Source organism: Pseudomonas nabeulensis (assembly GCF_004682045.1).
GTDB lineage: Bacteria > Pseudomonadota > Gammaproteobacteria > Pseudomonadales > Pseudomonadaceae > Aquipseudomonas > Aquipseudomonas nabeulensis.
Map to the genome: position 1 here is coordinate 56,094 of NZ_QUZT01000007.1, position 57,671 is coordinate 113,764.

Consider the following 57,671-nt stretch of genomic DNA (forward strand, 5'->3'; position numbering starts at 1 on the left):
CTGGAACAGCCGCCCCAGCAGCGGGCCGACGGTGCCGGCCTCGCGGGCCACGGCGTAGGCGGACTTCATCTGGCCGAGAATCTGCGGTTCGCCCAACACCAGCGAATCCAGACCGGCCGCCACACGCATCATGTGACGAACTGCCGCATCCTCTTCATGCACATAAGCGCTCGCGCGCAGGTCGTCGAGGCTTAAATGGTGGTAATCGGCCAGCCAGCGCAGCACCACATCCGCTGAAAGATGTTCCTGCTCTATATAAAGCTCGCTGCGATTGCAGGTCGAAAGGATCGCAGCTTCGCGACTGTCGGTGAGCCGGCAGAGCTGCTGCAAGGCCTCAACCAACTGCTCGGGCGTAAACGCCACGCGCTCGCGCACGTCTACGGAGGCAGTCTTGTGGTTAATACCGAGTGCGAGGAAGGCCATTCAATATCGCTGATGATGTCGGGAAGCCGACAATTGTCCTACTTCGAAAGATTCAGAACAACCACCGTAAGCTATTGTCCTAATGTCTTGTGTCTATAAAAGGCATCCATGTAGGAGCGAGCTTGCTCGCGAAAAACGCCCCGGCAACGCGTTTAGCCTGACTGCACGCGTTATCGTTGACGCCCTTCGCGAGCCAGCTCGCTCCTACAGAAAGCATTTAAAGCAATACGGGTGCCCCGGTTATGTTTGGCCGAAGGCTTGTGTCATGATGATCCGACCGCAGGTTAGTCGTCCTTTTCCTATATGAATAGATCTTCCGCGTTGCTCCTTGCTTTTGTCTTCCTCAGCGGCTGCCAGGCTTTGGCCCCCGTGTCGCCGGACGGTACGCCGCCGGTAGAAGACAACACCCCCGCCCCTGAAAAGCCCAAGGTTTATTCCTCGTTTGGTGAAGAAACGGTGTTCAGCCTGCTGAGCGCGGAGCTGGCCGGCCAGCGCAATCGTTTCGATATTGCCCTGGATAACTACGTGACCCAGGCCATCAACACACAGGATCCGGGGATTTCGGAGCGCGCATTCCGCATCGCCGAATACCTGGGGGCTGACCAAGCGGCGCTGGACACCTCGTTGATCTGGGCGAAAAACGCCCCGGACGATCTGGAAGCGCAACGGGCAGCCGCCATTCAATTGGCCCGCGCCGGGCGCTATGACGACTCCATGCTTTATATGGAGAAAGTCCTGCAAGGCAAGGGCGACACCCATTTCGACTTCCTTGCGCTGTCGGCCGCCGACACCGACCAGGACACGCGCAATGGCTTGATGAAGAGTTTCGACCGCCTGCTGCAAAAGCATCCAAACAACAGCCAGCTGATTTTCGGCAAGGCGCTGCTGCTGCAACAAGACGATGAAGCTGACGCCGCACTCAAGCTGCTGGAACAAAACCCGCCGGAAGAAGGCGAGATCGCGCCGATCCTGCTGCGCGCGCGGCTGTTGCAGAACCTTAATCGCGGCAAGGAAGCGATTCCACTGCTGGAAAAAAGCATCAAGAAGTACCCGGACGACAAGCGCCTGCGCCTGACCTACGCGCGCACCCTGGTCGAGCAGGACCGCATGGAGGACGCCAAAGTGCAGTTCGCCAACCTGGTCCAGCAATACCCGGACGACGACGAACTGCGTTACTCCCTGGCGCTGGTGTGCCTGGAAGCCAAGGCCTGGGACGAGGCCAAGGGTTACCTGGAAGAGTTGATCGAGCGCGACAGCCATGTGGATTCGGCGCACCTGAACCTCGGCCGTATTGCCGAGGAGCGCAACGACCCGCAAGCGGCTTTGCTTGAATACGCCCAGGTCGGTCCCGGCAACGATTACCTGCCCGCCCAGTTGCGTCAGGCCGACATCCTGATGAGCAATGGCCGCACCGACGAGGCGGAAAAACGCCTGGCGGCGGCTCGCGATGCCGAACCGGATTACGCGATCCAGCTCTACCTGATCCAGGCCGAGACGTTGTCGGCCAACAACCAGGGCGAGCGCGCCTGGAAACTGCTGCAACAAGCCTTGCTGCAATTCCCCGATGATTTGAACCTGCTGTACACCCGCGCCATGCAGGCAGAAAAGCGCAATGACCTGACACAGATGGAAAAAGACCTGCGCCTGATCATCAAGCGCGACCCGGACAACGCCATGGCGCTGAATGCCTTGGGTTACACCCTGTCGGACCGCACTACGCGTTATGCCGAAGCCAAGGTGTTGATCGAACAGGCCCACGCGCTCAACCCGGAAGACCCGGCCGTCCTCGACAGCCTGGGCTGGGTGAATTACCGCCTGGGCAACCTGGACGAAGCCGAACGCCTGCTGCGCCAAGCCCTGGAACGCTTCCCCGACCAGGAAGTCGCCGCCCACCTGGGTGAAGTGCTGTGGGCCAATGGCAAACAGCGCGAAGCGCGTCAAATCTGGGAAAAGTTCCTCAAGGAACAACCCGAAAGCCCCATCCTGCGCGGCACCATCAAGCGCCTGACCGGATCCGAGACCCTTTAAGCTTATGTTCTTGCGCCACGTTGTCGTATTCAGTTTGATCGCTCTGCTCGCCGGTTGCGCGGGCATTGGCAGCCGTGAATCCGTTGAAGGCCAGGGCAACCCGGCGCAATGGAAACAGCACAAGGACCAGCTCAGCAGTATCGATGGCTGGCAGATCGACGGCAAAGTCGGGGTGCGGGCGCCGAAAGACTCCGGCAGCGGCACCTTGTTCTGGCTGCAACGCCAGGACTACTACGACATTCGCCTGTCGGGCCCGCTGGGGCGTGGCGCGGCACGCCTGACTGGCCGCCCGGGCCAGGTCAGCCTTGAAGTGGCCAACCAGGGGCGCTACGAGGCGACCTCGCCCGAAGCGCTGCTGGAAGAACAGATTGGCTGGAAGTTGCCAGTGTCCCATCTCGTCTGGTGGGTGCGCGGTTTGCCAGCTCCAGATAGTAAGAGCCGCCTGAGCCTCAACGGCGACAGCCGCCTGGCCACCCTCGAACAGGATGGCTGGCAGGTCGAGTATTTGAGCTACGTCGAGCAAAGCGGCTATTGGCTGCCCGAACGCATCAAACTGCATGGCACCGACCTTGACGTCACCCTGGTGATCAAGGACTGGCAACCACGCAAGCTGGGGCAATAACGTGACTGTAGAACGCTTGACGCTACCCTCCCCCGCGAAACTCAATTTGATGCTGCACATTCTCGGTCGCCGTGAAGACGGTTATCACGAACTGCAGACGCTGTTTCAGTTTCTCGATTACGGCGATGAGATGACCTTCGCCATTCGCGACGATGGCGTGATCAAGCTGCACACCGAATTCGAAGGCGTGCCCCACGACAGTAATCTGATCGTGAAGGCAGCGAGAAAACTACAGGCGCAATCCGGCAGTTCGCTCGGCATCGACATCTGGATCGATAAAATTCTGCCCATGGGCGGCGGCATCGGTGGTGGTAGCTCGAATGCCGCGACCACATTGCTGGGCCTGAATCACTTGTGGCAACTGGGTTGGGACCCTGATCGCCTCGCGGCGCTGGGCCTTTCCCTGGGGGCGGACGTGCCGGTTTTCGTGCATGGGCACGCCGCATTTGCTGAGGGTGTGGGGGAGAAACTCACCCCGGAATACCCCGAAGAGCCGTGGTATGTCGTGCTTGTGCCGCAAGTATCTGTAAGTACAGCAGAAATTTTTTCAGATCCGTTGTTGACACGTAACTCTTCTCCCATTAAAGTGCGCCCCGTTCCCAAGGGAAACAGTCGAAATGACTGCTTACCGGTTGTAGCAAGGCGTTATCCAGAGGTACGTAACGCTTTGAATTTGTTAGGTAAATTTACCGAAGCAAAATTAACCGGAACTGGAAGTTGTGTGTTTGGGGGCTTCCCAAGCAAAGCTGAAGCTGATAAAGTCTCGGCCCTTCTTACAGAGACCCTTACAGGGTTTGTAGCAAAGGGAAGCAACGTTTCGATGTTGCATCGCAAGCTGCAAAGTCTGCTCTAAAAGGAACCGAGTGTTAGGCACTCGTTGCAACAGATACAGGGGCGTCGCCAAGCGGTAAGGCAGCAGGTTTTGATCCTGCCATGCGTTGGTTCGAATCCAGCCGCCCCTGCCATTTTCTAATACTCATCCAGGTTACCCTCAGCCTCTAGGTACTGCGCGTGTCCAAGATGATGGTCTTTACGGGGAATGCTAACCCCGATCTGGCTCGACGTGTCGTACGTCAGCTGCATATCCCTCTCGGTGACATCTCTGTCGGTAAATTCTCCGACGGCGAAATTACTGCCGAGATCAATGAAAACGTCCGCGGTAAAGACGTCTTCATTATTCAGCCGACTTGCGCTCCGACCAACGATAACCTGATGGAACTCGTCGTGATGGCTGATGCCTTCCGCCGCTCCTCAGCGACTCGAATCACAGCTGTAATCCCTTACTTTGGTTATGCCCGTCAGGATCGCCGCCCGCGTTCCGCACGTGTAGCTATCAGCGCGAAAGTCGTTGCTGACATGCTGACCGTGGTAGGCATCGACCGTGTTCTCACGGTTGACCTGCACGCTGACCAAATCCAGGGGTTCTTCGATATCCCGGTAGATAACATCTACGGCTCCCCTGTATTGGTGGATGACATCGAAGACCAGCGCTTTGAAAACCTGATGATCGTGTCCCCGGACATTGGTGGCGTCGTGCGTGCACGGGCTGTTGCCAAATCCTTGGGCGTGGACCTCGGGATCATCGACAAACGCCGTGAAAAAGCCAATCACTCTGAAGTGATGCATATCATCGGTGATGTCGAAGGGCGTACCTGTATTCTGGTTGATGACATGGTCGACACCGCCGGCACCCTGTGCCACGCGGCGAAAGCCTTGAAAGAGCACGGTGCAGCAAAAGTCTTCGCCTACTGCACACACCCTGTGCTGTCGGGCCGAGCGATCGAGAACATCGAGAACTCTGTGCTGGACGAACTGGTGGTGACCAACACCATCCCGTTGTCCGCTGCCGCTCAAGCCTGTGCGCGTATCCGCCAACTGGATATCGCACCGGTAGTTGCCGAAGCGGTCCGCCGCATCAGCAATGAAGAATCGATCAGCGCGATGTTCCGTTAAGGGTCAAACCTTCGGACTATCCCACTGACGAAAAGCGCCCCGCCCCGACATGTTGTTGGGGCGGGGCTTTTTTGCCCATGTCGAGTTTGGCGCTGGTCGCAAACGCCGCTCGATGATGGCTATTTTGGAGATACAAAATGACTGATTTTATCCTGAACGCCCAAGCGCGTACTGACCTGGGGAAAGGTGCGAGCCGCCGCCTGCGTCACGCCGCCAACATCCCTGCCGTTGTATACGGTGGTGACAAAGCCGCTGAATCCCTGACCATCGTGGCCAAGGAAATCGCCAAACTGTTCGAAAACGAAGCTGCCTACAGCCACGTGATCGAACTGAACGTTGACGGCAAGAAGCAAAACGTCATCGTTAAAGCGATGCAGCGTCACCCGTCCAAGCAATTCATCATGCACGCTGACTTCATTCGCGTTGTAGCTGGCCAGAAACTGACCGCTACCGTGCCTGTGCACTTCGTTGGTGAAGAAGCTCCGATCAAGAAAGGCGGCGAAATTTCGCACGTTCTGAACGAAGTCGAAGTAACTTGCCTGCCGAAAGACCTGCCTGAGTTCATCGAAGTCGACCTGTCGGCTCTGGAAATCGGCGCAATCGTTCACCTGTCCGACCTCAAGGCCCCTAAAGGCGTTGAGTTCGTTGCACTGGCTCACAACGATGACAAAGCTGTTGCAAACGTACACGCTCCACGCGTTGCTCCAGAAGCTGAAGAAGGCGCTGCAGAGTAATTCACTCTGTATGGCCGGAGCTTGAGGAAACATCGCGGACCGGAACGTAGCGAGAAAGCGGGCGATAACGCGGCGTTTACTCTTGAGTAAATGATGTACTGTCGTCCACTTTCGCCGCACTCAGGTGTCGCGATGTTATCCACAACTCCAAAGGAAGGGCCCCTGTCGTGACTGCCATTAAACTGATCGTTGGCCTGGGAAATCCAGGCGCCGAATACGAACAGACCCGGCATAACGCGGGGGCCCTTTTTGTTGAGCGCATCGCCCACGCGCAAGGTGTGAACCTAGTGGCCGATCGCAAGTATTTTGGCCTGACCGGGCGCTTCTCGCACCAGGGTCAGGATGTTCGTCTACTGATTCCCACCACCTACATGAACCGCAGCGGCCAGGCTGTCGCGGCGCTTGCGGGGTTCTTCCGGATCAAGCCCGAAGAAATCCTGGTGGCCCATGACGAACTGGACCTGCCACCCGGCGTTGCCAAGCTCAAGCTCGGCGGCGGGCACGGCGGGCACAATGGCCTGCGCGACATCATCGCGCAGTTGGGTAATCAGAATAATTTCTACCGTCTGCGGCTCGGCATTGGCCACCCAGGCGTTGCCAGTATGGTTTCAAATTTCGTCCTGGGTCGTGCGCCACGCGCCGAACAGGAAAAACTCGATGCCAGCATCGACTTTGCCCTCGGCGTGCTGCCGGATATCTTCGCCGGTGAATGGAACCGCGCGATGAAAAACCTGCACAGCCAGAAGGCCTGACTCTTACCGAGGGGAAACACCATGGGATTCAATTGCGGCATCGTCGGCCTGCCCAACGTCGGCAAATCCACCCTGTTCAACGCCCTGACCAAGTCCGGTATTGCGGCGGAGAACTTCCCCTTCTGCACCATCGAACCCAACAGCGGTATCGTGCCGATGCCGGACCCACGCCTGGACGCCCTGGCGGCCATCGTCAATCCAAAGCGCATCCTGCCGACCACCATGGAGTTCGTCGACATCGCAGGCCTGGTAGCTGGCGCGTCGAAAGGTGAAGGCCTGGGCAACAAGTTCCTGGCCAACATCCGTGAGACCGATGCTATCGCCCACGTGGTCCGCTGCTTTGAAGACGAGAACGTGATTCACGTCTCCAACAGCGTCGACCCTAAACGCGACATCGAGATCATCGACCTGGAACTGATCTTCGCCGACCTCGACAGCTGCGAGAAACAACTGCAGAAAGTCGCGCGCAACGCCAAGGGCGGCGACAAGGATGCAGTGGTCCAGAAAGGCCTGCTGGAGCAATTGATCGCACACTTCACCGAAGGCAAGCCGGCACGCAGCCTGATGAAGAACATGGGCGCTGACGAGAAAGCAGTGATCAAGGGCTTCCACCTGCTGACCACCAAGCCTGTGATGTACATCGCCAACGTGGCCGAAGACGGTTTCGAGAACAACCCGCTGCTCGACGTGGTCAAGGCCATTGCCGACGAAGAAGGCGCCATCGTGGTTCCGGTGTGCAACAAAATCGAAGCGGAAATCGCCGAGCTGGATGACGGCGAAGAAAAAGACATGTTCCTCGAGGCCCTGGGCCTGGAAGAACCAGGCCTGAACCGCGTGATTCGCGCCGGTTACGACATGCTCAACCTGCAGACCTACTTCACCGCCGGTGTCGAAGAAGTTCGTGCATGGACCGTCAAGGTCGGCGCCACCGCGCCACAGGCTGCCGGTGTTATCCACACCGACTTCGAAAAAGGCTTCATCCGCGCCGAAGTGATCGCCTACAACGACTTCATCCAATACAAGGGTGAAGCCGGTGCCAAGGAAGCCGGTAAATGGCGCCTGGAAGGCAAGGACTACATCGTTAAAGATGGTGATGTCATGCACTTCCGCTTCAACGTGTAAGTCTCACTGACGATTCAATAAGCCGATGCACTGCATCGGCTTTTTTATGGGCGCCATTTGCGCCTCGCTCGGCAAACACTCAACTAAACATAATAAACACTCAACCGATTCACTCTACAATCAAGAATTAACCTACATACTACAAGTGCAACCACAACACACTTAGCCTTGCGCTTGACGAAATACGCCCAGCCAGACTTATCAGCGATCATCCCTACCTGCAAACACGGTGACAACGGTGTTAGTTTCCGGTTTACTTGCGCTAACTTCACCACCCTCATGAAGTTGTAACCGTGTTGGAGCAATAGCAGTATGTCGGCCCTTGATCAAAATAGACCTATTATCGACAACCCCTTCATCGACTGCCCAGCCATCGAAACCACCGTCAATAACACTGCCGCATTGAATATTGACGTTCTGTTACTCGGTGAAACCGGAACGGGCAAGGACACCCTGGCACAACGTATACATTATCTGTCCGGGCGCAAAGGAAACTTTGTGGCGGTCAACTGTGCCGCCATCCCGGAAACCCTCGCAGAAAGCCAACTCTTCGGTGTGAACAGCGGCGCCTATACCGGCGCGATGCAGTCGCGGGCTGGCTTTGTAGAAGCTGCCAACCTGGGTACCTTGTACCTCGACGAAATCGACAGTATGTCCCTGCCACTGCAAGCCAAACTGTTGCGAGTGCTGGAGTGCCGAGGGGTTGAGCGCCTGGGCTCGACGCGGTTTATCCGGGTGGATATGCGCGTCATTGCCTCCGCCCAGCAATCCTTGCATGACATGGTGGAGCGAGGGGCGTTCCGGCGGGATCTGTATTTTCGTCTCAACGTCGTCAGCATCCACCTTCCGCCTCTGCGCGAGCGCCGTGAACGCATCATTCCCTTGTTCCTCGACATGATCAGGCAAGAGTCCGACGCCTTTAAATGCCTGGTGCTGACGCCTGCCGGTACGTTGTTGCAGCAACTGATCTGCCACCGCTGGCAGGGTAATGTCCGCGAGCTGCGCTCAGCCGCCAAACGTTTTGTATTGGGCTTGAGCCCGCTGCCCTTGAGCCACGTGCCACACACGGAAACAAGCTTAAAGACGCGCCTGCAACAAATCGAAAAAGCATTGATTGAAGAGTCACTGCTACGCCATGAGCACAGTGTTGATAGCGCTGCCGCGGAACTGGGGGTCGCCAGGCGCACCCTCTACTACCGAATGAAACAACTGGAAATATCGCTGGAATGACGTAATAGGGAACGCGTGCCTGGAAAGACCTTACTGAGTGTTTTATGCCTTGCTGCTTTCACGCCATCCAAGCTCAACCTACGACGGGCAAGGTCATGGCTTTAAGCCAAAGTTTCTTCATCCCAATCAATCAAACGCAATAACAGGGCAATAAGACCAGGCTCGATAGATATGCCCCCATAAACGTATCGATCATCAAGAAACATCTTCATATAAATGTTTTTTATCGATCTGGAACGCTACTCACACCAATCACCACGCAGAACATGAACAAACTAAAGTTTGCTCGATCGCTGCTGGTGTTGAACAAGCGCCATCAGCACCTCAATTAAACTGCACACAAAGGTGACCCTATGTCCTCTATACCTTCTGGCGGCGCTGGCCTGAGCGCCGGTGCCCAGGCACAACTGGACCAAATCAACGCCAACAAAGAAAGGAAAGTTGTCGAAGAGGCAGCAAAGACTGCTGAGCAAGAACTCACGACAGCAAAAGCGGGACGCGTGAAGTCTTTACGGTTCGCTTAAGCAAAACCGGCCTCCTCGTCTGATCGGGTCGAGGAGGTCGTGGCGCCATCGCCCACTGCAGCCGACATCGTCAAAGGAGTTTCATTTGTACATTACCCACACGGGGCTCCCGGGAAACGGGCCTCACTCTACTCAGGCCGAAACGCCGGATGCACTCAACGGAGCATCGGATATCAACTTCTTCAATGCGCAACTGAGCGCCAGCCGACAGCCCCTCAGCGAAGGTGCTACCTCCACGGCCGCGAATCTGTTTTCCCTGAGTGCAACTGAATCGACTGCGGCAGCCAAGCGCGTGCAAAGAGGAATACGGGACACCCTGTCGAACAAGCAGACCAAAGAAGCGCATGCGCTACCAGAGGCCCTTGCAGCGGCGAACCTTGGCGTAGTCGCCCAGGTCAAGGTTGTCGGCTTGCTGGTCAAAGGCGTCGATAAAATCGCCACCATGGGATAGCCGTATGTACCGCTATCTCTGCATCGCCTTATTTCTCTTATCGCCGTTGATGCTGACCGGCTGCGGCGAAAGCGTGGAACTGCATCGCCAACTCTCGGAGCAGGAAGCCAACGAAGTGATTGCCGAGCTGGCAGACAAGCAGATCCGCGCCCAGAAAATTCCGGCCAAAGACGGCGTGGTTGTTCGCGTGCGGGCCAATGACATCAGCCGAGCGGTGCGTACACTGGAAGCCGTCGGCCTGCCCAAAGTGGCCCGCTCTACCTTGGGCGATATCTTCCGCAAGGAAGGGGTGATCTCCACACCACTGGAAGAACGCGCACGTTACATCTACGCGCTGTCCCAGGAACTGGAGGCCACCTTGTCGAATATCGATGGGGTGATCGTTGCACGCGTGCATGTGGTGCTGCCTGAGCGGGTGGCACCCGGCGAGCCTGTGCAGCCGGCATCTGCATCGGTGTTCATCAAGCATGACCCGCGGCTGGACCCTGACAACATTCAACCCCGTGTGCGCAGAATGGTCGCCAGCAGCATCCCCGGCATGGCTTCGGCCCTGGAAAACACACAAAAACTGACCGTCGTTTTCGTCCCGGCCACTGCCTACCAGGAGCAACAACAGCTTAGCTTTTTCGGCCCCTTCCTGGTGCCGGAGCAAGACCTGGGGTTCTGGCGCGCCAGTTCCATGCTGCCTCTGGTCGCTCTGGTACTAGGCGCTACCGGCTGGCTATTCTGGCGCCGCCGGGGCACGGACACTCACCCGGCAGGCACTGCGACCGCACTCAACCATGAGTAAGGATCTTGCGTGGGTAAGATGGTGGGCTTGCCCGTGGCAAAACGCCCACCATGACTGGCACACGCACAAGGGTTTCGCAGAAACCGCAGCGCTTTCACGCAGCCATCATCACCAGGTGAGCCACCTCTTCGGGATCGAGCCACAGCTCCCTCCCCATCCTTGCGTACCGGTGTTGCAGTTGGTACTGGCCCGCGCCTGGCAACGAGACCTCGTTCTTCAATTGGTCAAAGAGATCGGCAACCCCAGCCCTGATAGCCCGTTAAATGAGGAACATCGCCTCTGGTGTCAACGCCTGACCAAGGCATTGTCACCCGACCCGATCCCAGTGAGCGTTGAAGACCCACTGCATTGCCTGCGCGCTTGGGTTCCCCCCGCCGTCTGGCAGCGATTGCGCTTGAGTTTTGCGTACCACCGGGTACTTGAACTGGAAAAGCACCCCCGGTTGTCCTCTTCCCATGGCCGCTCGGACACGGTGTGGCAAGCCGCGCTCTGGCGCGCGACGTCAACCACCTTCAATGAATCCTTACCGCCGTATTCGTGAGACTCCCACCATGTTTTGCACCCAGAAAATAGAGCTGTGTGCGGTGACCACTGACGTTCCAGTAGACCTGATTCCCAGGGAAATGCTCGCCGACTACACCCACGCCCAGCAGTTGCTCGAACAGGCCCAAGCCCACGCACAGGCGCTCATACGCCAAGCCGAATCCCAGTGCGAGCGCATGCTGGAAAAGGTCGGTCATCAATTCTGGCAACAGGCCAATACCCAATTGCAGCGCTGGGAGTCTGAGCGCCAGGCGATGCATGACCAGTTGGAACAGGTCGCCACGGCAGTGATCAACACAGCCCTGCGCAATTTCCTTGATGAGACGCCTCCTGCCCAACGTCTGACGGTACTGCTCAACAAACTGCTGGACGCCCAGATGCCCCCAATCGAGGCGACCTTGCGCTGCCATCCACTGGACCGCGAGCCCATCGAGCAATGCCTCGCACGTCTGCGCGATGTGCCCTGGAAACTCAAGGTCGATCACGACTGCACCGCCCAATCGTTGATGCTCGAAACAGAAGACGGTGGTTTTCATATCAATTGGGCCAGTGCGCTGGAGCACCTGATACTCCCTGATGGTCGATGAGCGCGCGTTTACGATGGAACCTGTTACACATACGCAGCCACACACGAGGTAGCAACCTACTGGAGAAACCCCGTGATTGGTGATGACCGTCTACTACCAAGGCTTTACCGGCAAATGGCCTCTGCCGAAAAACATTTCGATGAGATCAGTACCGCTGCCCGCGATGCTGAGGACAGCGAAGAGAGAGCAATGCTCTTTCAACAGATGATCGAAACAAAATCCAGCCTCGTTTCCGATATGGCGCTGAGCTCGTCCTATCAAACCTACCTGCAAGAAACCTTGAAATTCGCGCTCACTAACAGTGCCTAGCGACTGCCCCCGCTCACGTGATTTACCAGGCTTCCAGGCCCTCTGCCCGTAAGCGACTGCACTGAAACAGAGAACCTGCCATGTATAACAAGACCCACAAGCACAAAGGCTTGCGCTCATGCACGCCTGCTGCTGTTGTAAAACGCGCTCACTGGCCTTGCCTGATCGCCCTGCCCCTGCTGCTGTTACCGCTGCAACACAGCTTGGCGGCTATCCCCGCCGAATGGAAAAACACCGCCTACGCCTACGAGGCAGAGCACAAACCCCTGAGGGACGTGCTCGAGGATTTCGCCCAGACATTCGGTACGCAATTGCAGGTCGAGGGCCTGCTCGAGGGCAACGTCAACGGAAAAATCCGCGCAAACACGCCGCAGTCGCTGCTCGACCGACTGGGTATGGAACATCGATTTCAGTGGTACCTGTACAACAACACGCTCTACATCAGCGCCCTGGACCAGCAGGAATCTGCACGCCTGGAAGTGTCGAGTGAAACCGTGGCCGACCTCAAGCAGGCGCTCACTGATATCGGGTTGCTCGACAGCCGCTTCGGTTGGGGCGAATTACCTGAGGATGGTGTAGTCCTGGTCTCCGGCCCCAAGCGTTACATCGAACAGATCAAGCAGTTCAGCAGTAAGCGTCGCTCCGCCGACGAAAAACAGAGTGTGCTGACTTACCCCCTGAAATTTGCCAACGCAGCCGACCGCCAAATCGATTACCGCGGTGAAAAGATGGTTATCCCCGGAGTGGCCAGCATGCTGCGCGGGCTGCTTGAGCCTCGCTCTGCAACCGCACAGGCCACCCAGGCCCCGTCTTCCGGCGCAGCAGTGGTTTCGCCCCTGGCCCAACCCCGGCTTGGCAACCCGCTGCTGGGCCAGATGCTTGCCTCGCCGCCCCAGGCTCTCGCCAACAACAGCATGTCCCTGACACCGCGCGCACCGACGTCGACCAGTCGAATTCGGGTTGAAGCCGATGTGCGTAACAACGCGGTGATGATCTATGACCTGCCAGAACGCCACATCATGTATCGCGACCTCATTACCCAACTTGATGTGGCGCGCAAGCTGGTGGAAATCGACGCGATCATTCTTGATATCGAGCGCACTCAACTGCGCGAATTCGGGGTCAACTGGGGCTTTCAGAACGGTAACTTACGGGGCGGGGTGAATAACATTTCACCGGGCACGTCCTCGCAATTATCCATCGCCAACCGCGACGGTTTTTTTGCCGATGTACAGGCGCTGGAGCGACGTGGCCTGGCGACATTGGTATCGAACCCAACGGTACTGACCCTGGAAAACCAGCCCGCAGTGATTGACTTCAATCGCACGCAATACCTCACGGCCGGCACTGAGGTCGCGACTATTTTGCCGATCACCGTCGGCACCAGCTTCCAGGTGATACCCCGGGTGATCACATCACGGGGCAGCCATCAAATTCATCTGGCGATTGATATCGAAGACGGAAATTTCGATGAGTCCAATCCCAACCGCACCGGGCCCGATGTGCGCAAGGGCGCGGTCAGCACGCAAGCGGTGATGGCAGAAAAGCGTTCGCTGGTCGTAGGCGGGTTTCATGTCACGGAAAATGCGGACACCCTCAACAAGATCCCCCTTCTTGGCGATATTCCTTTGCTTGGGAAGGCGCTGTTTTCATCAACCGAGCGCAAAAACAATCGGCGCGAGCGCCTGTTTATCCTCACCCCTCGCGTTATCGGCGACCAGGCCGACCCTTCACGCTACGTCCCCCAGGCCGATCAGGCAGAACTGCAGGCAGCCCTCAAACCCCTGGCGCGACGCGTGGCCCCGCACGCCCCCGAGGTCAAGCGCAACGACCTGATCCACGCGCTGGCCACCCTGGTCAGCGGGCAAGTCCCTACGGCCTTCAAGACGGCACCGATGCCCGTGGGTCTCGATACCTTGTGTTCAACCCGCGACCTGCTCGCACTCAATACCGAGCGCAGCCAGTGGTACACCGGGCCGCAGTTCAATGTCGCCGTCGTGGTACTGCGCAACCAGTATGACCGCCATGTGCGCATCGATGAGAAAGAGTGCAGTAACTCCCAGACACTGGCGGTGACTGCCTGGCCACGCGCCTGGCTCAAGCCGGGTGAAGAAGCCGAAGTGCTTATCGCCATGCGCCCGGTGGTGAAAGACGAACACATCGGCGTCTCGCGCCCCTCCTTGATCGCACCAACCGGGAAAAAACCAGAATGACCCGCCTACTCTCGAGCCTCACCCTGATAAGCCTGCTGGTTGTGGCCGGCTGCACCCCCACCTGCCGGGGCGACTCCTGCTCGCGCCCATAATCGAGTGCCGACAAGATGGTGATTTGGTGGCCGGAACACATGCGTACGCAGCCCGGCCCCTCCGGTGAGCGTTCAGACCATCAGACAATTTCACTGGAGAGATAACCTTCAAGGTGGGTGGCCCAGCCACTCACCTGTTGCTGTCAGATCAGCGCTGATCCAATTCAGGCAGTTCCAGGGTTTCGCGCTTGGCATCCTCATCCAGTTCACGCAAGGTGCGATAGATGAACGCCACCGCCTGCAACGTCTCACGCGGAATATTCGCGCCGCGCTTTCGCTTATAGAGCGTGCGCGCCAACCACACGCATTGAATCACCGGAATGTCCGCCGCCTTGGCCCGGTCAATCAATTTCCGAGCCTCGGCGTCGGTGCCTTTTTCGACCAACAGCGGCAGCGGCGTTTCACCGGGACGGTAGTACAAGGCGACTGCAAAGTGAGTCGGGTTGACCACCAGCATGTCGGACTCTTCCAGCTTCGGCAGCTTGACCTTCGGCTCCTCGTTCGCCAACTCATAAGCCAACTGGCGACGCTGGCCCTTGACGTGAGGATCGCCCTCCATCTCCTTGTACTCCTTGACCACCTCCACCTGGGTCATGCGCATGCGCTTGGCAAAAAAGTATTTTTGCAGCGCCAGGTCGATCAGCGCCATCACCAGCAGCAAGCCCAGGCATACGTGCAGCAAGTGTCGAAACAACACAATCAAGGCTTGGACATAACTCGGCAGGTCACTGCTGGCCAGGCTGATCAGCGCGCCCAATGCCGGGCCGATCACTACGTACAGAATCAGCCCCAGCAGCACAGCCTTGGTCAATCCCATCAACAGGTTCATTACCGACTGGCCGGAAAACATCTGCTTGGCTTGATTGAGCGGGTTGAGCCGATTGAAATCGGGTTTTAACGTGTGCGGGGCGACCAGCATGCCGAACTGCAGCCAGCTGCTGATCAGTTTCACCGCAATTGCCACGCCAGCCATCAACAAGGCAAACGAGAAAAACACCCACAGGCCCTCCAGCAGCACCTCCTCCAACGCGCGCACGAAGGGTTGGTCCATGCGACGCATGGGCAGCACCATCAATTGTTGGAACCGTTGCATGCTGGGCTCGGCGGTGAACAGCGCAATCTCGCTCAAGGCGGTCAGCACCAGCAACTTGCCGACATCCTGGCTTTGTGCGACCTGGCCCTTCTTGCGCTGGTCACGCAGTTTCTTGGGGGTGGCCGCGTGTTTTTTCTCCCCGGAATCACTCACGCGCCAGCCCCCCGGAACATCAGGCCAAGGGCAGGCTTGAGATCACCCAGCAAGCTCATGCGGCCGACAATCAGGTCTTGCAGCAACGGCAAATACAGCAGCAAAAACGCCACGCCGGCCAGGCACTTGACCGGCATCGCCAACGACGACACTTGCAACTGTGGGCTGTACAGACTCAGCAGCGCCACGCCGAATTCCAGCAATAGCAACACGGCAATAAAGGGTGCCGCGTACAGCATCATATGGGTGAAGGTATCGCCCATCAGTCCCAGAAACACGGCGAAGCCATCGGCCGACGGCAGGGGCACCCAGATGGTGGCAGGCCAGATCAGGTAGCTGTCCCAGATGACTTGGGTGAGCACGCCCAAGCCCAGGGTCACCATCAACAGGAAAATCGCCAACTGCTTGAACATATGGCCGATGGGGGTGGCATCCGGTCCGAGGGACGGGTTGATCTGCCCCCCCGTCAGCGCGCCGCGCTGGTTGTCCAGTAGCGCCCCCACCGACTCGAACAACCAGAACGGCATGGACAACAACACGCCGAGCAGCACACCCAGGGCGGTTTCCTTCAACACCAGCCCGGCGATCATCACTGCCGAATATTCCTGGCCCTGTAGGGCGGCATGAATGGCCGGTGTCGGAATCAATGCCATGACCATCACGATGACGTGTCGGGGCATACCGCGAATATGCTGGAAACAAAACGCCGGCACCAGAATCGCACAGGGATAGATACGCGCCATGCCAATCACCAGGCTGGGCAGATACTCAAGATAAACCTGCATAGGTGTTGCCTCAGGAGAGTGCCGAGCGGGCGATCATGTCGAAGGTCAGGTTGATCAGCTGGATCAGCTCCACACCAATCCAGCGGCCTGTCATCACCAGCGTGACGCCCACCGCCACCAGCTTGATACCGAACGGCAGGGTCTGGTCCTGGATCTGCATCAAGGCCTGCACCAGCGAGGTCAACACACCGACAATCACCGCCACGATCAGCGGCGGCGCCGACAGCACTACCACCAGCAGCATGCCCTGTTTGAACAGGATGATCGGGTCCATAAGCGCCTCAGAGGTAGGACAGAAACAGGCTGTCGAGCAACCGCGACCACCCGGAGACCAACACAAACAGCAGCAACTTGAGGGGCAGTGAAATGGTCATGGGCGAGACCATTTGCATCCCCAGCGCCAGCAACAGGTTGGACACGATCAAATCGATGACGATAAACGGGATGTAGATCAGGAACCCGATCTCGAACCCTGACTGCAACTGCGACAACACGTAGGCCGGTATCAGCAGGACCAGGTCGTCGCGATGGGTGGACTCGGCCAGTTCCGCCGGCCACATGCGCACGCTGTTTTCCACCAGGTGCGTGAGGATGTCAGGGTCGGTATTGCGCTTCATGAACGTGCGCAGCGGCTGGATCGCGTGGGTGCTGGTGTCCTGGAAAGCCTGCACGCTGCTCATGTCCACCGGGGTTACCTTGACCGCCTGCGCGATTTCATAGCCGACCGGCGCCATGATGAACAGTGTGGCCGCCAGGGCAATGCCGTTGATCGCCATGCTCGGCGGCACCTGCTGCACACCCAGGGCATTGCGCGTAATCATCAGCACAATCACGATTTTCAGGAACGCCGTGCACACGATCAGCAACATCGGCATCAACGACACGGCGCCGAGAAACAACGCCAACAGGAAGGGATCGATCCCCTGGAAACTCATCGCGTAAAAATCACACGGGACAACTGCAAGCCCAGCCGCCCATCCACATCCACCAGCTTGCCCTGACCGATGGGGCGTTCACAGTAATACAGGCCCGCCATGCCCGGCGCGTATCCGGACACGCCCACCACCGCACCAGGCGCCAGCTGGCGCAACTCCCCCAGGGACAACTGCAGCGTGCCGCAGCGCACGCTCAAGTTCATCTGCAATTCGTCGAACGGCTCATGCCCGAGCACATCGACCGCTGCCGGACTCCCCTCAGGGGAAGACTCGCCCCAGTCGTAGCCCTGGCCCTGATTAGCTAACACTTCATCCACACCTAAATCCTCGATAGAAAAAAGAGTAAAGCGCAACGGCCCACTGTCATCGGCCAAGCGCCCGTGCAGGCGATAGAGCCCCAGGCATACATGGCCTTCGCCGCGGGGATTGAATAGCGCGGGGTTCAACATCAGCACGTCCCCCGGCCGCAGGTTGCTCACCTGCCCGACAGGTAATTGCGAGCGCCCAAGCAGCAGCGACACCGAGAGCGGAAACAACCCAGGAAGCGGCTGCGCCAGCGCTTGCCAGGGACCGGCAGCACATAAAGCAAGGAAGGCATCCGGTGCCATCTCCAGGCGGTCGACGACCCGTGACGCGCCCAATGTCACCGTGAGTCGACAGCAGAATGCGGCCGGCGGCACGCTCGGCTGCAAGCGCAGGAACCCCAGCAGCGACTGCACTTGCGGGCTGAGCTGATGCTGGAAGAACGCCCAGAACCACGCGTCCGGGTCATTACCTTGTGCGGCTAATGTCACAGGGCATTCACCGAGCAAGCTCAGAACGGGGCCCGGCTCACCGAACGCCAACACGCCACAGGCGGTTTCGAAGCCTACGGCGGGCTGCCCAATGGGCGCATCACCTGGCTCCAGGATTAACTCGCCGTGCTGTCCAGCAGCCTCGAACGACAGGCGCAAGCCACGCCCTAACCGACGCACGGCGGCTGCGGTAGCGCTGTCGACAGCCGGTAATGTCAGCGGTGAAATCATCATGAGTCGTTTGAGGCCGTCAACGACAGGTAAACGGGCTGCCGCAGATCGGCGCTCAGGCGATCCTGACAGCGTTGGCGTACGTGACCCAGCCACACCCGTGCATGCGCGTCCTCGGGATCCAGCTCCACGTGCCAGGCGCCTCGCTCATGCCGAACACTGACGTCGACCCGCCCCAGGCGCGGCAAGAAAAACGCAGCCTGCAGCGGCCATTGGGTGGTGGTATTCAGGCGCGACACCAGTTGCTCGGCAAAGGCCTCGACCTGCGCCTGGTCACTACGCGTCATGGGCGCCCTCAAGGAACTGCCGCGCTCCTCCCCGCCGCCCTCGTGGCCAAACAATTGCGAAAAGAACCGCCCCGGCTCCCATGGCAACACTGCACCGGGCGTCGACTCGCGCTCGTCACGGGCTGGGCGCGGGCGTTCGGGCTTGCTGGACGAAACCTGGGTCATGGCAGCTCCTGGGCCAGCAGGGTCGAAAGCTCCTGCAGCTTTTCGACTTGGCGCAGGCATTGGCTGACCTGCTTTTGTGCGTTTAGTACATCGATCAACTGGGCGTCTTTTTGCTCATGCAGGGTGAGTAAACGGTCCTCCTCACTGCGGGTATCGGCGCACAGCCGATGTTCCTTGGCAGTCCAGGATTGGAGCGTCTGTAACGTCATGACCTGCCCCTGGTGTTCGCTCAATAACTGCGCGCTTTGTTCGGCCTGCTGTTGGCGTCTCTGCACCAGTGCGCCCTGCGCATGCTCGATGTGCTTCACCAACGTTTGCTGCTGGCGCTTCGCCTCGCGCAACGTGCGCTCGGCGCGATCGGCACGGTGCCTGCGCAGACCCCGTAGGGTCTCCAGTTCAGAAAGGGACATAGGCCGTCAGCTCCGTCAGTTGCTCAAGGGTGGAGGTCATGGGTGAGGGCTCGCGCAAGTCCTGGCGCAGGAAACCGTCGACGGCCTGCCGGCTCTCCACCGCACGGTCGGTGAGCGCGTCGTTGCCGGCCTGGTATTCCCCCAGCTTAAGCATCAGTTCTATCTGCTGGTACGCCGACAACAGCCGCCGTAGCGCGGTGCCCGCCTGTATGTGCGCGGGCTCGGCCACATTGCCCAGGATTCGCGAGAGGCTGGCCAGCACGTCCACTGCCGGGTAGTGCCCGCGTTCGGCGAGCTTGCGCGACAGCACGATATGGCCATCCAACAATGAGCGAACTTCATCGGCCACCGGATCACTCATGGAGTCCTGCTCGATCAGTACGGTGTAGATCGCCGTGATCACGCCCTCTTGGGTCAAGCCGGCGCGCTCCACCAACCGTGGCAACAAGCTGTAGACCGACGGCGGCAAACCGCCCCGGCCCAACGGCTCCCCCGCTGCCAGGCCGATTTCACGTTGCGCCCGCGCAAAACGGGTCAGCGAATCGATCAACAGCAGCACCCGCTGGCCCTTGCGACGGAAGCCTTCGGCGAGTGCCGTGGCGGTAAACGCGGCACGTGCCCGCTCCATGCTGGACCGATCAGAGGTGGCACACACCAGCACCGCCTTGGCGCGCAACGTGTCGTCCAGTTCATGATCAAGAAACTCGCGCAGCTCCCGCCCGCGTTCGCCAATCAAGCCAAACACGATCACATCACAGGCAACGTTACGGGCGATCTCGGCCAACAGCGTGGTCTTGCCGCAACCGGCACCGGCAAACAGCCCGACGCGCTGGCCTTCGCCCAACGTCAGCAAGCCATCGATCGAACGCACGCCAGTGGCCAGGGCCTGGCTGATGCGCGGGCGCTCAGTGGGCAGCGGTGCTTCACACAGTACGGTGGTCGCGTCCGGCGTGTCGCCCTCGACAAACGCACCGGGGCCCTGCCCCGCAATCGGCCGCCCGAAACCATCAAGCACCTGGCCCAGCAAATCATCACCCACCCGCACGCGATGGGGCACACCCAAGCGCTGCACGCTCGCACCGACCTGCACCCCTTCGAGGTTACCCAATGCACTGAGCACCGCATCCTGGTGGTCGAAACCGATGATCTCGGCGAGCATGCTGTCACCGCCGGTTTTATCCACCTTGCACAGGTCGCCGATGCGCGCCTGGGGCAATCGGCATTGCAACAACATGCCGTTGACCCGCTGGATACGCCCCCGCACCGCCACTGGCGAAAAACTCGCCAGATGCCCGGCTTGGCGCAGTTGCCAGGCGTCGAGGCGGGCCTGTAGATCGTCGGTCACCAACGCACCTCGTAACGCTGCTGGCCGTCGAAAACCAGCCGACCGTTGTCGATGGAAACGAGGCGCAAACCGTCTACCTCGTCCCCCAGAAACAAGCGCTGCCCGCCTTCCAGGACGACGTGCCCATTCGGGCCGCCAACGATCTGGGTGATCTTGAACGGCGGTTGGTTGCTGGTCTCACGCACCCGACTCATAACCGGCACCGCACTGTCGAACTGCTCGGCAAAACGGGCGAGCATGCGCGACAGCAATGCCATTTGCTCCTGGGAAACATCGCCATTGAGTGAAATCTGCCCGTTGACCACCTGCAAGGTGACCCGCTGCGCCAAGTCGCGCTCGTTAAGCATCTTGAGTAACTGCTGGCGTACTTGCGGGGCCGTGGCCAGATCGGTTTTTGACGAAGAAGCCTGCATCAGTGACGCTTGGGGCTGACGCTCATCGGTGTTCATCATGCCCACCACCGTGATCAGCACAGCCACCACCAACAGCCCGCACATCAAACGTTTTTGGGTCGACGGCGCCATCGTACTCAGCGGCAAGGCCGGCGACGCGTCGTGGGGTTTCTGCGGGGCAGGTTCACTCGGCCATGGTTGGTCGGTGAGCGACACGCACAATCGAATGCCGCTGATGGAAAACGGTACATCCGCTGCCAGGTCGGCAATCTGTGCCACCCTCTGCCCGGAGTAGTCCTGTATCAACCCTTCCTCGGCCTGCACGCACCAGCGCTCACCCATCCGGCGCAACCCAATGTGGCGGGCGGCTATCGCCGTATCGTTGAGCACCAGATCCGCGTCCGGGCTTGCACCGACGCACCATTGCTCGCCAAACAACGGTAAGGCAGCGCCCTGCTGCGAACCATTGAGCACACGCAGCTCAAACATCAGCGTACTCATGCCACGGCCTCATGCAATTGACCGTCACCGTCCAAATCAAAACGCCCCAGCACCTTTACCTTGGAGGCACTGCTCAGTTCCGCAAACGACAGCACGGGCACATGGTTGAACTCTTCCAGCAACAGGGTTCGCAAGGGGCTGCGCAGATCCTGCGCGACCAGCAGCACGCTCTTGCTTTTGGCACGCAGGGGGAAGGCCTGCTTGAGCAGGCCGATAAGCACCGCGCTGCTATCGTTGTCGAGGGCGAAGAACACCCCGGTCTGGGTCTGGCGCAGGGCCTCGCGCAGGATGTTTTCGGTCTGGGGCGACAGCAACCAGGCGTGCAGGCCGTCATCTTCGCAGTGCTGGTGGAAGATATGCGCCTTGAGGGCAACCCGCGCATAGTCGGCCAGCGCTTCCGGCTCACGCTCGTGCTGGCCATACTCGACCAGCGACTCGACAATCAAGCGCACCGCACGCAGTGGTACGCCCTCACTGGCAAGCCGCTGCAACACCGCCGAAAAACGCGACAGCGGCATGATGCGTTGCAGCTCCTGCACCAGCTCGGGCTGACTGGTCTCCAGCCAGCTGAGGATCGATTTGCTCTCTTGCACGCCCAGAAACTGCGGACCACTGAGCATCATTGCCCGACTCATGCGTTCAAGGATCAAGGCCTGTGCGGTGAAGCGCTCCACCTGCTCGTCATCGAGCACAGGATGGTCCGGCGCCAACCATATCCACGCATCCTCTTCCCGTGATGCGTGGCCTCTTGTCCCCTCCTCCACCGTCGTTTTCAACGCGGCGTGTTCCACGGCTACCCACGGTCCGACTGTCGCCTTGAGTACCGGTATTTCATGCACGCAGAAACGCAGCTCGTCGTCCTCAAGCGTTGGCGAAAACTCGACTTCAAACGCCGGAAGCGTCAGGCCCAGGTTGGCCACCAGGCCATTGCGGGTCTGGCGAATGCGTTGCATCAATTCGGTGGCGATGCGACTGCCGTGCAACTGGACGGGGAACTGCAGCAGGTAAGGTCGAGAAGGGTCGAAAGCGCGCAGGTCTTCATCGCCGTTTTCCTGTGCTGCAACGGTATCGGTGTCGGCGCCCTCAGGCAGGCTTTGTCGTTTGCGTTCCTGCGCGAGGTAATACCCCAGGCCGCCGGTTGCCAGCGCAATCAGGATAAACACCAGCGTGGGCATCCCAGGCAGCGCGGCAAACGCCAACATGCCCACCGAAGCGATCATCCAGCTCTTGGGCTCGCTGGTCATTTGCCGGGCGATTTCAGTGCCCATATTGGTCACACCCCGTCGCCCATCCGGTGCGACGCGGGTGATGATCATGCCGGCGGTCAGGGAGATAAGCAGTGCCGGGATCTGTGCAATCAGGCCGTCGCCGATGGTCAATACCGAATACAACGCCATGGAATCGCCGGCGCTCATGCCGTGCTGGAACATGCCGGTGGAAAATCCGCCCAGCAGGTTGATCACCACGATTACCAGGCCAGCAATCGCATCGCCCTTGACGAATTTCATCGCCCCGTCCATGGCGCCGAACAGCTGGCTCTCGCGAGATAACTGTTCACGTTTGTCCCGTGCCTGTGCGCCATCGATCAGACCCGCGCGCAAATCGCTGTCGATGGACATCTGCTTGCCAGGCATCGCGTCCAGGCTAAAACGCGCAGCCACTTCGGCCACCCGTTCCGAGCCCTTGGTGATCACCAGGAAGTTGACGATGGTGAGGATCATGAAGATCACCAGGCCCACAGCCAGGTTGCCACCCACCACGAAATTACCGAACGCCTCGACGATATCACCGGCGTCCTGTTCCAGCAGGATCAGGCGCGTGGTGGCGATCGACAGTGCCAGGCGGAACATGGTGGTCAGCAGCAAGATCGACGGAAAGGATGAGAACGCCAACGGCCCGGGCAGGTACAGCGCCAGCACGATCAACAGACAGGAAATACAGATATTGAGCGCAATCAGAATATCCACCAGCCAGGTCGGCAGCGGCACGATAAAGATAAACACGATGGCCATGACCACCACCGCGCCGAGCACTTCGGCCCGTTGTGCCACCTTGAGCAGTAACCGATTGACGGTCGCCAGCGCCGTCACCCGTTGGCCCTCGAAGCATCACCCGTACGCGGGGAGAGTCTCTCCAGGCGAGTGAGTTCTTCCATCACCAACAGCACGTTGTGCAAACTGTCCTGGCGCCCCCGGTTGTCGCGCCACAACGCCAGCGGCAGGCCCTTGAGCAACGGATAAAGCCCGTTCAACGACACCAACTGACCGGTGGACGACTCCCCCGTCAGCTCCGAGGCCAGGCGCTGGACCTCGGCACATGCAATGCCACCGCCGGCATATCCCAGCAAGCGCTGCAGCAATACCACTGCGTCATGTTCGACCTTGAGGCGCTGGATCAACCCTTCGCAGTTGCTCAGCACACTGCCCAACTGCCCGCAGCTTTGCAGCCCCAGCAACAGTGTGCGCAGTTTTGCGCAGGGAATCGATGCGGCACGTGCCGCGATATCGTCAGCCAAGGCCCGGCGCATCACATTAAGACCCGCGGCAAATTGCTCGCCGCCATACACCCCCAGCAGTGACTGCATCATGGCCGCCAGGGATTGGCGTACCACCACACTGGCGTAGTAGAGCGCGCGCACCGCTTGGCGCTCTTGAGGGTCGTCAGTGGCGGCCTGCAACGCCATGGCAATGTTCAGGCCTGCACGGATTTCCCGCTCATAACGCACCTCGAGCCTGGCCAGGGCATCACGCGCCAATGCCACGTCGGCCCTGCGCACCTCGGCTTCTGCCTGAGCCGTCACCTGACGGAGTACGACATACGTACGGGCAGGGTCATTGCCGGTCAGCTCCAGCAACTTGTCGACGCTGGGTTGTTGCAACAATTGCAGGCGTACCTGGCGAGAGAGGGCTGCCAGACTCGTTTGGGCCGGATGCCCTAATTGGTCATACAGTTGTGGCAGCTGTTCAAGGGGCGTCACGCGAACCCCCATCGAACGGGGGTTGAGCGCCGTACCGTTAGCCACCACTTCCTGGTTGAACCGATTGACCAAGTCATCGACACCCGATGCCGTAGCTGGCGTGCGTGTGCTCGCTGCAGCACGTTGACCCAGGCTGTGGAGCGCTTGCACATCGGAAACGGATTCGACTTTCATGGGCGGGCCGGTACAGGAAGTGTGTGCTTGTGTGGCAGGCCCTCCTTGTTCGGTTCCATGAATATCGATATCGCAGGGCATTTTGAAAGACCCGGCACAGCCCCGGACCCACTTGTGCAAGTTGCTGCACAAAAAACACCGATTTCAAGATATTTATTTATATAAATCAGCTAGTTAAATGATTTTTTAGCTTGGCACATCCAGTGCTAAAGGGCTGTGCGTCGACACCATTTCGATCGCGTCTACCCTGAGGAAAAAATCATGGATATCCCTATTGGTGCCTTGGCTCATTTTGTTGGCGGCTCGCCCCAATTCATGCTCCACCTGACGGACGACCATCAAAAAAAGCTCCGACGCTTTATCCACAAACGCGTGCTCAACCCCGAGGATGCCGATGACATCCTGCAACTGACCTACCTGGAAGCCTGGCGCAACCGCGAGCGATTCAGTGGCCAGGCCACACTCAGTACCTGGATGTGCGGGATTGCCCAAAACCTGATTCGCAACCACTTCCGGCGCTTGTATGCCAAACCGGTGCACTGTGAGTTCGATGAAGCCCTGTGGCACGGCCAAGAGGAAAGCAACAATCTGGATTGGGAGTTCGAGATCAACCGCCGACTGGAAAAAACCCTGATCGCCATCAAGCATTTACCGGTGGAAATGCGCAAAACGTTGTACGCATCCCTCGAGACCGACGGCAGCTACCAGGACACTGCCGACGCGTTGGACATCCCCATTGGAACCGTGCGCTCGCGTCTGTCGCGGGCACGTGAACAGCTCAAGCGCGTCACCCACAACCCGCCGCATCCGTAGGCCCGGCGAACCCGCCATTGTTGGGCGGCAGGGATATCTGCCCAACTTGCCTCTAGAGACTGAACAACGGTACCGATGCACTCTGTTTTGTGGTGAGCGGGCTTGCCACTCGTCGCTCATCCGCCCGTTTTCGCTTAAACAATTGAAAGCGTAGATAAAAATTCAAAATAAATGCTTGACGCATTGCCGTTCTACGCGAATAATGCGCGCCACTTGGCTACATAGCTCAGTTGGTTAGAGCATAGCATTCATAATGCTGGGGTCCGGGGTTCAAGTCCCTGTGTAGCCACCAAGTACCGATCCATAGATGTCTACAGCAGTCTATGAATCACCTCAAGAAGCCCGCCTAGTGCGGGCTTTCTTGTGTCTGGCCATCTCTGTTTGTATTGCCCTGTACCCTCTCTCCCTGTCGCGCGGAAGCAGCCCTGCCCCTAGCGCCACTGATCCGCAATGATGCTGGGGCGGGGAACTGGCCAGAACGCCTCTGGTACGCCACTCACTCCCGCCGCAATGAAGACGCTACCAACAAGTCCCGCGTATAGGGGTGCTGCGGCGCACCGAACAGTTGCTCCGTACTCCCTGCTTCCACAACCACGCCGTCCTTGACCACGATCAGGTCATGGGCCAGGGCGCGGACCACGGCGAGGTCGTGGCTGATGAACAGGTAGGTCAAGCCGTGCTCTTCCTGCAAGCGACGCAGCAGGCTGACCACTTGTTTTTGCACGGTACGGTCGAGGGCCGAGGTGGGCTCGTCGAGCAGGATCAGTTCGGGCTTGATCACCAACGCCCGTGCGATGGCGATGCGTTGGCGCTGGCCGCCGGAGAATTCGTGGGGGAAGCGGTGCCGGGTATCCGGGTCGAGTCCAACATCCTTCAGGGCCGCAATCACTTCGGCCTCCCGTTGCGCCGCGTCCAGGCTGGTGTGCACGCGCAAGCCTTCCTCAATGATCTGCTGCACGCTCATGCGCGGGCTGAGGCTGCCGAACGGGTCCTGGAACACCACTTGCAGTTGCCGACGCCACGGGCGCAAGGCCTTGCCCTTGAGCCGGTCAAGGGCCTGCCCCTGGAAGCGGATGCTGCCTTGGGCATCGATCAAGCGCAGGATCGCCTGGCCCAGGGTCGACTTGCCCGAGCCGGACTCGCCGACAATGCCCAGCGTCTTGCCGCGCTGCAGGCGCAGGTCAATCCCGTCTACGGCTTTGATCGGCGGTTTGCGCCGCAACAGGCTGCCCTGGGCAAACCACACCCGCAACGCGTCCACTTCCAACAGGTTGGGCGCCGGTGCACGACTGACCGCACGCCCCTGCGGCTCGGCCTCCAGCAGTTGGCGGCTGTAAGCATGCTGCGGCGTAGCGAACAGCGCTTCACACTCGGCCTGTTCGACGATCTTGCCCGCCCGCATCACCGCCACGCGCTGGGCGATGCTGCGCACCACATTGAGGTCATGACTGATCAGCAGCAACGCCATGCCCAGGCGCTGCTGCAGGTCTTTGAGCAACGCCAGGATGCGCCGCTGCACGGTCACGTCCAGCGCCGTGGTGGGCTCATCGGCGATCAACAACAGCGGCTCGCACGCCAGCGCCATGGCAATCATCACCCGCTGACGCTGCCCGCCAGACAATTGATGCGGGTAGGCATTGAGACGCTGACGCGGTTCGTGGATGCCCACCAGTTCCAGCAATTCCACTACCCGTTCGCGCGCGCCACCGCCGCCCATCCCTTTGTGCAGCGCCAGGGTTTCGGCCACTTGCCGCTCCACGGTGTACAGCGGGTTGAGCGAGGTCATCGGCTCCTGGAAGATCATCGCGATACGATCACCGCGAATCTGCCGTAGGCGTTCCGGCCGCGCTCCGAGCAGTTCCTCGCCCTGATAGCGAATGCTGCCACGGGTTTGGGTGATGTGCGGCGGCAACAATTGCAGGATCGAATGGGCCGTCACCGACTTACCCGAGCCGGACTCGCCCACCAGCGCCAGGCACTCGCCCGCGTGAATATCCAGGTCAATGCCCCGCACGGCTTTGTGCCCTTCGAAGGCCACCTGCAAGTTACGGATTTGAATCAGTGCATCGCTCACAAACACGCTCGCTTATCAGGATCGAGGGTCGAAGGCATCGCGACAGGCTTCGCCGATAAATACCAACAGGGACAGAATCAGCGCCAACGCAAAAAACGCGGTCAGCGCCAGCCACGGGGCTTGCAGGTTGTTTTTGCCCTGGCCGATCAACTCGCCCAGGGAGGCGGTGCCCGTGGGCATGCCAAAACCGAGGAAATCCAGGGCGCTCAGCGTGGAAATCGCACCGGTCAAAATGAACGGCAAGTAACTCAAGGTGGCCGTCATCGCATTCGGCAGGATATGCCGCAGCATCACCTGAAAGTCGCCCACACCCAACGCCCGCGCGGCCTTCACGTACTCCAGGTTGCGCCCACGCAGGAACTCGGCGCGCACCACATCCACCAGGGCCAGCCAGGCAAACAGCGCCATGATCCCCAGCAGCCACCAGAAACTGGGCTCTACAAAACCCGACAGGATGATCAGCAGGTACAGCACCGGCAGCCCGGACCAAATCTCGATCAGGCGTTGGCCCAACAGGTCGATCCAGCCCGCGTAGTAGCCTTGCAGGGCACCGGCAGCAACACCGATCAGCGTGCTCACCACGGTCAACGCCAGGGCAAACAACAACGACACCCGAGTGCCGAAAATCACTCGCGCCAACACATCCCGTGCCTGATCGTCGGTGCCCAGCCAGTCCTGCGCGGAGGGTGGTGTGGGCGACGGTGCGTTGAGGTCGTAGTTGACCGTGTCATAGCTGAACGGTATCGGCGGGAACAGCAGCCAGCCACCCTGCCCTTCAATCAGTTCACGTACGTAGGGGTCGCGGTAATCCGGTTGAAATGGCAGCGTGCCGCCAAAGTCCTGTTCGGTGTAGCGCTTGAAGGCCGGGAAATACAGCTCGCCCTGATACGACACCACCAGCGGTTTGTCGTTGGCCGCCAGCTCGCCGCCCAGGCACAGCGCAAACAGCGCGGCAAAGATCCACAGCGACCACCAGCCCCGACGGTTGCGCTTGAAATGCAGCCAGCGCCGCCGGGTGATCGGAGAAAAAACCGGCATCATTGGGACCTCCCGGCAAAATCCAGGCGCGGGTCCAGCAGCCGATAGCACAGGTCGCCCAACAGCTTGATCACCAGCCCCACCAACGTGAAGATAAACAGCGTGCCAAACACCACCGGATAGTCCCGCGCCACCGCTGCTTCATAGCTCAAGCGCCCCAGCCCATCGAGGGAAAAAATCACCTCGATCAGCAGCGAGCCGCCGAACAGCATGGTCGTCAGCGCCTGGGGCAGGCCGACCACGATCAATAACATCGCGTTGCGGAGCACGTGCTTGTACAGCACCTGCTTTTCGCTGAAACCCTTGGCACGCGCGGTCACCACATACTGGCGGCTGATCTCATCCAGGAAGCTGTTCTTGGTGAGAATCGTCAGGGTGGCAAACCCACCGATCACCAGCGCCAGCACCGGCAGCACCAGGTGCCAGAAGTAATCCACCAGCTTGCCTGCCCACGACAGCGAGGCGAAGTTTTCCGAGACCAGCCCGCGCACTGGAAACCAGTCCAACAGGCTGCCGCCACCAAACACCACGATCAGCAGCAAGGCGAACAGAAACGCCGGCATGGCATGGCCGATGATAATTGCCGTACTGCTCCACACATCGAAGCGGCTGCCATGGCGCACCGCCTTGCGAATACCCAGCGGGATCGACACCAGGTAACTGATCAGCGTGGCCCAGATGCCCAGGGACAAGGTCACCGGCAGCTTTTGCAGGATTAGGTCGATGACCTTGGCGCCGCGAAAAAAGCTGTCGCCAAAATCCAGCCGCGCGTAGCTGCTGAGCATCAACCACAGGCGTGCGCCCAAGGGCTTATCAAAGCCATATTGGCGCTCGATATCAGCGACCAGCGCCGGGTCCAGGCCCCGCACCGAGCGCGACTCCCCACCGACGCTTTCCACATGGCCACCGGCCAACGAAGCCTGGCCGCCAATGCCCTGCAAGCGCGCGATGGCTTGCTCCACCGGCCCGCCGGGCGCGGCCTGCACGATAAAAAAATTCACCAGCAAGATGCACAACAAGGTGGGCACAATCAGCAGCAATCGACGCGCACTATAGGCCAGCATGTTGGCGCCCCCCGGTGTGTTGGCGCATTTGCGCGGTGGTCAGCGGGCTTGGGCTGATTTCCCACCAGGTATCAATGCCCACATCGTTAAGCGGCGCGGTCTGCGGGCGGCCGAAGCGGTTCCACCACACCGACGACGTACCCGGCGGGTAGTAGTTGGGAATCCAGTAGAAGCCCCACTGCAGCACGCGATCCAACGCATGTGCATAACGCACCATGGTGGGCCGGTCGTTGGCGCGCACCAGGCCATCGATCAAGGCATCCACCGCCGGGTTGCGCAGCGCCATGAAGTTGTTGGAGCCCGGATCATCGGCACTTTCCGAGCCGAAATAATTGGTCAGCTCACGGCCCGGCGAAAGGCTGACCGGATAGCCATTGACGATCATGTCGTAGTCCCGCGCACGCACGCGGTTGGCGTATTGCGCTGCATCGATCAGGCGGATATGGAAGCCGATGCCGATCTGCGCAAGGTTGCGTTTATAGGGCAACAACAAGCGCTCGAAACCTTTCTGGCTACTAAGAAAGGTGAACTGCAACGGCTCACCCTGGGCATTCACCAACTGGTCCCCCCTGGGCGTCCAACCCGCCGCCTCCAGCAGCTTTAACGCCTGCGCCTGTTGCGGGCGTATGCGCCCGCTTGCGTCGGTGTGCGGCGGCTCGTAAACGCGGTCAAACACCTCATCGGGGATTTTTCCGCGCCAGGGTTCGAGCAGCTTGCGTTCCTCGCTATCCGGCAGTTGGCTGGCGGCCAGTTCGCTGCGGGAAAAGAAGCTGCGCTGGCGCAGGTACATGCCGTGCATCATTTGCCGATTACTCCAGTCGAAATCCCACAGCAGGCTCAACGCCTCTCGCACACGGCGGTCCTGGAACTGCGGCTTTTGCAGGTTGAACACAAACCCCTGAGTGCCCTGCACCGCTTTAGGCGCCAGGTGTTCACGCTGGAGGCGGCCGTCGCGCAGGGCATCACCGTCGTAACCGACGGTGTAACTGGTGGCCGAAAACTCGCGATTGAAGTCATAGCCCTGGGCACGCAGGATCTGGCGCGCCACGTCGGTGTCGCCAAAAAACTCCAGGCGCAAAGTGTCGAAGTTGTACTGCCCTCGATTGATCGGCAGGTCGTTGCCCCACCAATCCTTGACCCGTTCGAAAGTCACGCTGCGGCCGTTGTCCACCGCACTGATGCGATAGGGGCCGTTGCCCAGCGGCGCTTCGAAGCCACCACCGTTGGCGAAATTGCGCGACTGCCACCAATGCTGCGGCAGTACCGGCAATGACGCGATGTCCAACGGCAAGGTGCGGTCGGCCGTGGTTTTGAAGGTGAATCGCACCTGGTTGGGCGACTCCCGCAGCACTTGATCGACATCGGCGAAACGCTGGCGGTACACCAGGCTGCCTTCGCGGCGCAGCAGGTTGAAGGTGTAGATCACATCCTCTGCCGTCACCGGTGTGCCATCAGCGAAACGCGCCTTGGGGTTGAGGTAAAAGCGAATCCACGAATGGTCATCTGCCAGTTCCATGCTCTGTGCGACCAGCCCATACACGGTGTAGGGCTCATCCTGCGAGCGATAGGCCAATGGGCTGTAAAGCCAGCCTTGAATCTGCGCGACACCGGTGCCTTTGTCGACATAGGGAACCAGGTGATCAAACGCGCCATCCTCCATTGACGAACGTCGGAACGTGCCGCCCTTGGGGGCCTGTGGGTTGACGTAATCCAGGTGACCGAAACCCGCCGGGTACTTGGGCGCCTCGCCATACACCGTCAAGGCATGCACCGGCTTGGCCAGCAGCGACGGTGCCCACAGGCCCCATAACAACGCCCAAACCACTGAACGAAACAGAATCACAGACGCAGCTCCACGCAAGGATGGCCGACACCCACGCGAGTATCGGCCATGACCTGATCAAAAGTTGTAGGAAACCCGGCTGTATAACGTGCGGCCGAAGGGGTCTGAGTAACGCGGGTCGTAGCCGCTCTGGAAGGTCGAGGTCTGGTTGCTGAACGGCGGTTCCTTGTCGAACAGGTTCTGCACGCCGACGGTGATCTGCGCGGTGTCCCGCCAAGTGTAAGTGCCAGCCAGGTCCCATACGCTCCAGGCGCCGACCTTGTCGTGGAACGCACGGTTGTAGTCGTTGTAGCCACTGGTGTAGCGGTTAGTCAGGGTTGCGCCGAGCGGGCCTTTGTTCCAGGTGCCGTTCCAGCTGTGGCGCCAGCGAGCCACGGCGCCGGCCGATGCAAAGTCGCCACCGCGATAATCACCGGCCTTGTCGATGTAGGCGCCCTTGATCTGCTGCTGGTACACATAGCGGTCGACATAGGTGCCTTGCAGGTTGGTGCCGAACTGGCCCAGCTTGGTTTCGGGAAAGCGGTAGTCAAAGGTCACGTCGACACCGTTGGTCTTGACCTTACCCAGGTTGGCCAGCCCGGTGACGATGTGATCGATGGAGCCGTCCGCCTTGCGTACTATGCGGTCGGGGTACAGGTCCGGCTGTTCAAACACCGCGGATTCCGGGAATTCGGCGATCTGATTGGCGATCCTGATCCACCAGAAATCCAGGCCCAGAGACAGGTTGTTGATGGGCTGGTAGACAAAGCCCAGCGTCACGTTGCGTGCGGTCTCGGGATTGAGGTCCGGGTTACCGCCATTGCGACTGAAGAACTGTTGCGCGCAATCGCGGTTGGCCAGGCCGCCGTTGCTCGGCGTGCCGCCGGCACACAGGCGCGGGTCGTTGTAGTTGGCCACGGTGAAGGTGGTGGCGGTGGGGTTGTAAAGCTCATAAAGGGAAGGCGCGCGGAAGCCTTCGCTGTAGGCGCCGCGCATCACCAGCTCGCGGAACGGCTGAAAGCGGAACGAGTATTTCGGGTTGGTGGTGCTGCCAAAGTCGCTGTACTTGTCGTGCCGCACCGCTGCGGACAGCTCCAGGCTATCGAGTACCGGCACGTTGACCTCCGCGTATTGCGCCGACACCGAACGGTCGCCGGCCACGCTGGCGGCGGGGTCGATGCCAAGGCTTTGCACATTGGCGGCGAAGTCTTCGAAGTTTTGGTGGAAATCCTCCTTGCGGTACTCACCGCCCAGGGCCAGGGCCGATGGGCCCGCACCGAACCAATCACCCATGTCGCGACTGATGCGGCCATCGATGCTTTTGACTCGGCCAACACCGGTGGCGTAGTCGCCGTCCACCGCATTCGCCGCCAGCAACGCGGCACCCGCCGCCGACTGTGGCCCGAAGGGGTTGATGATGCCGTTGTTGATGCCATCGGTGACGGCACGGTCATCCACATAACCGCTTTTGATCGTGTTGGTGACCTTGTTCTGGTTGTAAGCGGCACCGACGTTGTAGTCCCAGCCAAGCAGCGTGCCCTCGAAGGTCAGCAAGAGGCGCTGGCCGACGTTATCGTCTTCATGGCGACGCGGGCCCACTTCGCTTTCACGCCAGTTCGCGTCCACCGGTTGAGTGGGGTCGAGAGCAAAGGTGGTGGGACCTGGGGTAATGCCGTTGCCAGGGTAGTAAGGCGTACCGGGTTGCACTTGCAGCCCTTGCAGCAGGCCGGGGCCGATCTGGGTACGGTTCTGGTTGCGTGCCCAGAAGTATTCGAGGCTGACGCTGTGGTCGTCAGCCAACTGGCCGGTAGCCTTGCCGAAAAACGAGGTCTTTTCGGTCTCCGGCACCAGGTCCAGATAGCTCCACAATGACTGCCGGCAAATACCGCTGCGTGAGATAAGACCTGGCGCATTGCAACCGGACGCCGCCAACGGGTTGCTGGCGTTCGAGCCCTGGCTGTAGTTGGCCGGCGAGGCGATCCCGGAGGAATAATCCAGGCCCTTGCCCGGCTGATAGTTGTAGGTGTAGTCGCGGTCGCGGGCCTTGAGGCTTTGCTGCTTGTCATGGCTGACCACGCCGAACACGTTGAAACGATCGGCTTCCAAATCACCAAAACCCCAGCTGCCGCTGAAGTTGCTGGTATCACCGCCGCCCGCATGGGTGGGGGAGCTGCCGCCTGCGGTGAGCTGGCCCTCGGTCACACTCTTTTTGGTGATGAAGTTGATCACCCCACCGATGGCATCGGTGCCGTACAACGCTGAGGCACCGTCACGCAGCACTTCCACGCGATCGATGGCGGCAAACGGGATGGTATTGAGATCAACCCCAGAGCCGTTGATGGCGGTGGTGGCGTTGTTGCTCAAGCGCCGCCCATTGAGCAGCACCAGGGTTTTGTTCGGGCCGATACCGCGCAGGTCCGCAAACGACGCCCCGCCACTGCTGGAGCCCACCGAGCGGCCCGAGCCGACCGAGGACTGGTTGGCGGAAATGCGGTTAATCAATTGTTCGGTGCTAGTGACGCCCTGCTTTTTCAGCTCTTCGGTACGCAGGATCGTTACCGGCACTGCCGTCTCGGCATCCACGCGGCGGATCGCACTGCCGGTGACTTCAATCCTTTGCAACTGCGGAATTGCCGCAGCAGGCGCAACACTGTCCTGCGTGCTGGCTTGGGAGGGCACGGCGCTCACCACAATGCCGTTGGCGCCTTCGCTGTCGCGCAGGTCGGTGCCTTGCAACGCAATCTGCAATGCCTCGCCCGCGCTCAGTTCACCTTTGATCGCAGGCGCATTCAAACCGTCCACCAGCGATTGATCGAACGAAATGCGCTTGCCGCTTTGCTGAGAAATACTCAACAGCGTCTGGTCCAGCGACCCGGCGGGAATATCCAGCGGGCTGGCGGCTACCGTACCCGCGGCAATCGCGGCGGCGAGCGAAAGTAAAAATCGGGGGGGTCGTGCATTCATCATGGCGTCGCGGGCTCCCTGCTCTTTTGTGTGGGTGTGCAGGGTTGTGCGTCGATGTCGGCATTTTTATAGAGCGGCCGTTAGATCGATAACGCATGTCCTTATGCGTTGCTCAACCGTCAGTTGCCGAAGTGGTAGCTCACGTCCAACCAGAACTGGCGACCGTAGGGGTCGTAGTTGCCCGTGGGGTAATACGGCCATCCGGCAGAGTCGTCGTGCTTGACCTGATTGAGCAGGTTGTTGACGGTCAATCCGATACTGGCTTGGTCATTGACGCGATAACGCGCACTCGCGTTGAAGGTCGTCCAGGGCGACAAGCGCCCATCACCGGCGCCGTTGGTCACGCTGCCGTAGCGAATGCCGGTGAGGGTCGTGGTCAGGCGCTGGTAATCCCAGGTCAGGCTGGCGTTGACCTTGCTGCGCCAATCGTGATTGTCGGTGCTGGTGCGCAGGTCTTGGGTTTGCGAGTCATCCGACTCCTTGAGGTAATGGGACAACACAAGGCTGTAGCCAATGGCTGAACTGAACGCGCCGTACTGGCCAGCGCCCCAGCGGATATTGCTTTTCAAGTCCAGGCCACTGACCCGTTCGCTGGCGGCGTTGATCGCGTTGATCTGCACACGTTGCAGCGCGTTCGGGTCGACCGCTGCGGTACTGGCGTTACGCTGAATGCGCGCCAGCACGTCCTCGCAGGTCGCCGCATCCAGTTGACCGTTGCGGCATTGATTTTCCTGTTGCAGCAAACGGTTGATATCGACCGTGGTCAGCAGGTCTTTGATTTCGACCCGCCAGAAGTCCGCCGAGAAATCGAATTGGCGCGAAGGCGACCAGACAAAACCATAAGTCCACGACTTACCGCGCTCGGAAGCAAGGTTGGCGTTGCCACTCTGGGTGTAGTCAACCCGCCCGCGATCACAGGCGCCCTCCACGTTTTTGCTGCAACCGTAGTAGTCGATCTGGTCCGGCGTATAGCCGTTGGTGTCGGCCTGGTATAGGTAATTGAGGTCTGGCGCGCGGAAACTGGTGCCATAGCTGCCTCGCAGCAAGAGGCTGGTGACCGGGCGCCATTCCAGGCCTAGGTTATAGGTTTTCTGCTGCTCGGTGCGGCCGCTGAACTTGTATTGGTCCCAACGCCCGGCGGCAGACGCCAGCAGTGTGTCGGTCAACGGAATGCTGAACTCGCCACCCGCCGCGTAACGGTCGCGAGAACCGCCGGAGTTGGAAGCCGGCGTGGTGTTGTAAAAGCTGCCGTCATTGAGATGATCATCGACGTTGACGCTGTAGGACTGGCGCCCCACTTCGGCCACGCCGGCAAATGACACTGGACCCGCCGGCAGCTCGAACAGGTCACCGTTGATACTGGCGCCGAAGGTCTGGGACACCGACTTGCTTTTTTGCACCAGGTTGCCGCGAAACTGGCGCCACTCGTCCTCAGTGAGTGGCCGGTCCAGCCGCGATGGATCCGGCGCGTACACCGGGTGACCGTCCTGGGTGCCGAGTTGGGGCCCCAGGAAGTAGTCGCGAATACTGCTGAGGGGGGTGTATCGGGTCGAACGCGTGCTGATGTATTCCGAGCGATTGGCCGCCAGTTGATATCCCCAGCCGCTGTCGCCGATCTTATCTTCCAGGCCCAGGCTGCCGGTCCAGGAAACCTCTCGCCATTTGCTGTTATTGCTGGTCTTGCCGCCGATTTCTTCGCTGGCGAAATTGCGCGACCAACGCTCCAGGTTTCCGGTGTTCTGGTTGATGAAGTCCGGCGAGGTAAAGCTCGGGCCTCGCGTATTGTTCTGGGTGTGATCGAAGCCAAACATCAGGTCGGCAAATACCTTGCCGGTATCGCTGAAGTGCCAGGTGCCACGGGTGTAGCCATCGTAGTTTTCCTTCTGGGCCTGCAGGGTCCAGTAGTCGTTGTAGTACTGATTGGTGGTGCAACGGTTGCCACTGCCACCCAGTTTGCCGTTGTAGATACCGCCATAGGCACCACAACCGGGGCCCAGGTATTCGCCGCTGTCGAGGTTGCGCCGGTAGCCGACGTCCTTGGCCGGCCCATCATTCATAAAGCCCCGCTGGTCCGCCCAGATCGGCTGACGGTTAGTCAGCTCCAGGCCGAACACGCCGTCAAAGTCACCCCAACTGTCGCCGCCGCTGATTTGCAGACGCTGGTTATCACCCCCGCCGCGCTCGGTGGTGCCGCCACGCAGGTTGACGTCAACACCACTGATTTTGTCTTTGAGGATGATGTTCACCACCCCGGCAATCGCGTCCGAGCCATACACCGCTGACGCGCCGCTGCTGAGGATTTCGATGCGATCAATCATCACTGACGGGATATTCGCCAAGTTGGTGAAATTGACATTGCCATCGTAGGCCGTGGGGTAATCAGCGACACGCCTGCCGTTGATCAACACCAACGTGTGATTGGGCCCCAGGCCGCGCAAGTTGAGGGCGCTGGCGGCGGGTTGGAAGGTATTGCCGTAGTCTTCGCCCTGGGTCATGCCGGTGTTTTGGGTTTGCGACGCGATCGCGTCATACACATTTTTGTAGCCGCGATTGGCGATCTCTTCAGAACTGATCACTGTGACCGGTGAAGGGCCCTCGACCTGGGCACGCGCGATACGCGAGCCGGTAACCACCACCTTCTGCAACGCTACATCGCCCGGCTCCTTCGCCGCGGCGACAGGCTTCACCGCCTCCACCGGGAAACGCTGCAACACCCAGCCGCCTTCGCTTTGCAGCGCCTCCAGTCCCGAGCCACGCAGCGCCTGTTGCAGCGCTTGCTCAATGCTCAGACGCCCGCGCACGGCCGCACTATCGAGCCCCTGCACCAGCTCTTGCTGGAACGAAATACTCAAGCCGCTTTGCCGAGAAATGCTCAGCAGCATGTGGTCCAGTGGCCCGGCGGCAAGGTCGAACTCGAAGGTCTGGATTTGGCCTGCATGCGCTGGTGACGGCGTCGAAGCAGTCGCACCATGGGTAAAAAGCATCGCGCCAATGGCCAGGCACAGCGCCGCCAGCAACGAGCGGCGGCGGTAGGGGGTATACATGATTGAGCTCCCATCATTGTTGTTGAGTTGATGGGTTGAACAATCCGAAGAGGTTTTTTATAGGCCCGCGCTAGGCCGTTTAAGCATGAGTTTATAACGGGAAATGGCGAGCAATACCCTTGGGCGAAACCGTGCTTGCATGCTGTTGTGCAACAACCACGGCGCTTTTATAGGGCGGCGTGCATTTATTTTTCAACGCAACTCGATACTGACCCAGTACGCGCTGTGATAGTCGATCTGCACTGGCAACGATTTGGCCAGCAATTGCAGGGCGCTATTGGTGTCGTCCAACGGGAAAATCCCGCTCAAGCGCAGGCTTGCCGCCGCCGGGCTGACGCGGATAATGCCGTGCCGATAGTCACGCAGCGTCTGCACCACCTCCCCCAGGGAACGGTTGCGCACTTCCAGCAGCCCTTGGCTCCAGGCCGCCTCATCACCCGTCGCCGCGTGCAGCGACACAATGCCCTGCGCATTGAACGTGGCCTGTTCGCCTGCCTGGATGACTTGCCTGGCGCCATTGCGTGTGGTGATTTCCACCTGGGAATGCAGCAGAGTGATCTGGGTCTTGTCCGACTGCTGCTGCACCAGAAAACGCGTGCCCATGGCACGCATGAATCCGTCAGCGGTCTCCACAATGAACGGCCGGGCATTGTCCTTGGCCACGTCCACCAGCAATTGCCCATCGAGCAATTTCAGCAGCCGCCGCTGACCATCAAACAACGGCACCACCTTGCTGCGCGGGGCCAGCGCCAAGGTACTGCCGTCGTCCAGTGTGAGGTTCATACGCTCACCGGTCCCGGTACTCAGCGTTCCTACCGGCGCCCAACTATCCGACAACCGCGCGACCAACCCCGCCAGCGAGAAAAAGCCCGCCACTGCCAAGGTTGTGCGCAAAAAATTTCGCCGCCCCGATGGCGCATTCAAGGTGTGCAGTAAGCTGTCTCTGGGCATGCGTCGCAAGTCGTCATTGCCTAACACAGCAAAGCCCGCGCCCATGCGATTGAAAATTTCCTCGCGTCGGGGGTCTGACTCGCGCCAGCGCCGGAACGCTACCTGCTCCTGCGCACTGGCATGCCCCGACTGCAACAACGCCATCCACTGCGCGGCCTCGTCGATCATCACGTCATCTGGTGCACCGCTGTTCATGGCTGCTCCATCGCCAGGTAGCAGCGCTTGAATGCATCGGCCATGTACTGCTGAACCCGACTCACCGACACCTGCAAGCGCTCGCCGATCTGTGCATAGGTCAAGCCGTCCAGTTGGTGATACAGGAACGCCGCCTTGGCCTTAGCCGACAAACCATTGAGCAGGCGGTCCACCTCCAGCAGCGTCTCGATCAACAACAAACGCTCCTCCGGCGATGGATGCACCTGCTGAGGCGCCAGGACCAGCGTCTCCAGGTAAGCCCGTTCCAGGTCCTGCCGACGCCACCCCTCATACATCAACCGCCGCGCAATCGTGGTCAACAACGCCCGTGGCTCACGAATCGCCGAGGGGTCCGGCAACGCCAATACGCGCAAAAACGTTTCCGACGCGATGTCCTGGGCGCCATGGGGACAGTCCATCGCGCGGGTGACGCGCGCGCATAACCAACGGTAATCGCTCTTGAACATCTGCCCAATCAGACCAAGGTGCAGGTTCTGATTCACACTCATTGCGTGCTCCGTGCGCAAAGCGGCCATTCAGCCTTGCCATTAAGAAATGTTGAAAAACCATCGCATAAAGACGGACTCTGCATGAAGGGCGCGTAGATGAGGAAAGAATAAAAAATTGCAAAGACCTTCACAATTGGCATATGACCTGCGCGCAAAAAAACTCCCCATCTGTATCGCGACGCTCGTGCGCCCCACTGTTAGTGTCTAGCCTCCCCCACACACGGAGTGCCCCACGGTGCAATTGGACATCTACCAAGTCGACGCTTTCAGCCAACAGGTTTTCGGTGGTAACCCGGCCGCGGTCTGCCCGCTCACCGAGTGGTTGCCCGACGAACAACTGCAACGCATCGCCGCCGAAAACAATCTCTCCGAAACCGCCTATTTCGTGCCTCGTGAAGGCTTCTACGAACTGCGCTGGTTTACCCCGGAAGTCGAAGTCGACCTGTGCGGCCACGCCACGCTGGCAGCGGCGTGGGTATTGATCCACAAACTGGCGGATGCACCGCAGGTATTGCGTTTCGCCACCCGCAGCGGGGAGCTTCGGGTCACGCGCAACGGCGATGAACTGGCGATGGATTTCCCGGCTAAACAACCCGAACGGTGTGAGCCACCCGCAGGCATGTTGAGCGCATTGGGCATCGAAACCGCCGACGTCTATGGCACCGACGACTACATCGTGCTGCTGGACGACGAGGCTCAAATCGCCGCATTGAAACCCGACTTCGCCCGGCTCAAGGGCCTGCCCAAACGCGGCATCGCCGTGACCGCCAACAGCACGCGGTTCGACTTTGTTTCCCGCTGGTTCGGCCCGAACGTGGGCGTCAATGAAGACCCGGTCACCGGCTCGGCCCATACGTCGCTGGCACCGTTCTGGGCTGCGCGCCTGGGCAAGTCGCTGTTGACCGCCGAGCAAGGCGGCCAGCGCCGTGGCCAACTGCGTTGCGAGCTCAAGGGCGACCGCGTGATCATCTCCGGGCATGCCGTGCTCTATCTGCAAGGCACGATTTACCTGTAAAAAGAACGGCCCAAGGACAACAGATCATTCTCAAAATGAACGGAGTTCAGCGCGTGCTTTCAATTTCCCGCCGGCCATGGTCGGTGATTGCGGTAGCCCTTAGCCTGGTTGCCTGTCATACCCCGGTCAACGAACAACCCCCGGCACCGGAACTGGGCTCGGGCTATCGCACCGACCTCAGCACACGCCACGCCGAGCGTCATATGGCCGCCGCCGCTAACCCGCTGGCGGCCGAGGCCGGGCGGGAGATGTTGCGCCAGGGCGGTTCGGCGATTGATGCGGCGATTGCGATGCAGGCGGTGTTGACCCTGGTGGAGCCGCAATCGTCGGGTATTGGCGGCGGCGCGTTCATCATGCTGTGGGATGGGCAAAACGTGCACGCCTATGACGGTCGCGAAACAGCGCCAGCGGGGGCAACGCAACGGTTGTTCCTCAGGGGCGACGGCACGCCGATGGCCTTTCCCGAAGCGCAGATCGGCGGACGTTCAGTCGGTACACCAGGGGTTTTACGCGCGCTGGAAATGGCGCACAAGAAAACCGGGCACCTGCAATGGGCCAAGTTATTTGAACCGGCGATTCGTTTATCGGAACAAGGCTTCGCGATTTCCCCGCGCCTGCATGCGCTGATCGCTGCCGACCGTTATATCCCGCAGTCGCCCGATATGGCGGCGTATTTCTTGAATGTCGATGGCACTCCCAAGGCCACCGGCACCCTGTTGAAAAACCCGGCGCTGGCCGCCGTGTTCAAACGCATCGCCCAGGAAGGGCCGGATGCGCTGTATCACGGGCCGATTGCCGATGAGATCGCACGGAAAGTCCAGGCCCATCGCAATCCGGGCAGCCTGTCCCAAGCCGACCTCAAGGGCTACGCTGCCAAGGAGCGCGCGCCGCTGTGCACCGACTACAAACAATGGAAGGTGTGCGGCATGCCGCCACCGTCGTCGGGTGGCATTGCCGTTGCGCAGATCCTGGGCACATTGCAAGCGCTGGAAGCCCGCGACCCGCGCCTGGCCATTGCGCCCATGAAGCCGGTGAAAAGCCCCTCGCCTGCCGGTCTTGAACCCAATCCCGAAGCCGTGCACCTGCTCGCCGAAGCTGGCCGCCTGGCCTTTGCCGATCGCGGACTGTATGTCGCCGATGCCGACTTCGTGCTGGTGCCAGTCGCCGGTCTTGTCGCGCCAGACTACCTGGCCAAACGTGCGGCCTCGATCGGCGAGCGCAGCATGGGCGTTGCCAAACCGGGCACGCCTGCGGGCATCCAGGTGGCGTATGCGCCGGACCGCTCGCCCCTGCGCATCTCCACCTCCCAAGTGGTGGCGGTGGATGACCAGGGCGGCGCGGTGTCGATGACCACCACGGTGGAGGCAGCGTTCGGTTCCCACCTGATGGTCGAGGGCTTTTTGCTCAACAACCAAATGACCGACTTTTCGTTTATCCCCGAGGAAAACGGCCAGCCGGTAGCCAACCGCGTCGAACCCGGCAAACGCCCGCGCTCGGCCATGGCGCCGACGCTGGTGTTCGACCGCAACAGCGGTGAACTGTTGGCCACGGTGGGTTCGCCCGGCGGTTCACAGATCATCGAGTATGTGAGCAAGTCCCTGGTGGCGATGCTCGACTGGAACCTCGACCCGCAAGCGGCCATCAGCCTGCCCAACTTCGGGAGCCGCAATGGTGCGACCGAACTGGAAAAAGGCTTGTTCAGCCCGGCGTTGAAACAAGCCCTCAAGGACAAGGGGCACGCGTTGAGCGAGATCGATATGACCAGCGGCATCCAGGCCATCGTGCGTACCCGCGATACCCACGGCAAGGTGTCGCTGAACGGCGGCGCAGACCCTCGGCGCGAAGGCGAAGCCGTCGGCGACTAACCCCCTGATCAACGGAGAATCCCTGTGCAGCACGCAGACAACCTCGGTGCCATTGCCGGCGTCGAACATGGTTTTTGTACGATTGATGATCCACAGTGCCCGGCTGACGTGTTCATCGCCAAGCAAGTGCACAGCGCATCGGTGATTGACTGGCAGGCCGGCCTGGAGAGCAATACGGTTCCGGCCGACGGCGTGTTCAGCGGTGAACATCAACCGATTGCGGTGATCACCGCAGACTGCTTGCCGATTCTTATCGCCGCAGAAAACGCTGAGAAAGTCGCTGCGGTGCATGGCGGTTGGAAGGGACTGCAAGGCGGGATCATTGCCAATACCGTGCAACGTTTTGCCGACGCCGGGATTGCCGTCGACCAGTTGCGAGTGGCCATTGGGCCATCGATCAAGCCGTGCTGTTATGAGGTGAGCGAAGCGTTCATCACGCAGTTCCCGGCAGAGCAGAGACATCTTTGGAACGTCGTTCAACCCGCGCCATTGCTGACGCCGCAGATCGCACCACCCCATGCACGGCAAGCGGGAAGTGCATGGTTTGACTTGAGTGCGTACGGGGTGAGCCTGCTACAAGCGGCCGGGGTTTGCCGTGAGCAGATTGAGGTAAGCGAGGTGTGTACCTACTGCACCTCACCGGCGTTTTCCAGCTATCGTCGCAGGACGCATAACCCTCAGGAAGCGAAGACGTTGATCTATTCGTGGATTGTTCGAAAACCCTGACCGAACACCCCGTATCGGTGGCGAGGGAGCTTGCTCCCGTTGGGCTGCGCAGCAGCCCCAAAGCGGCCAGCGAAGTTTCCCTGACAGAACGTGCCAAACCAACTGGGGGCGCTTCGCGCCCCAGCGGGAGCAAGCTCCCTCGCCACAACGTTCCAGCGAAAACCCGGAACGCTCAGCGACTGATCTTCAACCCCTTGCGCCCCGCATGCCGCTCCAGCGCCAGCTCGATCAAGCGGCTGACCAGTTCGCTGTAGCTCATCCCTGCCGCCTGCCACAGCTTGGGGTACATGCTGATGCGGGTGAAGCCAGGGAGCGAGTTGATCTCGTTGATCAGTACTTCGCCATCCTCGGTGAGGAACACGTCGACCCGCGCCAGGCCGGCGCAGCCCAGCACTTCAAACGCTTCGATGGCCAGGTGCCGGATTCGCTCGCTGGCCTCGGTGCTGATGTCAGCGGGTACCACCACCTGCGCCGCCTCGCCGTCGATGTACTTGCTGTCGTAAGAATAAAAGCCACTGCTCACCACGATCTCGCCACAGCCGCTGGCGATAGGGTTGTCGTTGCCCAATACGGCGCATTCGATTTCACGGCCCTGGACAGCCGACTCCACCAGCACTTTTTCATCGAAGCCCAAGGCCAGTTCGACGGCAGCGTGGTACTCGCTTTCATTGGCGACTTTGCTCACCCCCACCGACGACCCCTGGTTCGCCGGTTTGACAAACATCGGCAAGCCGAGGGTGTTCACCGCCGCATCAAAGGACGTACGCGCAGCATTGCGGCGAGTCAGGGTGATAAACGGCGTGACGGCAATCCCCACATCGCGCAGCAGGCGCTTGCTGATGTCCTTGTCCATGCACACTGCCGAGCCGAGTACGTCGGAGCCGACGAAAGGCAAGTCGGCCATGCGCAGCAGACCTTGCAGGCAACCGTCTTCGCCGAGGGTGCCGTGGACGATGGGGAAGATCACGTCGATGTGTTCCAACAGGCCGCTGCCAGCGGTTTCCACCACTTGCTGGTTGGCCTTGCCGGGTACGACCGCCAATTCGCGGTTGGATTGGTTGAGCGCGATCAGGGCCGGGTTTTCCTGGTTGATCAGGAAGTTCGAGGTGTCGTTGAGGTGCCAGTGGCCAGCCTTGTCGATGCCGATCAACACCGGCTCGAAGCGCGTGCGGTCCAGCGCATCAACGATATTGCGCGCCGATTGCAACGAGACTTCGTGCTCCGCCGAACGGCCACCAAAAATAATCCCTACGCGCACCTTGCTCATGACCCTGCCTCACGGTTGAAAGTAAGGCTTCTTACCACGGGCCGTCAGCGATTTGCTACCAGATGTGCGCCGAACAGCACGTAGCAACCGCCGGCAAAACGGTCGAGCCACTTGCGCGAACGGCTGTAGAGGCTGGCCATGCGCTCACTGGAAAACACCAAGGCCACGCTGGAGTACCAACTGAACGACAAGGTAGCCATGGTAAGCACCGCCAGGGTCAGCAGCATCGGCGACGGCGAAGGCGGCATGGTTGAGGCAAAGATAGTGGCGACGAACAGCGCGGCCTTGGGGTTGGACAGGTTGCCCAGCAATCTCAGGCGCCACGCGGAAAACAGTGAGCGCCGGGGCTCGTCCGGCAGCAGGTTCTGGCCCATGGCCGGCGCCGAGCGCTTGAACAGTTTCAGCCCGAGGTAGATCAGGTAGCAGCCACCGATGATCTTGAACGCCAGGTACAGCATCGGCGCGGCGGTAAACAGCGACTTGATGCCCAGGCCACCCGCCAGCCCCCACAGGATCGTGCCAGTGGCCACGCCAGCCGACGCCACTACGCCATGGCGACGCGAGCAACTGGCGGCCAGTTGCGCGGTGTTGAAGAAGTTGGGACCGGGCGTCACCACCGCGACTGTCCAAAGTAACGCCAGTGACAGCAATGGTGCAGCGTATGGCCAGTTGGAGAGCAGCATCGATAGTCCCTTGTGATCAGGTTTATAAGCCGTTAGCGCTCGGTTTCTGGCGCCGGTACGTGTACCAGAAGATCGCCGGGTTGGCACTCGAGGTAGACGCAGATCGCATCCAGGGTGCCAAGCCGTATGCCCTTGACCTTACCTTGTTTAAGCAATGACAGGTTCTGTTCGGTAATCCCGATGGCAGCCGCCAAATCCTTCGACTTCACCTTGCGCCGGGCAAGCATGACGTCTAGTTCAATCACAATGGGCATGTCAGTCTCAAACAAAAGTACGGTTTTCAGAGTCCACTTCGCTGGCCTGCCTCAAAATACGCGCTATCACCGAAATACAGGCAGCGAGAAAAAGAGCGACGAAGCTGGGCGCGGTAACACTCAAGGAGATCATTCGCTCGCCGGCCGGCGCGTTCATTGTGACCCACACACTCAGCAAAGGCTCACATAAAAAATCCAGTAAGACCCATAGGACAACCGCGCGTCCCACCTTCCCCAGATGCAGCGCCGCCGCACTGGAAAAATACTCTCCCCGGGCATAGCTCTGAAACAATCGCCGCAAGTGATTCAAGCCATTCGCCAACGCGACCAAGGGAATGCTGGAAAGCACGATGCTGCCCAACGTCTGCCACCAGGGGAACAAGGCAACCTGTTCGGCTCTGCCCTCGATTTGACGGTCACTCAAGGCAAATCCGAACCCAAGCCCGTCGGAAGAAGAACTCAACACCGGGAACAACCAGACAGCAGCGTTAAGCAATAGCATGGCGATGATCAGTGACAACGTGACAATCGACATGCGCTGGCTGTACAGGGCAAGACGTTGGGTATTCATGCAATGGCCTCACTTATTGAAAGTCGAAGCAAAATAGCCATTAAATTATCGTAAAACAATAATTAATCATTGCAAAACATTATAAAACCCCATTTATCTCAGCGCATCACGCACAGCCAAAGACGCACAATCGTTCAAGACCGCCACAGACAACCCCCTTCAGACTGGGTTAACGTATTTCCATCTCAATTTGTGACAAGCCACCATGGGCCATCCCACCTCGACACTCGATTGGATGCACCGCGCCCCGCACGCCAGCGGCATGGACCGCATTGAGGCGTACTTTGCCGGCTTCGCGTTCGACCCCCATCGCCATGACACCTACGCCATTGGCCGTACGTTGTTCGGCGTGCAGAGTTTTCATTATCGCGGCTGCATGACCCACAGCCTGCCCGGCACGACCATGGTGATTCACCCCGACGAGACCCATGACGGCCGCGCCAGCAGTGTGGAAGGCTTCCGGTATCGCATGATCTATGTGGAACCGGCGCTGATCCAGCAGATCCTCGGTGGCAAGCCGTTGCCGTTTATTCCCAATGGGCATACCAACGACCCGCGCCTGTTTCGCGCCAGCGAAGTATTGCTGCAGGGCCTGGATTGCCCGATAGATCCACTGCTGGAGCAAGATGCACTGTATGACGTGGCACAGGCCCTGAGCGAAGCCTCTGGGGTGATCACCACCCGTAAGAGCTTCGATTATGTTGCTGCCGAACGTGCGCGGGAGTTTATCCACAGCGCCCTGGGCCGCAGCATCACTCTGGATGAAATGGCCGACCATGCCGGTCGTGACCGCTGGGCGTTGTCGCGGGATTTTCGCTTGTTGTTCGGCACCAGCCCCTACCGCTACTTGACCATGCGCCGGCTGGACCTGGTGCGCAGCCTGCTGGCCCAGGGCGTCTCGTTGGTGGATGCGGCAATGACCGCCGGTTTCACCGACCAGAGCCATATGACCCGGCAGTTTCGCAGCACCTACGGCATGCCGCCGTCGCGGTGGGTGAAGATGCTCGGGCGCTAAGGTCTCAATTTGACAATGCAATCCAATGTGGGAGGGGCGGTGCGACGATTCGACTTGCCCCCGATAGCAGAATGTCAGCCAATAAACATGTAGCTGACCCACCGCCATCGGGGGCAAGCCCCCTCCCACATTTAGATTCATGGTGCTTTCAGCATCGGGGCCGCTGGCTTAAGCGCTGGCAAGGCTTACAACTGACGCCCGGTAATCGGCTCGCCGATGCTCAGGAAGTTGCCGCCCGCAATGTGGTGCAAGGTGCGCAATGGGTCGTGCCCTTCGAAGTGCCAATGCCCTTCGCTGAACACGCGCTCGTCGGCATAGGCCGCAACCACTTCGCCAAGGAACAGGTCGTAGGTGTCCTGATTGTGGGGCTCGGGCAGCAGGCGGCATTCGAGCCAGGCCACGCAACCTTCCAGCAACGGTGCTTCGGTGTGCTCGCCGGCGAAGGTGTGCAGGCCGTAGGTGGCGAATTTGTCCGTCTCGGCGCCACTGGTGTTACCGACTGTTTGCACCAGGTCGGCCTGGGCCACGCACGGCACTTGCAGCACGAAGGTGCCGGCGCCTTCCAGCAGTTGGCGGGTCCAGGTGGACTTGTCCAGCACCACCGCGACTTTGGGCGGTTCAAAGTCCAGCGGCATAGCCCAGGCGGCGGCCATGATATTGCGTCGGCCATCGTGCGCGGCGCTTACCAGCACGGTCGGGCCGTGGTTGAGCAAACGGTAAGCCTTGGACAGCGGAACGGGGCGACGATGGTTAGGGCTCATGGACAGTCAGCTCTTCAAGCGAGAAAAAACCTACGATACCTGAGCCCTACGCTCAGCTCGACAGTTGATTGGCGAACTGGCCAACGGCACTGACGACTTTTTGCGCGCCGTCCTGGATCTCCACGATCACCGTTCCCGCCTCCGCCGCCAGGGCCAGGCCTTGCTCGGCTTGCAGTCGACCGTCGGTCATCAGGGTGACCGCATCGCGGGCCATGTCCTGGTTCTGGCGCACCACGCCGACAATTTCCTCGGTGGCCTTGCTGGTGCGCGAGGCCAGTTGGCGAACTTCATCGGCCACCACGGCAAAACCCCTGCCCTGCTCGCCAGCACGGGCCGCTTCGATGGCCGCGTTGAGCGCCAGCAAGTTGGTCTGCTCGGCGATGCCGCTGATGGTTTTGACGATGCTGCCGATCACCTGGGATTGGTCGTTCAGCGCCTCGATGCCCTCGCCCGCCTGTTGCATGTGCTTGGCCAGGTCGCGCATCACATCCACCGCCTGGGTCACCACCGTGGTGCCGCGCTGGGCGCAGCTGTCGGTTTGCAGCGAGGTGCTGTAGGCGATGTTGGCCGCTTCGGCAACGGCCTGTTCCTGGTTGACCTGGTCGGTGATCACCGTGGCGAACTTGACCACTTTGTACAGGCGATCCGTGGCGTCCATGACCGGGTTGTAGGTCGCCTCCAGCCACACCACACGGCCACGGGCGTCGACGCGCTTGAAACGCGCCGCCACGAATTCACCTTTGTTCAGGCGCTTCCAGAAGTGCTCGTACTCGGCGCTGTTGTACTCCTGCGGTTCGCAGAACATCCGGTGATGTTTACCCTGGATCTGCGCCAGGCTGTAGCCCATACCGGCGAGAAAACGCTCGTTCGCCGTGAGCACATGCCCACCCAGGTCGAACTCGATCACCGCCGTGGAACGCACCAGCGCCGTGATCAGGTTTTCATGCTCGCGCGATGCCTCGATGGTGCGGGTGAGGTCGCTGGAGTAAATCGAGAAATGCTTGATGCGCCCATCGGAACTGCGCACCGGTTGCACGATGGAGCGCAGCCAGGCTTCCTGGCCGTTGCCGCGCATCAGGCGCACAGTGCCGGCGAAATGTTCACCGCGCACCAAGGCATTCTTGAAGCGCTGCTGGAACTCATCCTTGCGTACGTGGGCAGGCGTTAGGTCATCAATATGGCGCCCCAATAACTGCGGGCTCTGGTAGGCCAACTCCTGCAAGAAATTGGCATTGGCCCATTCCACCCGGCCTTCGGCATCCAGCGTCAGGCACAGCATTTCGCTTTCCAGGCTCTCCTTGACCTGTTGCAAGCTGGACAATTCTTCGCGAAGAGCCGACAGCTCCTGCTTCAAACGGGTGTTGAACATTGGGCACCGAGGGTCAAATGGAGAGAAGGATCTGACCTGCATCGGCCCTGCGAAGGTTTTCTGAAGAGCGTTTTGACCCAGTGCCCCACTCTTTTTTTGGATCCATTAACCGCCGTTGTTTCGGCATACCCCCATCACCTGGTATTCCAGGGTATTGAGCTTGCCGCTGGAGTCTTCGTAAGTCATGCGCGACGGCACTGGCTTACACGCCGGGATCGGTGGCGTCACGTTGACCACCTTGGCGATGTCCAGCTTCATGCCGTAGCGGTAGGCCTGGACCACAGGCGCAGGCTTTCCATTCCTGGCGGCATAGGTCGCCATGGCCTGCTGATTGCGCTCCATCATCAGGGCAAACGTCCGGTCCCCGCCGCCCTCGGCCAATGCACCGAATGACAAGCAGGCCGTTAATACACCCAGGGTCAGTTTGTAAAAGTTCATCACAGGTTCCTCGACTGAAAGTTCAGTGCCGAGGTTAACCAGCCAACCCTGACGCAATGTTCACCGGCAGATTACTTATTCGTTAGGTAGCGGCCTGCACCTGTCAGAACTGTAAGGTTGCCCTCACGTTGGCGTTACGTTGCGGTTTATACACTGCCCACCGTACACCTCATCTCTGGTGTTTTTGTGCAGCTCCTTTGGAACAGAGATGGATTTTTCAGCGCCCCGTCCGGGGCGTTTTTTTGCGCCCCCGCTTGAGCGACGAAACGTCGCACCCCCATGACCTGGCTTGACCCTGAAGTGACTTCAAGGCCCAGAGTTTTCCTACAGCCGATTCCAATTCTTTATGAGGCCATGCCTCTTTCTGCTCCTTTTGAAGGTAAATCCCATGCGTATCCTAGTGGTTGAGGACGAGCAAAAAACCGCCGCCTATTTGCAACAAGGCCTCAGTGAAAGCGGCTATGTGGTCGACTGCGCCGGCAACGGCATCGACGGTTTGCACCTGGCCACGCAACAGGCCTACGAGCTGGTGATCCTCGATGTGAACCTGCCCGGCCAGGATGGCTGGCAAGTGCTGGAAAACCTGCGCCGCAGCGGCACCCAACGGGTGATGATGCTCACTGCACGGGGCCGGCTGGATGACAAGATCAAGGGCCTGGACATGGGCGCCGATGATTACCTGGTCAAGCCGTTCGAGTTTCCCGAACTGCTCGCGCGGGTACGCACCCTGTTGCGGCGCAGTGAGCATATCCCGCAGCCGGAGGTGTTCCGGGTGTCGGATCTGGAGCTGGACCCGCGTCGCCATCGCGCCTATCGCGGCAGCCGGCGTATCGACCTGACCACCAAGGAATTCGCCCTGCTCCAGGTGTTGATGCGCCAGACCGGTGAGGTGATGACCCGCACGCAAATCATCTCCCTGGTGTGGGACATGAATTTCGACTGTGACACCAATGTGGTGGAAGTCTCCATCAGCCGCCTGCGGGCCAAGGTGGATGACCAGAGCGAGATCAAGTTGATCCACACCATTCGCGGCGTGGGCTACGTGCTGGAGGCACGTCCATGAAGACCAGCAGTTTGTCGATGCGCCTGGGGCTGACCGTCAGCCTGATGGGCGCGGGGCTGGTGGTGTTGCTGGCAACCCTGGCCTACCTGGCGCTGACCTTTGAGCTGGAAAAGCTCGCGCGCAAGGGCCTGGAAAGCAAGATGGAACAGATCCAGCACAGCCTGTCACAGGGCCTTGACGCCCGCGCCATTCGCGCGCGCCCGCATTCACTGATGGATCTGGTGATGGGCCATGACAACTTCTACCTGACCATCGTCGCCACCGCCCCCGATAACCGTGTGCTGCTCAGTGTCGGCGCCAAACCCCAGGAGCCCTTGCTCACCGACTATGCCCACCGGGAAACCCTGGGTTACCTCAACTGGGAAGACAGTGACGGCAACCAGGTGCTCAGCGCGTCCAGCCTGATGCGCCTGGCCAGCGGTGAACGTGTGCGGGTGTTGCTGTCCCTGGACCGCATGGACGATCAAGCGTTGCTCAGCGCCTACCTGCGGGCCACGGTGATTGCCTTGCCGATGCTGCTAATCCTGATCGGCATGGGCGCGTGGTGGCTGGTGCAGCGCGGATTGGCGCCGTTGAAGCAGTTCAGCCAGGTGGCGGCCAGAGTCACCACTCAAGACCTGACCCACCGTTTGGCCGTCGACAATCTACCCTTCGAACTGGGCGAACTGGCGCGGGGCTTCAACGTGATGCTCAAGCGCCTGGACGCGGGGGTGCAGCAGCTCTCGCAATTCTCCGACGACCTCGCCCACGAACTGCGCGCACCGTTGACCAACCTGATGGGCAAGGCCCAGGTGACGTTGTCGCGCCCGCGCCCGCCGGATGAATACAAGGCCGTGCTGGAGTCCAACACCGAAGAGCTGGAGCGCCTGGCACGCATCGTTTCCGACATGCTGTTTCTGGCCCAGGTCAGCCACCCGGCGGCGCGGGCTTCGTTCACCGCCGTGTCGCTGGCGGACGAAGCCCAGCGGGTGATGGAGCTGTTCGCCCTGAGTGCCGAAGACAAGCAATTGAGCCTGACCTTGAGCGGCGAGGCACAGGTTCAAGGCGACCGCCTGATGATCCAGCGCGCCCTCTCCAACCTGCTGTCCAACGCCATCCGCCACAGCCCGCAGGGCGCGCATATTTCGCTGTTGGTGGAAACCTACGACAACCACGCGTCGCTCTCGGTGAGCAACCCTGGCGCAGGCATCGAAGCGCAGCACTTGCCGCATCTGTTCGAGCGTTTCTACCGTGTCGACAGCAGCCGCGCCCGCACCGAAGGGGGTACGGGCCTGGGGCTGGCCATTGTGCAGTCGATCATGACCTTGCATTTGGGACAGGCCGAGGTCCGCAGCCTGCCTGGTGGGTTCACGTTGTTTCGGCTGGTGTTTCCCCATTAAGGGCGAGCACTGGACCTGTGGCGAGGGAGCTTGCTCCCGCTGGAGTGCGCAGCGCACCCAAAGAGCCGACTCAAGCTGCGCTGTCGAACGGGAGCAAGCTCCCTCGCCACAGCAAGCTCCCTCGCCACAGGATATTTTCATTCTTCCTGGCGATGTGCCCACTGATACAGCGCCGGCAGCACCAGCAAGGTCAGCAACGTCGAGGAAATAATCCCGCCGATCACCACCGTCGCCAGTGGCCGTTGCACTTCGGCGCCGGTGCCGGTGGCGAGCGCCATGGGGATAAACCCGAGGGAGGCTACCAGCGCCGTCATCAACACCGGGCGCAAGCGGGTCAGTGCGCCTTCGTTGATCGCTGCCACTAACGAACGGCCCTCTTCACGCAGGTTGCGGATAAACGCAATCATCACCAGCCCGTTGAGCACCGCCACGCCGGACAACGCAATAAAGCCCACCCCCGCCGAGATCGACAGCGGGATATCCCGCAACCACAGCGCCATGATCCCACCGGTCAACGCGAACGGAATCCCGGTGAATACCAACAGCCCATCCTTGAGGTTGTTGAACATCATGAATAACAACCCGAACACCAACAGCAAGGCCACCGGCACCACGATGCGCAAGCGTTCGGAGGCTTCTTTTAACTGTTCGAACTGGCCGCCCCAGGTGGTCCAGTAACCGGCCGGCACCTTCACTTGCGCAATGATCGCCGCCTCGGCCTCGTCCACGAACGAGCCGATATCACGTCCACGCACGTTGGCGCTGACGATCACCAGGCGCTTGCCGTTTTCACGGCTGATCTGGTTCGGGCCGAGCACCAGGTCGAGGCTGGCCACTTGCGACAAGGCGATAAAGCCCAACTGGCCAGACGCATTACCGGGCACCGGAATCAACAGGCGCGACAACCCGTCGATATCGGTACGCAACGCGTCGGACAAACGCACGACCATATCGAAACGCCGGTCGCCTTCGTACAGCGTACCGGCCTGCCTCCCACCTACGGCAACGGCAATGGTGTCCTGCACATCGCCCACATTCAGGCCAAAACGTGCGGCCTTGTCACGGTCGATATTGATGGTCAGCACCGGCAGGCCGGAGGTCTGTTCGACCTTCACTTCCGAGGCACCGTTGAGTTTTTGCAAGGTCTCGGCGATCTCGGCGGCGGTCTTGTTGAGCACCGCCATATCATCGCCAAACACCTTCACCGCCACATCGCTGCGCACCCCGGAAATCAACTCGTTGAAGCGCAGCTGGATCGGTTGCGACAGTTCGTACGCACTGCCCGGCACAAGCGCACTGGCACGCTGGATATCGGCGATCAGCGTCTCACGGGATTTGTTGGGATCGGGCCATTGGTCCTTCGGCTTGAGCATCACGTAGCTGTCGGAAATATTCGGCGGCATGGGGTCGGAGGCAATTTCCGCTGTGCCGGTACGGGCGAACACTCGCTGGATTTCCGGCACTTGGGCCATCAGGTTTTTTTCCAATTGCTGCTGCATCTGCACCGACTGCGTCAGGCTGGTGCCGGGCACCCGAAGGGCCTGCTGGGCGAAGTCGCCTTCACTGAGGCTGGGGATAAATTCACTGCCCATGCGGCTGGCGACCAACCCCGAGGCGGCGATGGTCAACACCGCCAAACCAAACACCAGCGGTCGGCGCGCCATCACCCAATCCAGCACCGGTGCGTAGGCCCGACGCGCCGTGCGCATCACTGCATTGTCTTCCTCCTTGACCTTGCCGGTGACGAACAGCGCAATCGCTGCCGGCACAAAGGTGACCGACAGGATCATCGCACCGAGCAAGGCGATGACCACGGTAAACGCCATCGGGTGGAACATCTTTCCAGCCACCCCAGTGAGGGCAAAGATCGGCAGGTACACCACCATGATGATCAGTTGCCCGAAGATCAGCGCCCGCCGCGCTTCCTTGGCCGCCGAGAACACTTCGTGCAGGCGCTCGCTGCGGGTCAACAATCGGCCATGACGCTGTTGCGCATGGGCCAGGCGCCGAATGGCGTTTTCGACGATCACCACCGCACCGTCGACGATAATGCCGAAGTCCAACGCGCCGAGGCTCATCAGGTTGGCGCTGACCTTGTTGGTGAACATGCCGGTAAAGGTGAACAGCATCGCCAGCGGAATCACCATCGCCGTGATCAACGCAGCGCGGATATTGCCGAGGAACAGGAACAACACCGCGACCACCAGCAGTGCGCCTTCGAAGAGGTTTTTCTTCACGGTGGCGATGGCTTTTTCCACCAGGTCGGTGCGGTCATACACCGTGACCGCCACCACACCCTCGGGTAATGAACGGTTGATTTCTTCAAGTTTTTTCGCCACGGCCTGGGACACGCTGCGGCTGTTTTCGCCAATCAACATGAACACGGTGCCCAGCACCACCTCGCGGCCATTTTCGGTGGCGGCGCCGGTACGCAGCTCGCGGCCGATCTCGACCTGTGCCACGTTGCGCACGCGAATCGGCGTGCCGTCCGAACTGGTGATGACGATATTGGCGATGTCGTCGATAGACGCCACCTGGCCCGGCGCGCGGATCAGCAACTGTTCGCCGCTGCGCTCGATATACCCGGCGCCGACGTTGGCGTTGTTGCGCTCAAGCGCGGTGACCAGATCATTCAAGGTCAGCTTGTAGGCCGCCAGCCGCTTGGGGTCGGGGGCAATCTGGTATTCCTTGGCGAAGCCACCGATGGTGTTGATTTCGGCCACGCCGGGCACGTTACGCAGTTGCGGCTTGATGATCCAGTCCTGGATCACCCGCAGATCGGTCGGCGTGTAGGACGTGCCATCGTCCTTGAGCGCGCCGTCCTCGGCCTCGACGGTCCACAGGAAAATTTCCCCCAGGCCAGTGGAGATCGGCCCCATCGCGGTTTCGATACCGACGGGCAATTGCTCGCGGGCAACTTGCAGGCGCTCGTTGACCAGTTGACGGGCGAAGAACAGGTCGGTGCCGTCCTTGAAAATCACCGTCACCTGGGACAAACCGGAGCGCGACAACGACCGAGTCTGCTGCAATCCCGGCAACCCGGCCATCGCGGTTTCAATGGGAAAGGTAATACGCTGCTCGGTTTCCAGCGGCGAAAACCCCGCCGCCGCCGAGTTGATCTGCACCTGCACATTGGTGATGTCAGGCACCGCGTCGATGGGCAACTTCTGATAGCTGGCGATGCCGATGCCGGCCATCAACAGCACCGCCAGCAGCACGACGATGCGCTGCTCGATGGCGAATTGGATAAGGCGCTCAAACATGGGGAATCACTCGCAGGATCAATGGGCGTGCTCGGCCGAGCCTTTGCCCAGTTCGGACTTGAGGATGAAGCTGCCAACCGTGGCCACCTGCGCGCCGGCGTCGAGGCCCTGGCGCACTTCGACGTAGCCGTCTTCGCTCGCGCCCAGTTCGAGGTGGCGCGTGACAAAACCGTGTTCGGTGCGCTCGAACACCGAGGGCTTGTCCTCGACGGTCTGGATCGCGGCCTGGGGCACGGTGACCTTGGCCTGGTAGGTGTCCGTGGCCAATTGCACGCTGACAAACAAGCCGGGGCGCCAGGCATCGTCGGGGTTGGGCACCGTCACGCGCACCGTGGCGGTACGCGTTTGCTCACCCAACAGGTTGCCGATGTAGGCCACGCGGCCATTCACTTCGGTGCCCATTTCGGTGGAACTGACTTTCACCGGTTTGCCGACGCGCACCTTGTTCAGGTCCTTGGGAAACACACCAAAGGTCACCCACACCTGGGACAGGTCCGAGAGGGTGAACGCGTTGCTGGTTTCGCTGACCACTTCTCCGACACCGAGGTGTTTTTCCACCACCACACCGGCGAATGGCGCACGCAGTTCGTAGCGATTGCCGCCAATCAACACAGCGCTACCGCTAAGGGCGCTCATCTTCTGACGTGCGTTGTTCAAGGCGATTTCAGCTTCTTGCAGGGTTTGGCGCGCCAGCAGGTAATCCTGCTCGGCGGAGATCTTGTCCTGCCACAACTGTCGCTCGCGCTGGAAGGTGGTGCGCGCCAGCTCGACCCGGCGCTCGCTGGCGGCCAACTCGCTGCGCTGGTCGGAAATCTGCTGGCTGGCGATCACGGCCAATAGCTCGCCTTTCTTCACCGCTTGACCGAGGTTGACCTGCACCGACTCCACCACACCGGCTGCGCGGGGCACGATGTGCGAGGTGCGGTCTTCGTCGAAGCGCACTTCTCCGGGTAGCGTGAGCAGTGTGCTGAGCGTGCGCGATTGAGCCTGGGCCAGTTGAATACCGGCGGCCTGGATCTGCTGTTCAGTAAGTTCGAGTTCGCCTTCTTCTTCCTCGGCCTTTGCAAAACCGGACAGCATCAGGCTCAGGGCGACGGCAAGCGCCACGCCGTGTCGTTTGTTCATGGGTCACTCCTGGAGAAATCAAAACCGGGCGAGGTCGCCGTAGATCCGTTCGATGCGCACCCAGGCGTCGGTGGCCTGGGCGGTCGCCGCGAGGTATTGGGTGCGCGCAGCGATCAAGGTGCGCTGGGCGTCGAGCACGTCGAGGAAGTTGAACTTGCCCATCTCGAAGCCACGGGTGGCGCTGTCCACTGCGTTTTGCGCGGCGGGCAGGATTTGCTGGTTGAACGCCAGCACTTCGGTATTGGCGGTCTGCCACAGGTCCAGCGCTTGGCGGGTTTCGGTACGCAGGCGCAGTTCGGCGGCATTGCGCAGGTCGCGGGCCTGGTCGGCGCGACGGCTGGCGGCAAACACGTTGCCCTGGTTGCGGTTGAACAGCGGGATCGGCATCGACACGCCCACCAAGTTCACCCGCTCGCGCACGCTGGCGTCGTATTGGCTGCCGATGGACACGTCGAGATCGGGAATACGCTGGGCTTTTTCCAGGCCGACGCTGGCTTCGCTTTGCAGGATTTGCAGTTCAGCCAGGCGCAGCTCGGCGGTTTGCTCAAGGCGCTCCAATAGTTGCGCCGCCGATGGCAGCGCTGGGGTGGACTGCCTGTGCGGGGCGACCGCCTGGAAGTCCGGCGTAGCGCTGCCGGTGCTGGCGGCCAGGCGGCGATAGGCATCGGTGAGGCCGATCTGTGCACGGTTCAATTCCAGGCGTATTTCCGAGAGCTGCACTTGGGCTCGAGTGGCTTCCACGGGTGAAGATTTGCCGGCACTTACACGACCATCGGCAACGGCCAGACCGCGCTCGGCCAAGGCCTGGGAGCGTTGTGCCAGATCGAGGCGCTCCTGCGCACGCAGCGCTGCGTAATAACTGTCGATCACTTCGGCGCGCAGCCCGTTGCGGCGTTGCTCCAGGGTTAGCGCGGCAGCCTCTTGGGTGCGTTCGGCCACGTCGATGCGTGCACCGCGTTTACCGCCCAGTTCGAATGTCTGGCTGAGTTTAATCGCGGTGGTGCGGGTATCGCGGCGCGTGTCCTCGGCATCCCAGGAGGCTACCGGGTTGGGTATCAACCCGGCTTGCTGTCGACCGCCCTGGGCAATGTCGATTTCCCATTGCGCAGCGGCCAGGTCGGGGTTGTTGGCCAATGCACGTTGCAAGGCGGAATCGAGGGTGAGGAGTTGTGCCTGGGCACCGCTGGCGGCCGCCCACAGCAACGCCGCGCCCAGAAGGTTTCTAACGGAAATTGGCATAACGAGAGTTCCACGCCCATGAAGTGCAAGCGGGGGGCAATGTAGCGTTCGCGACTTATCAGGGCGGTGGAGCGAAGATTACAAATCCGACAGCAATGGCTCTGCGACGGGCATTAGCGCCGATGACCGCTGATCGCACCAAAACAGCCCACGGGCACTTGGCCAGTGCGGGATCAGGTATGCTTTTCGAGCAGGAAACAAAAAGAAACAATTTCCCTAACCTGTTCGATAAGGAGTCCCCTCTTGGAGTTATCGACTGCCGCGTGGATGGTTCACGACACCCGTCTCATGTTTTGCGTGCTGCTGGCCATCGCCAGCATCATCGTGCTGATCAGCGCGACCAAGTTACCGCCGTTTCTGTCGATTTTGATTGGTACCTTTATCGCCGGTGTCGGCGCCGGGCTGCCACCGGAAGAAGTCGCCAAGGCCTTCAGCAAGGGTGCCGGAGCGATCCTCGGTGAAGCCGGCATTATCATCGCTCTGGGCGCGATGCTCGGTGCGTTGATGGCCGAGTCCGGCGCGGCCGACCGCATCGCCACGACGTTGCTC

General features: G+C 60.3%; 53 protein-coding genes, 2 tRNA genes and 2 pseudogenes (2 of these 57 cut by a window edge). 26 read left to right on the forward strand and 31 right to left on the reverse strand.

The window, feature by feature from the left end; genetic code table 11:
- On the reverse strand, positions 1–423 hold the 5' end (the start) of the coding sequence (hemA, locus tag DYL61_RS05970) for a glutamyl-tRNA reductase (protein WP_105697475.1). Its footprint begins 867 nt before the window's first position; the window shows 423 of its 1,290 coding nt (coding positions 1–423); it begins with the start codon at positions 421–423; the stop codon falls past the left edge of the window.
- 303 nt (positions 424–726) lie between these two features.
- Here hemA and DYL61_RS05975 point away from each other — a divergent pair, with 303 nt between their 5' ends.
- The 17 genes and pseudogenes from DYL61_RS05975 (at position 727) to hrpT (ending at position 14,478) form a co-directional block, all read left to right on the forward strand.
- Positions 727–2,451 carry a tetratricopeptide repeat protein gene (locus DYL61_RS05975; RefSeq protein ID WP_135307596.1) on the forward strand — a complete coding sequence of 575 codons (1,725 nt, stop codon included), beginning with the start codon at positions 727–729 and terminating at the stop codon, positions 2,449–2,451.
- A 4-nt stretch (positions 2,452–2,455) separates the two neighbouring features.
- Positions 2,456–3,073 (forward strand): lipoprotein insertase outer membrane protein LolB, encoded by a 618-nt coding sequence (gene lolB / locus DYL61_RS05980; protein ID WP_105697477.1) that lies wholly within the window; start codon positions 2,456–2,458, stop codon positions 3,071–3,073.
- Position 3,074: 1 nt separating this feature from the next.
- Entirely contained in the window at positions 3,075–3,926 is an 852-nt protein-coding gene (gene ispE / locus DYL61_RS05985; protein WP_135307597.1) for a 4-(cytidine 5'-diphospho)-2-C-methyl-D-erythritol kinase, read from the forward strand.
- 37 nt (positions 3,927–3,963) lie between these two features.
- Positions 3,964–4,038 (forward strand) — tRNA-Gln (locus DYL61_RS05990).
- Between the two features lie 46 nt (positions 4,039–4,084).
- Entirely contained in the window at positions 4,085–5,026 is a 942-nt protein-coding gene (locus DYL61_RS05995) for a ribose-phosphate pyrophosphokinase (RefSeq protein ID WP_003171603.1), read from the forward strand.
- A gap of 137 nt (positions 5,027–5,163) precedes the next feature.
- A complete protein-coding gene (locus DYL61_RS06000) occupies positions 5,164–5,760 on the forward strand; it encodes a 50S ribosomal protein L25/general stress protein Ctc (protein ID WP_135307598.1) in 597 nt (198 codons plus the stop codon).
- Positions 5,761–5,927: 167 nt separating this feature from the next.
- Positions 5,928–6,512 carry an aminoacyl-tRNA hydrolase gene (gene pth / locus DYL61_RS06005; protein WP_010213318.1) on the forward strand — a complete coding sequence of 195 codons (585 nt, stop codon included), beginning with the start codon at positions 5,928–5,930 and terminating at the stop codon, positions 6,510–6,512.
- A 21-nt stretch (positions 6,513–6,533) separates the two neighbouring features.
- Positions 6,534–7,634 (forward strand): redox-regulated ATPase YchF, encoded by a 1,101-nt coding sequence (gene ychF / locus DYL61_RS06010; RefSeq protein WP_135307599.1) that lies wholly within the window; start codon positions 6,534–6,536, stop codon positions 7,632–7,634.
- A 312-nt stretch (positions 7,635–7,946) separates the two neighbouring features.
- Positions 7,947–8,864, forward strand: a complete 918-nt coding sequence (locus DYL61_RS06015; protein ID WP_135307600.1) for a sigma 54-interacting transcriptional regulator — start codon at positions 7,947–7,949, stop codon at positions 8,862–8,864.
- A gap of 353 nt (positions 8,865–9,217) precedes the next feature.
- A complete protein-coding gene (locus DYL61_RS31255; RefSeq protein WP_167497940.1) occupies positions 9,218–9,388 on the forward strand; it encodes a hypothetical protein in 171 nt (56 codons plus the stop codon).
- Positions 9,389–9,473: 85 nt separating this feature from the next.
- The gene (locus tag DYL61_RS06020) at positions 9,474–9,839 is read left to right on the forward strand and encodes a hypothetical protein (protein ID WP_135307601.1); all 366 of its coding nucleotides are present in this window, start codon (positions 9,474–9,476) and stop codon (positions 9,837–9,839) included.
- Between the two features lie 4 nt (positions 9,840–9,843).
- Positions 9,844–10,629, forward strand: coding sequence for a type III secretion system inner membrane ring lipoprotein SctJ (gene sctJ / locus DYL61_RS06025; RefSeq protein WP_135307602.1), 786 nt, complete (start codon positions 9,844–9,846; stop codon positions 10,627–10,629).
- A complete protein-coding gene (locus DYL61_RS31530; RefSeq protein WP_135307603.1) occupies positions 10,622–11,170 on the forward strand; it encodes a type III secretion protein in 549 nt (182 codons plus the stop codon). Before sctJ ends, DYL61_RS31530 begins: the two co-directional genes overlap by 8 nt.
- A 10-nt stretch (positions 11,171–11,180) precedes the next feature.
- On the forward strand, positions 11,181–11,759 hold the full coding sequence (gene sctL, locus DYL61_RS06035) for a type III secretion system stator protein SctL (RefSeq protein ID WP_135307604.1): 579 nt from the start codon (positions 11,181–11,183) through the stop codon (positions 11,757–11,759).
- 72 nt (positions 11,760–11,831) lie between these two features.
- Entirely contained in the window at positions 11,832–12,068 is a 237-nt protein-coding gene (locus tag DYL61_RS06040) for a hypothetical protein (RefSeq protein WP_135307605.1), read from the forward strand.
- A gap of 80 nt (positions 12,069–12,148) precedes the next feature.
- Entirely contained in the window at positions 12,149–14,281 is a 2,133-nt protein-coding gene (gene sctC, locus DYL61_RS06045) for a type III secretion system outer membrane ring subunit SctC (protein ID WP_135307606.1), read from the forward strand.
- A pseudogene (gene hrpT / locus DYL61_RS31535) lies at positions 14,278–14,478 on the forward strand (HrpT family type III secretion system protein). Before sctC ends, hrpT begins: the two are co-directional and overlap by 4 nt.
- A gap of 43 nt (positions 14,479–14,521) precedes the next feature.
- On the opposite strand, the gene sctU reads toward hrpT, so the two are convergent.
- Genes sctU through sctW form a run of 11 tightly spaced genes read right to left on the reverse strand, consistent with a single transcriptional unit; the run spans position 14,522 to position 24,615 of the window.
- On the reverse strand, positions 14,522–15,619 hold the full coding sequence (gene sctU, locus DYL61_RS06055; RefSeq protein ID WP_135307607.1) for a type III secretion system export apparatus subunit SctU: 1,098 nt from the start codon (positions 15,617–15,619) through the stop codon (positions 14,522–14,524).
- The gene (gene sctT, locus DYL61_RS06060) at positions 15,616–16,404 is read right to left on the reverse strand and encodes a type III secretion system export apparatus subunit SctT (protein WP_135307608.1); all 789 of its coding nucleotides are present in this window, start codon (positions 16,402–16,404) and stop codon (positions 15,616–15,618) included. Before sctT ends, sctU begins: the two co-directional genes overlap by 4 nt.
- Positions 16,405–16,414: 10 nt before the next feature.
- A complete protein-coding gene (gene sctS, locus DYL61_RS06065; protein ID WP_105697491.1) occupies positions 16,415–16,678 on the reverse strand; it encodes a type III secretion system export apparatus subunit SctS in 264 nt (87 codons plus the stop codon).
- A 7-nt stretch (positions 16,679–16,685) separates the two neighbouring features.
- Positions 16,686–17,339, reverse strand: coding sequence for a type III secretion system export apparatus subunit SctR (sctR, locus tag DYL61_RS06070; protein ID WP_135307609.1), 654 nt, complete (start codon positions 17,337–17,339; stop codon positions 16,686–16,688).
- Entirely contained in the window at positions 17,336–18,367 is a 1,032-nt protein-coding gene (locus DYL61_RS06075) for a FliM/FliN family flagellar motor switch protein (protein WP_135307610.1), read from the reverse strand. Before DYL61_RS06075 ends, sctR begins: the two co-directional genes overlap by 4 nt.
- Positions 18,364–18,816, reverse strand: a complete 453-nt coding sequence (locus DYL61_RS06080) for a type III secretion system HrpP C-terminal domain-containing protein (protein ID WP_135307611.1) — start codon at positions 18,814–18,816, stop codon at positions 18,364–18,366. The genes DYL61_RS06075 and DYL61_RS06080 overlap by 4 nt, the downstream gene beginning before the upstream one ends.
- Positions 18,813–19,226: a type III secretion protein gene (locus DYL61_RS06085; protein WP_135307612.1), complete on the reverse strand. Its 414-nt coding sequence runs from the start codon at positions 19,224–19,226 to the stop codon at positions 18,813–18,815. Before DYL61_RS06085 ends, DYL61_RS06080 begins: the two co-directional genes overlap by 4 nt.
- Positions 19,213–20,571, reverse strand: coding sequence for a FliI/YscN family ATPase (locus tag DYL61_RS06090; protein ID WP_135307613.1), 1,359 nt, complete (start codon positions 20,569–20,571; stop codon positions 19,213–19,215). The genes DYL61_RS06085 and DYL61_RS06090 overlap by 14 nt, the downstream gene beginning before the upstream one ends.
- Complete coding sequence (locus DYL61_RS06095) at positions 20,568–21,452, reverse strand: FHA domain-containing protein (RefSeq protein WP_135307655.1); 885 nt, start codon at positions 21,450–21,452, stop codon at positions 20,568–20,570. Before DYL61_RS06095 ends, DYL61_RS06090 begins: the two co-directional genes overlap by 4 nt.
- 8 nt (positions 21,453–21,460) lie before the next feature.
- A complete protein-coding gene (gene sctV / locus DYL61_RS06100) occupies positions 21,461–23,554 on the reverse strand; it encodes a type III secretion system export apparatus subunit SctV (RefSeq protein WP_135307614.1) in 2,094 nt (697 codons plus the stop codon).
- Positions 23,551–24,615, reverse strand: coding sequence for a type III secretion system gatekeeper subunit SctW (gene sctW, locus DYL61_RS06105; RefSeq protein WP_135307615.1), 1,065 nt, complete (start codon positions 24,613–24,615; stop codon positions 23,551–23,553). Before sctW ends, sctV begins: the two co-directional genes overlap by 4 nt.
- A gap of 261 nt (positions 24,616–24,876) precedes the next feature.
- Here sctW and DYL61_RS06110 point away from each other — a divergent pair, with 261 nt between their 5' ends.
- Positions 24,877–25,428, forward strand: a complete 552-nt coding sequence (locus tag DYL61_RS06110; RefSeq protein ID WP_135307616.1) for an RNA polymerase sigma factor — start codon at positions 24,877–24,879, stop codon at positions 25,426–25,428.
- A 215-nt stretch (positions 25,429–25,643) separates the two neighbouring features.
- Positions 25,644–25,720 (forward strand) — tRNA-Met (locus DYL61_RS06115).
- A gap of 204 nt (positions 25,721–25,924) precedes the next feature.
- On the opposite strand, the gene DYL61_RS06120 is transcribed toward DYL61_RS06115, so the two are convergent.
- From DYL61_RS06120 to DYL61_RS06155, 8 genes are all read right to left on the reverse strand, one after another.
- Entirely contained in the window at positions 25,925–27,502 is a 1,578-nt protein-coding gene (locus DYL61_RS06120; protein ID WP_135307617.1) for an ABC transporter ATP-binding protein, read from the reverse strand.
- Positions 27,503–27,517: 15 nt separating this feature from the next.
- Positions 27,518–28,540 carry an ABC transporter permease gene (locus DYL61_RS06125; protein ID WP_167497941.1) on the reverse strand — a complete coding sequence of 341 codons (1,023 nt, stop codon included), beginning with the start codon at positions 28,538–28,540 and terminating at the stop codon, positions 27,518–27,520.
- Entirely contained in the window at positions 28,540–29,604 is a 1,065-nt protein-coding gene (locus DYL61_RS06130) for a microcin C ABC transporter permease YejB (RefSeq protein WP_135307619.1), read from the reverse strand. The genes DYL61_RS06125 and DYL61_RS06130 overlap by 1 nt, the downstream gene beginning before the upstream one ends.
- Positions 29,591–31,447, reverse strand: coding sequence for an extracellular solute-binding protein (locus tag DYL61_RS06135; RefSeq protein WP_135307620.1), 1,857 nt, complete (start codon positions 31,445–31,447; stop codon positions 29,591–29,593). Before DYL61_RS06135 ends, DYL61_RS06130 begins: the two co-directional genes overlap by 14 nt.
- A gap of 57 nt (positions 31,448–31,504) precedes the next feature.
- Positions 31,505–34,390, reverse strand: coding sequence for a TonB-dependent receptor (locus tag DYL61_RS06140; RefSeq protein ID WP_238704539.1), 2,886 nt, complete (start codon positions 34,388–34,390; stop codon positions 31,505–31,507).
- A 119-nt stretch (positions 34,391–34,509) separates the two neighbouring features.
- Entirely contained in the window at positions 34,510–37,434 is a 2,925-nt protein-coding gene (locus DYL61_RS06145) for a TonB-dependent receptor (RefSeq protein ID WP_135307622.1), read from the reverse strand.
- Between the two features lie 192 nt (positions 37,435–37,626).
- Complete coding sequence (locus tag DYL61_RS06150) at positions 37,627–38,580, reverse strand: FecR domain-containing protein (protein ID WP_135307623.1); 954 nt, start codon at positions 38,578–38,580, stop codon at positions 37,627–37,629.
- Positions 38,577–39,089, reverse strand: a complete 513-nt coding sequence (locus DYL61_RS06155) for a sigma-70 family RNA polymerase sigma factor (RefSeq protein WP_135307624.1) — start codon at positions 39,087–39,089, stop codon at positions 38,577–38,579. The genes DYL61_RS06150 and DYL61_RS06155 overlap by 4 nt, the downstream gene beginning before the upstream one ends.
- Positions 39,090–39,324: 235 nt before the next feature.
- Between DYL61_RS06155 and DYL61_RS06160 the strand changes: the two genes are divergently transcribed.
- Genes DYL61_RS06160 through pgeF form a run of 3 tightly spaced genes read left to right on the forward strand, consistent with a single transcriptional unit; the run spans position 39,325 to position 42,695 of the window.
- Entirely contained in the window at positions 39,325–40,104 is a 780-nt protein-coding gene (locus tag DYL61_RS06160; protein ID WP_135307625.1) for a PhzF family phenazine biosynthesis protein, read from the forward strand.
- A gap of 35 nt (positions 40,105–40,139) precedes the next feature.
- Positions 40,140–41,969, forward strand: a complete 1,830-nt coding sequence (gene ggt / locus DYL61_RS06165; protein WP_135307626.1) for a gamma-glutamyltransferase — start codon at positions 40,140–40,142, stop codon at positions 41,967–41,969.
- A gap of 24 nt (positions 41,970–41,993) precedes the next feature.
- Positions 41,994–42,695 carry a peptidoglycan editing factor PgeF gene (pgeF, locus tag DYL61_RS06170; RefSeq protein ID WP_135307627.1) on the forward strand — a complete coding sequence of 234 codons (702 nt, stop codon included), beginning with the start codon at positions 41,994–41,996 and terminating at the stop codon, positions 42,693–42,695.
- 172 nt (positions 42,696–42,867) lie between these two features.
- On the opposite strand, the gene ddlA is transcribed toward pgeF, so the two are convergent.
- Genes ddlA through DYL61_RS06190 form a run of 4 tightly spaced genes read right to left on the reverse strand, consistent with a single transcriptional unit; the run spans position 42,868 to position 45,470 of the window.
- Positions 42,868–43,962 carry a D-alanine--D-alanine ligase gene (gene ddlA / locus DYL61_RS06175; RefSeq protein WP_135307628.1) on the reverse strand — a complete coding sequence of 365 codons (1,095 nt, stop codon included), beginning with the start codon at positions 43,960–43,962 and terminating at the stop codon, positions 42,868–42,870.
- Positions 43,963–44,006: 44 nt separating this feature from the next.
- Positions 44,007–44,645, reverse strand: coding sequence for a LysE family transporter (locus tag DYL61_RS06180; protein WP_135307629.1), 639 nt, complete (start codon positions 44,643–44,645; stop codon positions 44,007–44,009).
- 32 nt (positions 44,646–44,677) lie between these two features.
- Positions 44,678–44,899, reverse strand: coding sequence for a helix-turn-helix domain-containing protein (locus DYL61_RS06185; RefSeq protein ID WP_135307630.1), 222 nt, complete (start codon positions 44,897–44,899; stop codon positions 44,678–44,680).
- A 7-nt stretch (positions 44,900–44,906) separates the two neighbouring features.
- Entirely contained in the window at positions 44,907–45,470 is a 564-nt protein-coding gene (locus tag DYL61_RS06190; RefSeq protein WP_135307631.1) for a DUF2975 domain-containing protein, read from the reverse strand.
- Positions 45,471–45,675: 205 nt separating this feature from the next.
- Here DYL61_RS06190 and DYL61_RS06195 point away from each other — a divergent pair, with 205 nt between their 5' ends.
- The gene (locus DYL61_RS06195) at positions 45,676–46,485 is read left to right on the forward strand and encodes an AraC family transcriptional regulator (protein ID WP_135307632.1); all 810 of its coding nucleotides are present in this window, start codon (positions 45,676–45,678) and stop codon (positions 46,483–46,485) included.
- Positions 46,486–46,670: 185 nt separating this feature from the next.
- On the opposite strand, the gene DYL61_RS06200 is transcribed toward DYL61_RS06195, so the two are convergent.
- The 4 genes and pseudogenes from DYL61_RS06200 to DYL61_RS06210 all read right to left on the reverse strand — a co-directional run bounded on the left by DYL61_RS06200 (position 46,671) and on the right by DYL61_RS06210 (position 49,053).
- Positions 46,671–47,246: a flavin reductase family protein gene (locus tag DYL61_RS06200; RefSeq protein WP_135307633.1), complete on the reverse strand. Its 576-nt coding sequence runs from the start codon at positions 47,244–47,246 to the stop codon at positions 46,671–46,673.
- Positions 47,247–47,298: 52 nt separating this feature from the next.
- A complete protein-coding gene (locus DYL61_RS31840) occupies positions 47,299–47,730 on the reverse strand; it encodes a methyl-accepting chemotaxis protein (protein WP_374956545.1) in 432 nt (143 codons plus the stop codon).
- Between the two features lie 108 nt (positions 47,731–47,838).
- A pseudogene (locus DYL61_RS31845) lies at positions 47,839–48,657 on the reverse strand (PAS domain-containing protein); the annotation flags it as partial.
- Between the two features lie 63 nt (positions 48,658–48,720).
- A complete protein-coding gene (locus DYL61_RS06210; protein WP_135307635.1) occupies positions 48,721–49,053 on the reverse strand; it encodes a DUF2790 domain-containing protein in 333 nt (110 codons plus the stop codon).
- Between the two features lie 388 nt (positions 49,054–49,441).
- Between DYL61_RS06210 and DYL61_RS06215 the strand changes: the two genes are divergently transcribed.
- Together DYL61_RS06215 and DYL61_RS06220 are read left to right on the forward strand one after the other, a co-directional pair.
- Complete coding sequence (locus DYL61_RS06215; RefSeq protein ID WP_135307636.1) at positions 49,442–50,116, forward strand: heavy metal response regulator transcription factor; 675 nt, start codon at positions 49,442–49,444, stop codon at positions 50,114–50,116.
- Positions 50,113–51,495 carry a heavy metal sensor histidine kinase gene (locus DYL61_RS06220; RefSeq protein ID WP_135307637.1) on the forward strand — a complete coding sequence of 461 codons (1,383 nt, stop codon included), beginning with the start codon at positions 50,113–50,115 and terminating at the stop codon, positions 51,493–51,495. Before DYL61_RS06215 ends, DYL61_RS06220 begins: the two co-directional genes overlap by 4 nt.
- Before the next feature lie 137 nt (positions 51,496–51,632).
- Here DYL61_RS06220 and DYL61_RS06225 read toward each other — a convergent pair whose 3' ends face one another.
- From DYL61_RS06225 to DYL61_RS06235, 3 genes are read right to left on the reverse strand one after another with little or no spacing between them, the layout of a single operon-like run.
- Entirely contained in the window at positions 51,633–54,758 is a 3,126-nt protein-coding gene (locus DYL61_RS06225) for a CusA/CzcA family heavy metal efflux RND transporter (RefSeq protein WP_135307638.1), read from the reverse strand.
- A gap of 18 nt (positions 54,759–54,776) precedes the next feature.
- A complete protein-coding gene (locus tag DYL61_RS06230) occupies positions 54,777–55,883 on the reverse strand; it encodes an efflux RND transporter periplasmic adaptor subunit (protein WP_135307639.1) in 1,107 nt (368 codons plus the stop codon).
- Positions 55,884–55,901: 18 nt separating this feature from the next.
- The gene (locus DYL61_RS06235) at positions 55,902–57,122 is read right to left on the reverse strand and encodes a TolC family protein (protein WP_135307640.1); all 1,221 of its coding nucleotides are present in this window, start codon (positions 57,120–57,122) and stop codon (positions 55,902–55,904) included.
- A 243-nt stretch (positions 57,123–57,365) separates the two neighbouring features.
- Between DYL61_RS06235 and DYL61_RS06240 the strand changes: the two genes are divergently transcribed.
- Positions 57,366–57,671, forward strand: the start of a protein-coding gene (locus tag DYL61_RS06240) for a GntT/GntP/DsdX family permease (protein ID WP_105697518.1). It continues 1,065 nt past the right edge of the window; the window shows 306 of its 1,371 coding nt (coding positions 1–306); it begins with the start codon at positions 57,366–57,368; its stop codon lies off the right edge, out of view.

What these genes read in the sequence shown, in the direction of transcription:
- DYL61_RS05975 (WP_135307596.1), top strand. Translation starts at nt 727, where the DNA reads ATGAATAGATCTTCCGCGTTGCTCCTTGCTTTTGTCTTCCTCAGCGGC.
- lolB (WP_105697477.1), top strand. Translation starts at nt 2,456, where the DNA reads ATGTTCTTGCGCCACGTTGTCGTATTCAGTTTGATCGCTCTGCTCGCC.
- DYL61_RS06000 (WP_135307598.1), top strand. Translation starts at nt 5,164, where the DNA reads ATGACTGATTTTATCCTGAACGCCCAAGCGCGTACTGACCTGGGGAAA.
- ychF (WP_135307599.1), top strand. Translation starts at nt 6,534, where the DNA reads ATGGGATTCAATTGCGGCATCGTCGGCCTGCCCAACGTCGGCAAATCC.
- DYL61_RS06015 (WP_135307600.1), top strand. Translation starts at nt 7,947, where the DNA reads ATGTCGGCCCTTGATCAAAATAGACCTATTATCGACAACCCCTTCATC.
- DYL61_RS31255 (WP_167497940.1), top strand. Translation starts at nt 9,218, where the DNA reads ATGTCCTCTATACCTTCTGGCGGCGCTGGCCTGAGCGCCGGTGCCCAG.
- sctJ (WP_135307602.1), top strand. Translation starts at nt 9,844, where the DNA reads ATGTACCGCTATCTCTGCATCGCCTTATTTCTCTTATCGCCGTTGATG.
- DYL61_RS31530 (WP_135307603.1), top strand. Translation starts at nt 10,622, where the DNA reads ATGAGTAAGGATCTTGCGTGGGTAAGATGGTGGGCTTGCCCGTGGCAA.
- sctL (WP_135307604.1), top strand. Translation starts at nt 11,181, where the DNA reads ATGTTTTGCACCCAGAAAATAGAGCTGTGTGCGGTGACCACTGACGTT.
- sctC (WP_135307606.1), top strand. Translation starts at nt 12,149, where the DNA reads ATGTATAACAAGACCCACAAGCACAAAGGCTTGCGCTCATGCACGCCT.
- sctT (WP_135307608.1), bottom strand. Translation starts at nt 16,404, where the DNA reads ATGCAGGTTTATCTTGAGTATCTGCCCAGCCTGGTGATTGGCATGGCG.
- sctS (WP_105697491.1), bottom strand. Translation starts at nt 16,678, where the DNA reads ATGGACCCGATCATCCTGTTCAAACAGGGCATGCTGCTGGTGGTAGTG.
- sctR (WP_135307609.1), bottom strand. Translation starts at nt 17,339, where the DNA reads ATGAGTTTCCAGGGGATCGATCCCTTCCTGTTGGCGTTGTTTCTCGGC.
- DYL61_RS06075 (WP_135307610.1), bottom strand. Translation starts at nt 18,367, where the DNA reads ATGATGATTTCACCGCTGACATTACCGGCTGTCGACAGCGCTACCGCA.
- DYL61_RS06080 (WP_135307611.1), bottom strand. Translation starts at nt 18,816, where the DNA reads ATGACCCAGGTTTCGTCCAGCAAGCCCGAACGCCCGCGCCCAGCCCGT.
- DYL61_RS06085 (WP_135307612.1), bottom strand. Translation starts at nt 19,226, where the DNA reads ATGTCCCTTTCTGAACTGGAGACCCTACGGGGTCTGCGCAGGCACCGT.
- DYL61_RS06095 (WP_135307655.1), bottom strand. Translation starts at nt 21,452, where the DNA reads ATGTTTGAGCTGCGTGTGCTCAATGGTTCGCAGCAGGGCGCTGCCTTA.
- sctW (WP_135307615.1), bottom strand. Translation starts at nt 24,615, where the DNA reads ATGAAAGTCGAATCCGTTTCCGATGTGCAAGCGCTCCACAGCCTGGGT.
- DYL61_RS06110 (WP_135307616.1), top strand. Translation starts at nt 24,877, where the DNA reads ATGGATATCCCTATTGGTGCCTTGGCTCATTTTGTTGGCGGCTCGCCC.
- DYL61_RS06125 (WP_167497941.1), bottom strand. Translation starts at nt 28,540, where the DNA reads ATGCCGGTTTTTTCTCCGATCACCCGGCGGCGCTGGCTGCATTTCAAG.
- DYL61_RS06130 (WP_135307619.1), bottom strand. Translation starts at nt 29,604, where the DNA reads ATGCTGGCCTATAGTGCGCGTCGATTGCTGCTGATTGTGCCCACCTTG.
- DYL61_RS06140 (WP_238704539.1), bottom strand. Translation starts at nt 34,390, where the DNA reads ATGAATGCACGACCCCCCCGATTTTTACTTTCGCTCGCCGCCGCGATT.
- DYL61_RS06145 (WP_135307622.1), bottom strand. Translation starts at nt 37,434, where the DNA reads ATGTATACCCCCTACCGCCGCCGCTCGTTGCTGGCGGCGCTGTGCCTG.
- DYL61_RS06150 (WP_135307623.1), bottom strand. Translation starts at nt 38,580, where the DNA reads ATGAACAGCGGTGCACCAGATGACGTGATGATCGACGAGGCCGCGCAG.
- DYL61_RS06155 (WP_135307624.1), bottom strand. Translation starts at nt 39,089, where the DNA reads ATGAGTGTGAATCAGAACCTGCACCTTGGTCTGATTGGGCAGATGTTC.
- ggt (WP_135307626.1), top strand. Translation starts at nt 40,140, where the DNA reads ATGAACGGAGTTCAGCGCGTGCTTTCAATTTCCCGCCGGCCATGGTCG.
- ddlA (WP_135307628.1), bottom strand. Translation starts at nt 43,962, where the DNA reads ATGAGCAAGGTGCGCGTAGGGATTATTTTTGGTGGCCGTTCGGCGGAG.
- DYL61_RS06180 (WP_135307629.1), bottom strand. Translation starts at nt 44,645, where the DNA reads ATGCTGCTCTCCAACTGGCCATACGCTGCACCATTGCTGTCACTGGCG.
- DYL61_RS06185 (WP_135307630.1), bottom strand. Translation starts at nt 44,899, where the DNA reads ATGCCCATTGTGATTGAACTAGACGTCATGCTTGCCCGGCGCAAGGTG.
- DYL61_RS06190 (WP_135307631.1), bottom strand. Translation starts at nt 45,470, where the DNA reads ATGAATACCCAACGTCTTGCCCTGTACAGCCAGCGCATGTCGATTGTC.
- DYL61_RS06195 (WP_135307632.1), top strand. Translation starts at nt 45,676, where the DNA reads ATGGGCCATCCCACCTCGACACTCGATTGGATGCACCGCGCCCCGCAC.
- DYL61_RS06200 (WP_135307633.1), bottom strand. Translation starts at nt 47,246, where the DNA reads ATGAGCCCTAACCATCGTCGCCCCGTTCCGCTGTCCAAGGCTTACCGT.
- DYL61_RS31840 (WP_374956545.1), bottom strand. Translation starts at nt 47,730, where the DNA reads ATGCGCGACCTGGCCAAGCACATGCAACAGGCGGGCGAGGGCATCGAG.
- DYL61_RS06210 (WP_135307635.1), bottom strand. Translation starts at nt 49,053, where the DNA reads ATGAACTTTTACAAACTGACCCTGGGTGTATTAACGGCCTGCTTGTCA.
- DYL61_RS06215 (WP_135307636.1), top strand. Translation starts at nt 49,442, where the DNA reads ATGCGTATCCTAGTGGTTGAGGACGAGCAAAAAACCGCCGCCTATTTG.
- DYL61_RS06220 (WP_135307637.1), top strand. Translation starts at nt 50,113, where the DNA reads ATGAAGACCAGCAGTTTGTCGATGCGCCTGGGGCTGACCGTCAGCCTG.
- DYL61_RS06225 (WP_135307638.1), bottom strand. Translation starts at nt 54,758, where the DNA reads ATGTTTGAGCGCCTTATCCAATTCGCCATCGAGCAGCGCATCGTCGTG.
- DYL61_RS06230 (WP_135307639.1), bottom strand. Translation starts at nt 55,883, where the DNA reads ATGAACAAACGACACGGCGTGGCGCTTGCCGTCGCCCTGAGCCTGATG.
- DYL61_RS06235 (WP_135307640.1), bottom strand. Translation starts at nt 57,122, where the DNA reads ATGCCAATTTCCGTTAGAAACCTTCTGGGCGCGGCGTTGCTGTGGGCG.